This is a genomic window from Aliikangiella coralliicola (assembly GCF_007004725.1).
In the GTDB taxonomy this organism is placed as follows: Bacteria; Pseudomonadota; Gammaproteobacteria; order Enterobacterales; family Kangiellaceae; genus Aliikangiella; species Aliikangiella coralliicola.
The window spans coordinates 1-57671 of the sequence record NZ_ML660174.1 but is presented as its reverse complement, the minus strand read 5'-3'; the positions used below and the strand labels follow the sequence as shown (position 1 = coordinate 57671).

Annotated in this window: 40 protein-coding genes and 1 tRNA gene; 5 read left to right on the top strand and 36 right to left on the bottom strand. The window is 39.1% G+C overall.

Annotated elements, in window-relative coordinates; genetic code table 11:
• Positions 1-74 precede the first annotated feature (74 nt).
• The 8 genes from FLL46_RS26405 to FLL46_RS26370 form a co-directional block, all read right to left on the bottom strand.
• Positions 75-1682 (bottom strand): AbgT family transporter, encoded by a 1608-nt coding sequence (locus tag FLL46_RS26405; RefSeq protein WP_342779822.1) that lies wholly within the window; start codon positions 1680-1682, stop codon positions 75-77.
• A gap of 286 nt (positions 1683-1968) precedes the next feature.
• Positions 1969-2316, bottom strand: coding sequence for a hypothetical protein (locus tag FLL46_RS26400; RefSeq protein ID WP_210418829.1), 348 nt, complete (start codon positions 2314-2316; stop codon positions 1969-1971).
• A 282-nt stretch (positions 2317-2598) separates the two neighbouring features.
• Complete coding sequence (locus tag FLL46_RS26395; protein WP_142935360.1) at positions 2599-3432, bottom strand: MFS transporter; 834 nt, start codon at positions 3430-3432, stop codon at positions 2599-2601.
• Between the two features lie 221 nt (positions 3433-3653).
• The gene (locus tag FLL46_RS26390; RefSeq protein ID WP_142935358.1) at positions 3654-4154 is read right to left on the bottom strand and encodes a hypothetical protein; all 501 of its coding nucleotides are present in this window, start codon (positions 4152-4154) and stop codon (positions 3654-3656) included.
• A gap of 165 nt (positions 4155-4319) precedes the next feature.
• A complete protein-coding gene (locus FLL46_RS26385) occupies positions 4320-4808 on the bottom strand; it encodes a hypothetical protein (protein ID WP_142935357.1) in 489 nt (162 codons plus the stop codon).
• A gap of 106 nt (positions 4809-4914) precedes the next feature.
• Entirely contained in the window at positions 4915-6156 is a 1242-nt protein-coding gene (locus FLL46_RS26380; protein ID WP_142935355.1) for an AlbA family DNA-binding domain-containing protein, read from the bottom strand.
• A 49-nt stretch (positions 6157-6205) separates the two neighbouring features.
• On the bottom strand, positions 6206-7273 hold the full coding sequence (locus tag FLL46_RS26375) for a hypothetical protein (protein WP_142935353.1): 1068 nt from the start codon (positions 7271-7273) through the stop codon (positions 6206-6208).
• A gap of 368 nt (positions 7274-7641) precedes the next feature.
• Complete coding sequence (locus FLL46_RS26370) at positions 7642-7920, bottom strand: helix-turn-helix domain-containing protein (protein WP_142935351.1); 279 nt, start codon at positions 7918-7920, stop codon at positions 7642-7644.
• Positions 7921-8280: 360 nt separating this feature from the next.
• Here FLL46_RS26370 and FLL46_RS26365 point away from each other — a divergent pair, with 360 nt between their 5' ends.
• Positions 8281-9621: a hypothetical protein gene (locus FLL46_RS26365; protein ID WP_142935349.1), complete on the top strand. Its 1341-nt coding sequence runs from the start codon at positions 8281-8283 to the stop codon at positions 9619-9621.
• Between the two features lie 156 nt (positions 9622-9777).
• On the opposite strand, the gene FLL46_RS26360 is transcribed toward FLL46_RS26365, so the two are convergent.
• The 10 genes from FLL46_RS26360 to FLL46_RS26315 all read right to left on the bottom strand — a co-directional run bounded on the left by FLL46_RS26360 (position 9778) and on the right by FLL46_RS26315 (position 19887).
• Positions 9778-9854: transfer RNA gene (locus tag FLL46_RS26360), tRNA-Pro, on the bottom strand.
• 110 nt (positions 9855-9964) lie between these two features.
• Positions 9965-10309: a MerR family transcriptional regulator gene (locus FLL46_RS26355; RefSeq protein ID WP_142935347.1), complete on the bottom strand. Its 345-nt coding sequence runs from the start codon at positions 10307-10309 to the stop codon at positions 9965-9967.
• The gene (gene ihfA / locus FLL46_RS26350; protein ID WP_142935345.1) at positions 10290-10589 is read right to left on the bottom strand and encodes an integration host factor subunit alpha; all 300 of its coding nucleotides are present in this window, start codon (positions 10587-10589) and stop codon (positions 10290-10292) included. The genes FLL46_RS26355 and ihfA overlap by 20 nt, the downstream gene beginning before the upstream one ends.
• 2 nt (positions 10590-10591) lie before the next feature.
• Positions 10592-12970: a phenylalanine--tRNA ligase subunit beta gene (gene pheT, locus FLL46_RS26345; protein WP_142935343.1), complete on the bottom strand. Its 2379-nt coding sequence runs from the start codon at positions 12968-12970 to the stop codon at positions 10592-10594.
• 123 nt (positions 12971-13093) lie between these two features.
• On the bottom strand, positions 13094-14116 hold the full coding sequence (pheS, locus tag FLL46_RS26340; RefSeq protein WP_142935341.1) for a phenylalanine--tRNA ligase subunit alpha: 1023 nt from the start codon (positions 14114-14116) through the stop codon (positions 13094-13096).
• Positions 14117-14405: 289 nt separating this feature from the next.
• Positions 14406-14762 carry a 50S ribosomal protein L20 gene (gene rplT, locus FLL46_RS26335; protein WP_142935339.1) on the bottom strand — a complete coding sequence of 119 codons (357 nt, stop codon included), beginning with the start codon at positions 14760-14762 and terminating at the stop codon, positions 14406-14408.
• A gap of 18 nt (positions 14763-14780) precedes the next feature.
• A complete protein-coding gene (gene rpmI / locus FLL46_RS26330) occupies positions 14781-14978 on the bottom strand; it encodes a 50S ribosomal protein L35 (protein ID WP_142935337.1) in 198 nt (65 codons plus the stop codon).
• Between the two features lie 272 nt (positions 14979-15250).
• Complete coding sequence (infC, locus tag FLL46_RS26325; RefSeq protein ID WP_142935335.1) at positions 15251-15796, bottom strand: translation initiation factor IF-3; 546 nt, start codon at positions 15794-15796, stop codon at positions 15251-15253.
• A gap of 90 nt (positions 15797-15886) precedes the next feature.
• Positions 15887-17806: a threonine--tRNA ligase gene (gene thrS / locus FLL46_RS26320; RefSeq protein ID WP_142935333.1), complete on the bottom strand. Its 1920-nt coding sequence runs from the start codon at positions 17804-17806 to the stop codon at positions 15887-15889.
• A 368-nt stretch (positions 17807-18174) separates the two neighbouring features.
• Positions 18175-19887, bottom strand: coding sequence for a bifunctional sulfate adenylyltransferase/adenylylsulfate kinase (locus tag FLL46_RS26315; RefSeq protein WP_142935331.1), 1713 nt, complete (start codon positions 19885-19887; stop codon positions 18175-18177).
• Between the two features lie 166 nt (positions 19888-20053).
• Between FLL46_RS26315 and FLL46_RS27985 the strand changes: the two genes are divergently transcribed.
• Together FLL46_RS27985 and FLL46_RS26305 are read left to right on the top strand one after the other, a co-directional pair.
• A complete protein-coding gene (locus FLL46_RS27985; RefSeq protein WP_142935330.1) occupies positions 20054-20422 on the top strand; it encodes a VanZ family protein in 369 nt (122 codons plus the stop codon).
• A gap of 164 nt (positions 20423-20586) precedes the next feature.
• Positions 20587-22047, top strand: a complete 1461-nt coding sequence (locus FLL46_RS26305) for a capsule assembly Wzi family protein (protein WP_142935328.1) — start codon at positions 20587-20589, stop codon at positions 22045-22047.
• Between the two features lie 577 nt (positions 22048-22624).
• Here FLL46_RS26305 and FLL46_RS26300 read toward each other — a convergent pair.
• The 10 genes from FLL46_RS26300 to FLL46_RS26255 all read right to left on the bottom strand — a co-directional run bounded on the left by FLL46_RS26300 (position 22625) and on the right by FLL46_RS26255 (position 45013).
• Positions 22625-24037, bottom strand: coding sequence for a mannose-1-phosphate guanylyltransferase/mannose-6-phosphate isomerase (locus tag FLL46_RS26300; RefSeq protein WP_142935327.1), 1413 nt, complete (start codon positions 24035-24037; stop codon positions 22625-22627).
• 34 nt (positions 24038-24071) lie between these two features.
• Positions 24072-25079 carry an NAD-dependent epimerase gene (locus tag FLL46_RS26295; RefSeq protein WP_142935325.1) on the bottom strand — a complete coding sequence of 336 codons (1008 nt, stop codon included), beginning with the start codon at positions 25077-25079 and terminating at the stop codon, positions 24072-24074.
• On the bottom strand, positions 25080-26360 hold the full coding sequence (locus tag FLL46_RS26290; RefSeq protein WP_142935323.1) for a nucleotide sugar dehydrogenase: 1281 nt from the start codon (positions 26358-26360) through the stop codon (positions 25080-25082).
• Positions 26361-26598: 238 nt separating this feature from the next.
• Complete coding sequence (locus FLL46_RS26285; RefSeq protein WP_142935321.1) at positions 26599-27936, bottom strand: UDP-glucose dehydrogenase family protein; 1338 nt, start codon at positions 27934-27936, stop codon at positions 26599-26601.
• A 55-nt stretch (positions 27937-27991) separates the two neighbouring features.
• Positions 27992-29254, bottom strand: coding sequence for a nucleotide sugar dehydrogenase (locus FLL46_RS26280; RefSeq protein ID WP_142935319.1), 1263 nt, complete (start codon positions 29252-29254; stop codon positions 27992-27994).
• Complete coding sequence (pgi, locus tag FLL46_RS26275; protein WP_142935317.1) at positions 29251-30924, bottom strand: glucose-6-phosphate isomerase; 1674 nt, start codon at positions 30922-30924, stop codon at positions 29251-29253. Before pgi ends, FLL46_RS26280 begins: the two co-directional genes overlap by 4 nt.
• A gap of 95 nt (positions 30925-31019) precedes the next feature.
• Positions 31020-31922: a UTP--glucose-1-phosphate uridylyltransferase GalU gene (gene galU / locus FLL46_RS26270; protein WP_142935315.1), complete on the bottom strand. Its 903-nt coding sequence runs from the start codon at positions 31920-31922 to the stop codon at positions 31020-31022.
• Positions 31923-32065: 143 nt separating this feature from the next.
• A complete protein-coding gene (locus tag FLL46_RS26265) occupies positions 32066-34348 on the bottom strand; it encodes a DUF255 domain-containing protein (RefSeq protein ID WP_142935313.1) in 2283 nt (760 codons plus the stop codon).
• On the bottom strand, positions 34348-37461 hold the full coding sequence (locus FLL46_RS26260; protein ID WP_142935311.1) for a CRTAC1 family protein: 3114 nt from the start codon (positions 37459-37461) through the stop codon (positions 34348-34350). Before FLL46_RS26260 ends, FLL46_RS26265 begins: the two co-directional genes overlap by 1 nt.
• 280 nt (positions 37462-37741) lie before the next feature.
• On the bottom strand, positions 37742-45013 hold the full coding sequence (locus tag FLL46_RS26255; RefSeq protein WP_142935309.1) for a DUF7933 domain-containing protein: 7272 nt from the start codon (positions 45011-45013) through the stop codon (positions 37742-37744).
• Between the two features lie 209 nt (positions 45014-45222).
• On the opposite strand from FLL46_RS26255, the gene FLL46_RS26250 reads away from it, so the two are divergent.
• A complete protein-coding gene (locus FLL46_RS26250; RefSeq protein ID WP_142935307.1) occupies positions 45223-45666 on the top strand; it encodes a hypothetical protein in 444 nt (147 codons plus the stop codon).
• Between the two features lie 20 nt (positions 45667-45686).
• Positions 45687-47003 (top strand): tail fiber domain-containing protein, encoded by a 1317-nt coding sequence (locus tag FLL46_RS26245; protein ID WP_142935305.1) that lies wholly within the window; start codon positions 45687-45689, stop codon positions 47001-47003.
• Between the two features lie 79 nt (positions 47004-47082).
• On the opposite strand, the gene rffA is transcribed toward FLL46_RS26245, so the two are convergent.
• From rffA to FLL46_RS26205, 8 genes are all read right to left on the bottom strand, one after another.
• Positions 47083-48216 (bottom strand): dTDP-4-amino-4,6-dideoxygalactose transaminase, encoded by a 1134-nt coding sequence (gene rffA, locus FLL46_RS26240; protein ID WP_142935304.1) that lies wholly within the window; start codon positions 48214-48216, stop codon positions 47083-47085.
• On the bottom strand, positions 48209-49126 hold the full coding sequence (locus tag FLL46_RS26235; RefSeq protein WP_142935302.1) for a sulfotransferase domain-containing protein: 918 nt from the start codon (positions 49124-49126) through the stop codon (positions 48209-48211). Before FLL46_RS26235 ends, rffA begins: the two co-directional genes overlap by 8 nt.
• A 28-nt stretch (positions 49127-49154) precedes the next feature.
• Positions 49155-50111 carry a lysylphosphatidylglycerol synthase transmembrane domain-containing protein gene (locus tag FLL46_RS26230; protein WP_142935300.1) on the bottom strand — a complete coding sequence of 319 codons (957 nt, stop codon included), beginning with the start codon at positions 50109-50111 and terminating at the stop codon, positions 49155-49157.
• A complete protein-coding gene (locus tag FLL46_RS26225; RefSeq protein WP_142935298.1) occupies positions 50112-51533 on the bottom strand; it encodes an asparagine synthase-related protein in 1422 nt (473 codons plus the stop codon).
• Positions 51505-52434 carry a glycosyltransferase family 2 protein gene (locus tag FLL46_RS26220; protein WP_142935296.1) on the bottom strand — a complete coding sequence of 310 codons (930 nt, stop codon included), beginning with the start codon at positions 52432-52434 and terminating at the stop codon, positions 51505-51507. Before FLL46_RS26220 ends, FLL46_RS26225 begins: the two co-directional genes overlap by 29 nt.
• A gap of 70 nt (positions 52435-52504) precedes the next feature.
• Positions 52505-53224, bottom strand: a complete 720-nt coding sequence (locus FLL46_RS26215) for a WbqC family protein (protein ID WP_142935294.1) — start codon at positions 53222-53224, stop codon at positions 52505-52507.
• 92 nt (positions 53225-53316) lie between these two features.
• Positions 53317-54792 carry a hypothetical protein gene (locus tag FLL46_RS26210; RefSeq protein ID WP_142935293.1) on the bottom strand — a complete coding sequence of 492 codons (1476 nt, stop codon included), beginning with the start codon at positions 54790-54792 and terminating at the stop codon, positions 53317-53319.
• Between the two features lie 702 nt (positions 54793-55494).
• The gene (locus FLL46_RS26205; protein ID WP_246119409.1) at positions 55495-57432 is read right to left on the bottom strand and encodes a polysaccharide biosynthesis protein; all 1938 of its coding nucleotides are present in this window, start codon (positions 57430-57432) and stop codon (positions 55495-55497) included.
• Positions 57433-57671: the final 239 nt, after the last annotated feature.

Here is a 57671-nt window from a genome sequence, read left to right as displayed (position 1 = left end):
AAAAGTGAATAAATGATAAACCAAAGGGCCAGAATCCAATTGGCCCCCATCGATTGTTTAATTGACAGATTTTGCTAAGATGTATAGTAAGTCGCTGCCCCTGGCCCAACCGGCATACCGAGCAAGAACACCCAAACGTAAAACAGAATCGTCCACGCCAAAAAGAAAACCATCGAATATGGCAACATCATGGCGATCAAAGTTCCCATCCCCAAATTCTTTTGATAACGAGCCGCAATTGCCAAAATTAAACCAAAGTAACTCATCATCGGCGTGATTACATTAGAAACAGAATCACCAATTCGATAAGCCGCCTGAATAACTTCCGGCGCAAAACCGATCAACATGAGCATAGGAACAAAAATAGGCGCTGTTACCGCCCACTGCGCTGAAGCGCTGCCTAAACTTAAGTTAATCATTGCACACATAATGATAAATAAAATGAAAACTTCAGGCCCATCTAATCCAAGGTATTGCAAGAATGCAGCACCTTTTACAGCGAGAACAGTACCAAGATTCGTCCACTTGAAGAAAGCAACAAATTGTGCAGCGAAAAATATCAGTGTGATATAGAGACTGAGACTACCGATACTTTTCGACATTGCTTCAATAACGTCACGATCATTTTTCATGGTTCCGGTAACCCGGCCATAAACAAAACCAACCACCGCAAATGACAAAAAGATAAATACGACGATGCCTTTTAAGAAAGGCGAACCAGCTATCGAACCAGTTTCCGGGTTAAGCAGAATTCCAAAACCAGGTAAGTCGACGCCTGGAGTTACCGTCATCCCTAGAACAAGGACAAGTACTAAAAACGCAATTCCAGCGCATTTCAATCCACGCATTTCCAGGGCCGTGGGCTTATCCATTTTTTGCTCACCCAGATTAATTGACGCTTGATCATTGTTGTATTCACCAAGCCTCGGCTCAACGATTTTCTCGGTAACAAATGCCCCTGCTGCGGCGATAATAAAAGTGCTGATAATCATGAAATACCAGTTCACTTCAGGCCCAACAACATAATCAGGGTTCAAAAGGTGAGCTGCAGATTCGGTGATTCCGGAAAGTAACGGATCGACCGTACCGAGTAACAAGTTCGCACTATATCCACCGGATACTCCGGCGAACGCTGCAGCAAGTCCAGCCAATGGATGACGGCCGAGAGAATGAAATATCATTGCAGCAAGTGGAATAAGTACCACGTAGCCTAACTCTGAAGCTGTATTGGACACAATCGCAGCGAAAACGATAGTGACTGTCACCATACGTTTAGAAGCATTCATCACCATGGCTCGCATCGCCGTTGACAACATACCTGAATGCTCGGCCACCGCAACACCCAACATCGCAACCAAGACGGTACCTAAGGGGGCAAAGTTAGTAAAGTTGGTTACTAATCCGGTGACAATGCGCTGTAGCCCTTCAGCGTTCAACAAGGAGACTACTCGAATCATGCCGTCTGCGGCCCTTCCAGCGGCACCTTCTGGGCGAGGATCGATGACACTTACGTCAAAATAGCCCAACACTCCGCTCAACAAAACAATCGCTGTGGCAAACATTGCAAATAAAGTTACTGGATGTGGTAGTAGGTTACCCAACCATTCAACCATTGAAAGAAACCGGTTAAACCAGCCTGTATTGGCAGTCTGCGCCATGGTATTGACAGAGGTAGTAGACAAATCTTGATCCTGCTTTTGTGTGCAAAAAGGCACAGTTTATAACGGTTGGAGAAAAATTTCGAGCGACTACGTGGAGAATTTGAGGCTAATAAAGACCTTAGTGATGTGTGAGGCCTCTATTACTGCGCTAATCGCTGATTACCTGAAGCACTTTAACAAGACAGTCTCACAGGTGATTTTTTCTTTGTGGCTTGATGAAAGATATCAGGAAGGAATTTTGTAAACACAGGCTTCAAACTGGCGAGGATGCCCTGCGATCTACAGGGCATTTTTGCCAATATGAACGTTATAGCAATCTAACGTGCCCGATATTTCCATATGATGTTCCCGGCCAAACTTCGGTACAAGCTTCGGCGACATAAACATTAAGCGGCTTTTTCGCGGCGTAAGCAGTGAGAAACATCGAAAACCAGGTTTTGTGGGTTGATGGGTCAAGAATTATGTGTCCAGATGAATTAACTTTGCAATTCCCTGGATTATTAAATGAGGATAATTCTATTAATGCCCGAGTTTCATTCAGTGTGTAAATGCTTTTTACAGTGACTTCCCCCGTCCAATCAGAAGCAGCGCCAACTTTGCCACTGAATGAGAAAAAGCAAACAAACATAATTAAAGCGATACTCATGCTTTTCATATTGAAATTCCTTAGTGTATTAGTAAACAGAAGATATAACTCAACGCGCTATTATAAACTAAATAAAACGATATTACTCCCCTTCCCATTTCGATATTGCGGGTTATTTACGAGAAGGAATTAGTTGAAAGTAACGAAAGAGAATAAACGAAGCAAACGCTTCGATTAGGTCTAAAAATAGAAAGAATAATTAAATTTTACTCTTTCGACCATTTTGATTGCTGCGGTGTCGGAAATACATTTTCGAAAATAATATCTTCTGAACTTCATAAAGCCCAATGTTCAAATCCGTTGCCTGGTGTTTTCAGTTAATAACGAAACTGCTAACGTACCCAATTCACTTCGAGGCTTTTTGTCGATACCATTCCAAATAGGAACCTCTAAAAACAATGATAACTTTTTCGCGTCTGTTGTTAGTTCTTTTTCATCGCCATGGGACATCACATGAATTCTACTTCCAGTCTTTAGAACAAAGTTTAACTCGTAGAATAAATAATCACCATCGTCTTCACGGACAAGTTTGTCTAACAACTGCAGCGCGTATATATCACTTAACCTGACTAGGAAATCACTGGGAACATAGTTTTCCGAAACAACTGTTTTTTTTCTTCCACACCAGAATAAGCCCAACTCCTTGTCAAATACTATTGGTGTACTACCGAAATACAAACCAGCCACCGAAGCTAGAATAAATAATCCCCCAATTGAAAATGGCATAATCGCTAACAGTTCGTATCCGCTTCTTTGCATTAGATAACCAAACAATACAGCGACGACACCTGACAGCATAAAGACTAACAAGAAGCCAATCGATTTGTCTGAGCTGAAGAACTCTAGTCTATTTTCATTAATATCAACCAGATGGTGAGTACAAAAACTTGATGAAGAATTGAAGTCAGTTGCTGACCAACTGGTTACTTTGGCAATTGGATCATCAGAAAAATCATCGAACTCTTTTGTTTCTTGGGGAGCTACATTGCTGGTGAAATGACTTTCCCTTTTACTGAGTTCCTTTTCTAACGCAATGAAGTTTTCAGGGTTTCTGCTAGCATCAATATCTGACTTCACGCTATAAAGTTCAGACAAAGAGTACTTTGAATAATCTATTCGTTTCATATGGCATTATATTACATAATTTTTGTTAAATTTCATCCATAAAGAATAGATTTTTGTTTAAACGCCAATTTTTTCATAGCCGTCAGGACTGGCTTAATATACTTCAATAGATACTCTGACGGGTCCCCATTTTTCATACCAGACCGAATCAAAATTTGGCAGGATATTAGTTTGGCACAAATCGTGACTCGAATTCAGATGCCACAAACTAATCTAATTTGTCATAGAACTGACTGACTAAACGCACTCAAAAACTTTTTCTGTTTCTCAAACTCATCATACACTTCATCAACGGATAACCACTCTTCCAGAGATGTTGACTCAACATATCTATAATCGAGAATATTCATTAAATTTTCCGAGACCGCTTTAGCGGCTTCTTTATTACCGGTTTCCAACAGAATACGCCAATTGTCCATGACACAAAGAAACTCAACAAACTCCATTTCCATTTCTATAGCATGCTCATCATCTTCTTCAGCAATTTGTGTAAGCTCGTCCAGCAAATTTCCGGTCTCTAACCAATTTATGGAGTTTGATTTTACTTGTTGAATAAGCGAGTCAATCCGCACTCGCTCTTTATCATTTAAATGGTCTTTAGCAGTATCGTCAACAAAATCCAATATTCGTCCTACAACGTCCGCGCAAAAGCTATTTAGATGCTCTAAGTCACATTCGGTTACTCGTTTTAAAATTGTATCTTGATAAACTTTAAGACTCATTGTGCGACAGGCCTTGTTAACTGTAGTTTCAAATATGAAATAATGTGACATTTCAGTTTGTGAACAGAGATTATCTTATTTTGTTGATAAATCCAATACTCCATATTCAACTGTTGATTACCCTTCCTATAAACACTTGAATTTCCCAGTTCTTATATCTGCAAATTAGCTTTGCTCAGATTTAAGAATTACTTCTGCAGCAACAACCAACAAAGTTAATGAATTAAGGGCTTCATCAATCGTCACCTTACGACCAGATAATACACCAGAAACCTCATGCTTTAGTTTATTCACTTCTTTTCGAGTATTTGGAATAAGGTCCTGTCTCTTTCCGATATATTTCCCTAAACGCTCACACGCTGGAGAGAGCCGTTGCAACGCTGTGTTAAAATAAAATCCAGCAAGCCATTTATCATTATCAAGGTCACCACTTGCTGCTAATGCTGATGCTAGCTTTTGGAGTTGTTCTGAATAATCTGATGGTAGCTTGTCCCCTGTGCCATCAATATATCCAAAGTTTATAGTTTCTCTTAATCCGTATGATGCACCGACTAAAAATCCATAAATTGCTTGCTCTTCAGCATTCCGAGGTTGAATTAATGCTAGCTTTTCAGCAGCATCTAACAGCTTTTTATTTAGTGAGTCATAATCCATATTTCACCTGTTCTAATATAAAAATGTTAGTTATTAAACAGCGCTCCTTACTCTTCCTATGAGGCTACTTTATGTAATAGTAACAATACTAAAAACTAATTAAGAGTTATTCAGAAAATTCACTGGGAATATCCCAAAAATTAAATCTGTATGCCTGTTGCAACAATTCTCTCAATTGTTCTCGATCTCCAACCAATTCTGGCCAATTCATAGAAAATAAAATATTATCCAGCAATTCCATTGCTACTCCATCTGAACGATTTTTGATATCTGCTGCAGTAACATCAAGTTTTATCCCGAATCTATCATCTAATAATGACGAAGGCCCTTCAACAGGATTGTTGGTTCGAGCATAAATCCAGGGTACCCCTCTAATCCCTTCAAAATCTAACTCAATACTCATATCCAAGTTTATATCATGACTTGCCATTAACATTTTTGCATGCCTTAAAAAAACACATATGTTACCCAAAAATTGGTAAAGATGAATGCCAGAATATTCATCATACTCCTCTTGAATTTCCATTGCGTAAAACATGAGTCCCCAAATATTAAACTCCATAATTGAAAAAACCGAAGCAGGGAACAACACTAACGCACTATCATTTTGTGTTAAGTGTCCTTGTTGTCTTCTCGGAAAATTCACCTGTCTCCAACTAATCTGTCTATTCTTAATCGTATCTAGTGCTTCTAATTGCGAAACGACAGGCTTCGACGGAAATCGCGGTACGATAGCCATACTTAGTCGTGCGCCAATCCCCCTATTTCTTGTGCCCAAATCTGAATATTTCGAGTCAACATATGTGTTAAATCGAGTTCTAGCTCTATCAACAATGGATTTTTTACGACTATGAATTACTTTTCTTCTTTCTAACATCGACAAAAATTCATCTTGTGTAGCCAGTTTTGCTTTAAATAGTTGGCTTTGTTCGTCAGTTCGGACATAACATCCTTTTCTGCCATTAATAAAGTGAGGTGCTAAGTCACTTTCGGCAACGTAGATAACATAACAGGCTTTATCAGGATCCTCTGGAGATGGAATAGGCTCTGAGACTTCAACATTCAACGGGGCTGAAACTCCTCCAAAACACCAAGAGTTTATTGTCTGTTTATAATCACTTCGAGGATCGATACCAGGAATACTAGAAATAGTTCCATCCGATTCTTCGGCAACCCCGACTATCAAATAACCACCAAACGTGTTTGCAAACGAACTAAGTTTTTTCAGCATCTCATTTTTGGAAGGAGCTTCTTGTTTAAACTCCAACCTGACATTTTCTACAGCTCTTTCTTCGAGCAAATTTTGCAAATCCTCAGTTGTGATAGATGATACCGGTTTAGAAAACATAAACACCCCTTGCTTATTTTTGTTAATTTTTACTGACTCGGAAATATGATCACTTAATGTTAGTGAGTTTCTTTAATTTTTCGTAAAGATTACTCTCCATTAGTTCTTCTTTCAATTCGTCCGGCTGATAGTCGAAACAGTTAAGGTTCCTGGGTGCTATTAATTTCGATAAAATGAGCGACGTTAGTTCCTCGTCTTTATTAATATTTCTAGAGTTGCAAAATTTATTGGAAATCCTAACAACAGCCAACAAGCTTTCTAGTTCAGCTATCTTAGAAGCAAATATAAGATACATTCTTCGCATATACGACTCCTGCCTCACAAGACCGCGAGCAGCAGCTAGAAATAACAAACCTAGAGAAACTCCCCCTGCTATTATTCGCCAGTCTCGCGTCGAGGAAACAGAGTCAAAGCTTACACTGGGACCGATACTTTTGATTCTCTCCAACGCAGAAATCATGCTGTCAGTTATCGGTTCCAAAGATACATATATTGAAAATGACAATATAGGTGAAAAAACACTTAGCACCATAAATAAAGTACTTATTATGAATAAAGTGTTCGATTTTTGTTTTGTAGAAAGCATACTTAGCTTTTCTTTTTCTAAAAGTAAGTTCAATTCATTTTCAATTGCACTTTTCAAATTTTGGGGAGTCTCTTCTAAACTCTCATTAGTCTCCTTTTCGATGACAGCACTAATTTTTTTCTCTTGTTTCTTTACCAATGTACCGAATGAGATTCTCGAAACAACCAAAGCTGCCATAAAAATTGAAATGATTAGACCTGAAAAAAACCACGAGAAATTTCTATTAAGAAAATTAGACGCCAGTCCCAAAAAATTTCCCTGAACCAAAATAGCTCTATTAAGTGTAGCAAGTCCCAACGGAGTCTCCTCACCATCAAATAGCAATAGACCATCAATGGTTATCAGAAAGAAATGCAGCCCAGCATTGTCAGACTCCACACTCCAAGCCCAATTATAATAGTCTTCATCGAATTTTGTGGAACTTGATATATCCCGAAACTTCAAATTTACAGAACTTATTGCAGCGTGTAATTTCCGAGGGTTATTTTTATCACGAGGAATTGAAAGTTGAATTACTCCTTTACTTCCCAACTCCAATATTTCTGTGTGTGTGCTAGGTTTATGCTAGCAAGAGGTATTTGATAATCTAGCACTGAAGGATCATTGCTAATTTGTTCTCGATTAGTCAGGGCCTTAGCTTCATCTTGAGTTTCCTTAGCCGAGATTGAAGCCACTTGCAGAGTGAGGAATATGACTATTAGAGCTTTGATTTTACAGCGGTCCATCTTGACTATCCCTATCTTTATTATTCGAATAAACAGCGCTACAGATTGAATACTAAATAAGATTTGAGAAAAATCCCACCACAACTTATTCAGTTCAACCAATAAAATAGTAGCATTTAATAACTAAAACTAACAGATTTTTAATGTACTTCTAATCTAATTAATAAACACAATTCACCTGTACAAAACGTGTTTCCAGTTGTCCGCATTTTCCTCAAACTCCTTTCGAATTGGTTTTGAATTGTGTATACGAGAAACTCTGTTTGAGATTGGGTAACGCTTTGATGTTAAATCCAGAGCTTCATCTCCGAACTCTCGGTATTCTTTCAAGATCTTCCTAAGTGTCACCCGCATCACATTCATCTCACGAGCAATGAAAGATTTGCTGTAGCCCTCGGTTAGCATGTTTTCCGCGATTAATATCTGCTGCTTGGTCATTTGTCTGATTGGCATATTGCACCTCTACTTTCTGATGTTTATGTCAACCACAGCAAATGAGATTAGGATTGTGGTCTGGATTGTTGGTGTCTTATTTCAAGACGATAAGTTCCTTTGCAAGTAACATTCGTTGAGTTCGTATTACTGCTTCCAGATGCATGAGTTTTAAGTCCTCGTGACTGAAATTTGTTTTTTTTCAATGCCTCACAAGCGCGGAATTCGTCTTTTCTAAGGCATCTAACCGAGTCTCTAGAATGGCAATTCGTTCTTCTAGCGATTTCTGGCTCATAATTATTCCAGCTTTAGTTAGGATATGTTTGGTAGTGATTTTCATGTTAATATTACTATTAGTGAAAAGCTCACAAGGACGTTTCTATGGAAAATAACGATAAAATACAGATATTTATTGAACACTTACGGAGAATTCACTTTACTATTGTTTCCTTATCATTTTTAGCAATTGCTTTTCTGCTTCTCCCTAAGAATACTCTATTCAACAAAGTACATTCACAGGCAGAAATGCTTATGGTATTAAGAAATTATATGGTTCAGGAAGAAAAGATAATTTTACTAAATGATGAATCAAGAAAGTTATTTCAGAAACATCATAACTTATTCCTTAATAAGTACGCGACAAAAACATATACGTCACCAAATTTGCGCCATAAATTTACTTGGGAACCCCAACTTCCATCTGAACTATTAATCAGTATTCAAGGAGCGAAAAAGATTACTGATACTTTTCATATTGTGGGTCATACAATAATTAATAATAACAAAGATGAAAAGCTCAATTTTTACATACGACCAACTAATAAAGTCGAAAGCTATAGTGAATTTATCTCAAATTTTAATTTCTATTTTAATCAGCTTTATTATGAAATCCCTGTCGAGCTTGATCTAAAAAAAGTGACTTTATGGCCAAAATTAGAAAACACCGAATACACAGAGCTTACTACAGACAATAGTAAATCTGATAACTATGCAAAAAGTATCGTTTTATTAACCAAGAATCATCTCGATGGAAAGTTGAACATTGATAGCTTTCCTGTCATAAGTATCGAATCTCCAAAAAACAGTGTGTTCAGGCGTTTATTTACTGGTTCTGATTACCAATTCTTAATCCCGGTTATTAAATCTAAAAAAATTTACAAGAGCAACAATGATTTTCACGCATACCTGTTAAAGCATATTGAAAAAAATAGACTCGATAAAAAACTAGTGAGCCTTACACCTGAACTTGGAAAAGCATACAAGGACCAGTTTAAAGAAATTCACAACCTTGTGGACGGCATGCCCCAAATTCCTATAAGTGAATTGAAAAGTTACCTGGATAAATTAAAGCCTATTTTCGATACACAGCTCGAAGCTTTTGGAGCAAAATTTAATGGTTCTGTATTTGGCGTTATCTTGATATTTCTATTGGTTGGCTCAAATATTTACTTTGGGCTACATTGGCAAACGCTGACAATTCTATGCGGAAAAGATAAAATCGAAATTGCAAATCAATTTCCCTGGATTGGAATATACTCTAATTTTTTATCCAAAATTATTTTTATCTTTTCATTATCAATCGTCCCAAGTGTAGTTTGTTTATTAATTTACCAGGAATCAATCGACTCAACCTATTCGGAGATTTTGGGATTAGGAACATCGCTCGCATTGCTTACGGCCGCTGTGAATATATGTAATGTAATTACTACAAAACTGAAATAAGCAAGAGCGCTAAAAAATAAATATCAGACACCCCGATTTTATAAAGTATCCTATATCAAACATCGACAATTTCTCACACACTAGCACGACATTCTTTGGATACCAATATATTAGAATGTGATAAAAATGAAGGTGGTAAATTTAATAGAAAGAATTTGGTCGGAGCGAGAGGATTTGAACCTCCGACCACTTGCACCCCATGCAAGTGCGCTACCAGGCTGCGCCACGCTCCGATTGGATTAGTTTGAACAAACTAATTTGTGGGGCCGAATATTACCCGATTTAAATCTCATTGCAAGCGATAGTTTCTGCTATCGCTTGTTTTATTTAAGATTCAGATAAATCAGCTTTTTAGAATACTTAGTACTTCTTCAAGATCACTAATAATAGCCTGGATTGCTTGTGGATCAGGCCCATTTTCAGCGGCTTCGAGTTGTTGACGTGCACCACCAATGGTAAACCCTTGATCGTACAATAACTCTCGGATTTCTCGGATAACTAGAACGTCATCACGCTGATAATAGCGACGATTACCTCGCCGCTTTACCGGTTTAAGTTGTGGAAACTCTTGTTCCCAATACCTTAGTACATGCGGTTTGACAAGACAAAGCTCGCTTACCTCACCGATTGTGAAGTATCGCTTGTCAGGTATCGGTAAAAGTTCGTTATTATTGCTCGCTTCCAGCATAGGCCTCTACTCGGGCTTTAAGTTTCTGTCCGGGGCGAAAAGTCACTACACGCCGAGCGCTAATAGGTATCTCTTCGCCAGTTTTTGGGTTACGTCCAGGACGTTGTTTTTTATCGCGAAGGTCAAAATTGCCAAAACCGGACAATTTTACCTGCTGATTAGTTGATAAAGAATTACGAATTTCCTCATAAAATCCTTCAACCATCTCTTTTGCTTCACGTTTATTCAGTCCCAAATCTTCGAATAAACGCTCTGCCATATCTGCTTTAGTTAATGCCATCTCTACTCCCTCAAAACTGCACCCAGTTTATCTGATAACACTGAAATAATTCGTTCCATTGTCTTATTTATCTCGGCTTCCTTAAAGGTTCTGTCTGACCGTTGAAGCGTAAAACCAATCGCTACACTCTTATAACCAGGCTCAATCCCCTTGCCGCGATAAATATCAAATATCACAATATTATTTAGCCAACTTTTGGCTGTTTGTCCAATTAAATCAACAATTTGCGTAGATGTCACGCTTTCTTTTATCAAAATTGCCAAATCTCGACGAATGGCGGGAAATTTTGATAAAGGGCTGAAATCAGGTATTTTTCTTGCTAACACACGCTTTAAGTCTAGCTCAAATACGTAAGCAGCCTCGTCAAGATCAAATTCTTTTTGCGTTTGAGGGTGTAATTTCCCAATAAATCCGCAGTTTCGGCCATTTCGTAATATTTCGGCGGTTTGTCCAGGGTGAAGTCCATCTCGTTGCGCCGCAACAAAAGTAAATTGCTCACTTGCGGCAGTTAACTTAAATATCGCCTCAAGATCCCCTTTCAAATCGTAAAAATCGACTTTCTCATTGGCTGCTTCCCAATTTTCCGCACAACGCCGGCCAGAAATAACGCCGGCTATTACTGGCGTTTGAACCAGACCGTCTTCACCAGGTACAAATTTTAACCCGGTTTCAAATAGACGAACCTGGTCGTGTTGCCGCTTCTGATTATATTCTACAGATTTTAGAAGTCCGGGCCACAACGAAGTTCTCATTACGCCCAACTCTGATGAAATCGGATTTAATAACGCTAGTGGCTCTACTTCGGGGTCTATGAGTTGCTGAGAATCCTTATCGACAAAGGTATAAGTGATTGCTTCCTGATATCCTCGATCCGCTAATGCATGGGTTAACTGAAGCCGTTGGAGACGATTTTCAGGCTGTCTGATCATCGACATTTCACTAACAGGTTTTCGGCTTGGAACTTTGTTGTATCCATAAATTCTGACGAGTTCTTCAATCAAATCCGCTTCAATTGAAATATCAAAGCGGCGGCTCGGAATTTCAACTAGCCAACCTTCTTCGTTTGAAGTCAATCCCATGCCAAGGCGAGTTAAAATATCTTCGATTTGCTCGTCTTCCAGTTTAATTCCCAGTAAGCGCTCGATACGAGCTCTGCGCAATTTGACGCTGCGCGATTCTGGGAAATGTGCCTGATTGATTTCGTCAACTAAAGGCCCTGCTTGCCCACCAACAATTTCTAGCAGTAATTCAGTTGCTCTCTCAATGGTCTCTGCACTCAGATTGTAATCAACTCCTCGCTCAAATCGGTGCGATGCATCGGTGTGCAGTCCATAACTTCTTGCCTTTCCTGCAATATAAACAGGATCCCAGTGAGCAGCTTCCAGTAATAGATCTTTTGTGTCTGGGTTTATTCCAGTGTATTTACCACCCATTATTCCCGCTAATGATAAATTTTTCTCATCATCAGCAACAACCAATGTATCAGTTCTTAATTCAATTTCCTGATCGTCGAGCAAAGTAAGTTTTTCGCCTTCACGCGCAAAGCGAACTTCAATTGCACCATTCAAATTATTTAAATCGAATGCGTGCATTGGATGGCCAAGCTCCAACATCACGTAGTTAGTCACGTCAACCACTGCATCGATACTTCGAATATCTGACGCAAGCAACCTGGCTTTCATCCACTCAGGTGTTTCTGCATTAATGTTGACATTCTTAATAACTCTAGCCACGAAACGAGGGTTAGCTTCAGGGGCAGTCAGATTCACTTCAACCTTGTCGTCGATAGTCACTTCTGCCGGCTTAACTTCAACCTGCGTAACAGGAGTTTGGGTTAAAACACCGACTTCGGTCGCGATGCCTTTTATACCTAAGCAATCTCCTCTATTCGGCGTTAAGTCAACATCAATTGCAGTGTCTTTCATGCCAAGATAATCAATTAATTGTTCACCAATTACGGCGCTTTCAGCAAGCTCCATAATGCCGTCATGCTCATCAGAAATTTGCAGCTCTTTTCCTGAGCAAAGCATTCCGAATGAATGAACACCACGCAATTTAGCTTTTTTAATTTTAAAGTCACCGGGCAATACACATCCGATAGTAGCGACTGCGACTTTCAGTCCCTCTCTCGCATTTGGCGCACCACAAATAATTTGTAAATTTTCATCCGCTCCCACATTGACGCTACAAACCTGTAATTTGTCAGCTTCGGGGTGCTGTTCTGTTTTCTCAATTAACCCGACAAGTATCCCTTCCAATTCGGCTCCGATGTTCTCAAAACCATCGACTTCAAGACCTGCCATTGTTAAGGTTGAGATTAACTCATCCGTCTTAATTTCAGGGTTTACCCACGTTCTCAGCCAATTTTCACTAAATTTCATTATTTATTTTTCCAAACATTTCAGGCGAAATCAGAAATCAAATTAAAGTGTTCGTCGCCAAATTTTTAATTCTAACAACCACAAAACTTGTCGCTGTGGCACGCTCTAGCGGATCAGCAATCTCTAGTTAAACTGTTTCAAAAAGCGCAGATCGTTTTCAAAAAATAATCGTAAATCATTGACGCCATAACGTAGCATCGTCATCCGCTCAACTCCCATACCAAAGGCGTAGCCAGTATATTCTTCGCTATCGATTCCTGCAGACTCTAGTACATTAGGATGCACCATTCCCGACCCTAGAATTTCTAACCATCCTGTATGACTGCAGACTCGGCAACCTTTGCCTGAACACATCACACATTCAATATCTACTTCAGCTGACGGCTCGGTGAATGGAAAATAAGAAGGTCTAAAGCGAACGGCAAGATTATCGTTCTCGAAAAAATGTTTTAAAAATTCATCTAGTACGCCTTTTAGATCAGCGAAAGATGTTGTTTTGTCCACCAGTAACGCTTCTACCTGGTGAAACATCGGGGTATGAGTCAGATCCGAATCGCATCGATAAACTCGGCCTGGTGCAATTATTCTTACTGGCGGAGCGGTTTTCTCCATTGTCCTTATCTGAACCGGCGAAGTATGCGTTCTTAACAAATCTCCATTGCCAAAATAAAAAGTATCATGCATTGCTCGCGCAGGATGATGGCCCGGGATGTTGAGTGCCTCAAAATTGTGATAGTCATCTTCGACTTCTGGACCTTCCTCAACACCGAATCCAATTTGAACGAAGTAGTTAATAATGCGTTCCAGTGTTCGATTAACTGGGTGGATGCCGCCCATTTCGCTACGGCGACCAGCAAGTGTAACGTCGATTGATTCGCTACCTAGTTGTGCTTCTATTTTCGCTTGTTCAAACTTAGTTTTCTGGCTGTCTAATTCTGCCTGAATCGTTTTTTTAACTTTATTAATTGCTGCACCAACCACCGGACGCTCTTCAGGGGCCAGTTTCCCTAAAGATTTTAACTGTTGAGTCAGCTCACCTTTCTTCCCTAAAAATTCAACTTTAACCTGTTCAAGCTGTTGCAAATCTGATGCATTAGAAACAGCTTCTAATCCGCGATTTAAGAGTTCATCAATCATGTTAGACATTTAATTTTTCCAATTATACTAATTGTTTTTTCTATCAGTTTTGTAGACAGCCTACTATTTGGCTTAGCTACTTACTTTAGCCAATTTACTTGGCTCAATTACTTATTTGACTAAACCATTAATATCCCACGCAAACTGACCAGAGTATATGGTTTAGAGCTTATTCTTATATCAAAGCCCAATAAGCAATCTTGGATAAAAAAAAGGAAGGGTAACAATTACCCTTCCTTTCAAATTACTGTTGGGGATATTTAGTAAATAACTAAATCACACCCAAGTCAGCTAGTGCTTAAGCAAGAGCGGCTTTTGCTTTTTCTACCAAAGTAGCAAATGCAGCCTTATCAAATACAGCAATATCAGCCAGAATTTTACGATCAATTTCAATTGACGCTTTTTTCAGGCCATTAATGAATTGACTGTAAGACATTCCATTAACACGAGCTTCAGCATTAATACGTTGAATCCACAAAGCGCGGAACTGACGTTTGCGCTGACGACGGTCACGGTAAGCATATTGAGCAGCTTTGGTTACAGCTTGTTTTGCAACACGGAATACTCGACTACGAGCACCATAGTAACCTTTTGCAGCTTTTAAAACTTTTTTGTGACGCTTATGGGCTGTCACACCACGTTTTACTCTAGGCATCTTTTAATTCTCCCATTCTTAAGCGTAAGGAAGCTGACGATTCAGCTGTTCAACATCAGCAGGTGCAACCATTTGCATATCACGCAAATGACGCTTCCGCTTGGTGCTTTTCTTTGTAAGAATGTGGCGACGATGCGATTGAGCATGCTTAAAACCACCTTTACCTGTTTTCTTAAAACGCTTTGCAGCGCCGCTATCAGATTTTATTTTTGGCATTGCTTTTTTACTCCAATTATCATCTGTAGGTCGAACCTTAATAAACAATTCATAAAAACTGCGTATTTAGCCCCGTTAATTACCTATCAGTGCTTAACAAAAAGAAGGCATTTAAGCCTTCTCACCAGTTCATACAGGGTTGCCAAAAACCTTGCACGAACAAAGCGCTAGCAGGTTTCCCTCCTAGCGACTTATGCTACTTCGAACCATTGACTTAAGATTACTTAAACGAATGATTCTCAAAACTTCAATTATTCAGTAAAACTGAATAATTACTTTTTCTTCTTAGGGGCAATGACCATAATCATTTGACGCCCTTCTAATTTTGGTCGCGCCTCGACTTCACCATACTCAGCCAAGTCTTTTTCAACCCGCTGCAGCAATTCCATTCCGAGTTCTTTATGCGCCATTTCTCGACCGCGAAATCTTACAGTAATCTTGGTCTTATCGCCATCTTCCAGAAACTCTTGCAACTTACGAAGCTTAACATTGTAATCGCCGATATCTGTACCTGGACGGAACTTAATTTCTTTTACATGAACAATAGTCTGTTTCTTTTTCGCAGCGGCTTTGGCTTTCTTCTGCTCAAAGATATATTTGCCATAATCCATGATTTTACAAACAGGAGGAGTCGCTCCTGGTGAAACTTCAACTAAATCAAGATTTGCGGTATCTGCAGCCTGCTGTGCTTCACGAATTGAAACAACGCCTATTGCTTCTCCATCAGAACCAATCAACCGAACTTCTGGTGCCGTTATTTCATCATTAATACTGGCACGTTGTTCTTTTGGGCCTGTTTTTGGTCTTGGTCTTTTAATGTTTTTTATCCTCTTTTATTAAAAATAATCTACAACGCTACGATTGATAACACTCAATTTATCCACCTTAACTATAGTGGAAAAATATTTTTATTCCTTAAATCGTCCTTTTAACGCAATATCAGCATTTAACTGCTCTGAAAAAGCCTCTAAGCTAAGGCTCCCCAAATCTTTACCAGAGCGAGTTCGAACCGAAAGAGTTCCAGTTTCCACCTCTCGATCACCTGCCACCAATAGGTAAGGAACACGTTGCAGTGTATGTTGGCGAATTTTAAAGCCGATTTTCTCGTTTCTCAAGTCCGAATTGACTCTAAACCCTTGAGAAGACAAATATTTCACACAATTTTGCACATATTCACTCTGTTTATCGGTAATATTCATCACTACCGCCTGTTTTGGCGCTAACCAAGGCGGAAATTTTCCAGCGTATTCTTCGATTAAAATACCAATAAATCTCTCAAGTGAACCTAATACCGCCCGATGAATCATGACTGGCGTTTTTTTAGTGCCATCTTCGGCCACATATTCTGCTTCCAAACGACCTGGCATAGAGAAATCTAGCTGCACCGTGCCGCACTGCCACACTCTATCTAAGCAATCTCTCAAGGCAAATTCGATTTTAGGCCCGTAAAAAGCGCCTTCACCCGGCTGTAATTCGTATTCGATGCCCTTCGATGATAAGGCTTCCGCTAAAGCTTTCTCTGCTTGTTCCCATATTTCATCACTACCTACCCGCTTTTCAGGGCGCGTTGAAAGCTTAATTTCGATTTTTTCAAAACCAAAATCAGCATACACGTTGTAAATCATATCTATTAATATCGAAACTTCGTCCTGAATTTGTTCTTCAGTACAAAACACATGGGCATCATCTTGCGTAAATCCACGCACTCGCATTAAGCCATGTAGCGCGCCTGAAGGCTCGTTGCGATGACACGAACCAAACTCTGCAATGCGGAGAGGAAGGTCTCGATATGATTTAAGTCCTTGATTGTAAATAAGAATATGACCTGGACAATTCATTGGCTTAACCGCATAGGTCCGATTTTCAGACTCAGTGGTAAACATATCTTCTTTAAACTTATCCCAATGACCAGACTTTTCCCATAGAGTTCGGTCAAGTACTTGTGGCGCCTTAACTTCTTGATAATCATGCTTTTTCAAAACCTGACGGATATAGGCTTCAAGTTCCTTGAAAATAGTCCAACCATCGTTATGCCAAAACACCATGCCCGGAGACTCTTCCTGGAAGTGAAATAGTTCTAGCTGCTTACCCACTTTGCGGTGATCACGCTTCTCAGCCTCTTCCAGACGGTGCAGATAAGCTTTCAGATCTTTCTTATTGGCCCAACAAGTACCATAAATTCTTTGTAGCATCTCGTTGTTAGAGTCACCACGCCAATAGGCACCTGCAACTTTCATCAATTTAAAAGCCTTTAGTTTTCCAGTACTTGGAATATGAGGGCCCCGGCATAGGTCAATAAAATCACCTTGCTTATACAAGGAAATCTCTTCATTACCCGGAATACTCGCAATAATTTCCGCTTTGTAGGCCTCTCCCATATCCTTAAAGAAAGTCACCGCCTCGTCACGCATCATGACTGAACGCTCAACAGCAAAATCTGCCTTTGCCAATTCAGCCATCTTCTTTTCAATTGCTAGCAAATCTTCTGGAGTAAAAGGACGCTCATATGCAAAATCGTAGTAGAAACCATTATCAACTACAGGACCAATAGTGACCTGGGCTTCAGGGAAAAGAGCTTTAACTGCTTGTGCGAGCAGATGAGCACATGAGTGACGAAGTACCTCAAGGGCGTCCTCATCTCTTTCAGTAATGATCGCAAGTTCAACATCTTCTGAAATTTTGTAAGAGGTATCAACGTCTTTGCCATTAACTTTACCAGCCAAAGCAGCCTTCGCCAGGCCAGGGCCGATATCCGCTGCAACTTGATGGACAGTGACGGCACTATCAAACTCTCTTTTACTACCGTCAGGAAGTGTAATTACTGGCATAGTTTTCGTTAAACCTTATCTCTACAATTTTTTGTTGAAAGAAGTCTATTCGCTTTAATAGTCGAATTTCTCGCCCCTGAAAAACCACGAAAAGCACCGAATAGGTGCTTTTTAAAGGACATGCTGACAATCTTTCTTTAAATTACGCGGATAATAGCTAATAAGCAACCAGAAAGCAAAGAAAAGAAAGCGGTAATAAAGACAAAAAGTTAGCAATAATTTAGTTACCTGACTTTATTAATCGCCGTTATTTATCAGCACATTAGCGAATATTTCTTCATATTATCATAGTCAGTCTTACTACCTGCTTTCCCTCACTCAAAATAATCGCAAGAGAAAGCATTTAAAAAAGAACATATAGCACTGGTTTATTTAATATATCCCATACCTTCGAGCTTTAGAATAATTCTCTGGGCAGCTTCATCTGGCGTACATCCAACGGTATCAATAACAAGCTCGGGATTTTCTGGAATTTCATAAGGATCACTAATGCCAGTGAATTCTTTAATAATTCCCTCTCGAGCTTTTGCATAAAGTCCTTTTCTATCACGCTGTTCACAGACTTCCAAGGCCGTTGAAACATGAACTTCGACAAAACCTCCAACAGGCTTAATCATTTCTCTAACTTGACGGCGAGTTTCCCGATAAGGTGCAATTGGCGCACAAATCGCGATTCCACCATTTTTGGTTATCTCGCTAGCAACATAGCCTATTCGCTGAATATTTAAATTCCGATGCTCTTTTGAAAAACCTAATTCACTTGAAAGGTGTTTTCTGACCACATCTCCATCAAGTAAAGTAATTGAGCGCTCGCCAAGTTCCATTAATTTGGTCAGCAACGCATTTGCAATGGTCGACTTGCCAGAACCTGAAAGCCCCGTAAAAAACACAGTTAAGCCTTGTTTGTGGCGCGCTGGATAGCGTTTTCTGAGCTCTTTAACAACCGTTGGATAAGAAAACCACTCCGGCACATCAAGACCTTCAGTTAATCGGCGACGAAACTCAGTTCCAGAAATATTAAGCACTGTTTGCCCTTCTTGTACTTCATCAATTGACTCGTACTCTGCTTTTTCTTCCACATAAACCATCATCTGAAATGGGACCATTTCAATTCCAAGCTCGTCCTTATATTCTTGCATCAACTCTTGCGCATCATAAGCACCGTAGAAATCTTTGCCATTAGAGTCTTTACCAGGACCGGCATGATCTCGACCAACGATAAAGTGAGAGCAACCATAATTTTTGCGGATAATTGCATGCCAAACAGCTTCTCTTGGGCCCCCCATGCGCATAGCCAAAGGCAATAGACTCAGCATGGTTGTCTGTTCAGGGTACTCTGCCAATACATGTTCATAGCAACGCACTCGACTAAAATGATCAACGTCGCCAGGCTTAGTCATACCAACAACAGGATGAATTAATAAGTTTGCTTCAACTTGTTTTGCGGCTCTGAAAGTTAGTTCCTGATGAGCTCTATGCATTGGATTTCGAGTCTGAAATGCAACGATTTTCTTCCAGCCCCATTTTTCAAATTTTGCACGAAGCTCTTTTGGAGAATCTCTTAAGCCCCTGAAGTCATAATGGCTAGGTCGAGCCAGGCCTATCAACTTACCACCAAGATAAACGTCACCGGCTTGATTAAACAAATAATTAACTGCTGGGTGTAATTGATCATTAGTTCCGAAGACAGCTTCTGCTTCCTTACTTTTATCAGGACTCCATTTATCAGAGACTTCAAGCAGTGCGATAATGACGCCTTCTTCATCACGAAGTGCTATCCTCTCGCCAGGTGACAAAGCTTCTGCAAAATCTTCGCTAACATCTAAAGTCACTGGCATAGGCCAAAGCGTGCCATCTGCTAATCTAGAGTTCTCTACAACAGAATCATAGTCCACCTCGCTAAGAAAACCTTCCAGAGGAGAAAAGCCACCATTTAGCAACAATTCGATATCACACAGTTGCCTATGAGATAAATCCCATGATACAAGCTCCTTTGCAGCAATTTTTTCTGCTTCGGCTTGCGCTTCAGGTAAATATAAGTTTTTTAATTCGCCCCCATGGGCAGCAACCAAAGATGACATTGTAAATGTTTCCAAAAATTGAGTGATTTTTATGGCACTGAATGAAAGTATTGGTAAGAATTCTATCACCCTGCTTATAACTTACTGAATAGCAGATTGGAATGTATCTATAACCAAAGTATTCAGGTATTATGCGCGCTAATTTGCTGGTTCCACTTAACAATCAATGTTTAAAGCACTATTTAACTCTAAATCATACAGAATTTACTGGAAATTTTTTTTCTGGGTTGTTTTCGTCACGATGCTTTATCTGACATTAATTCCAACACCGCCACAACCGATTTCAATCCATAACATCGACAAACTTTACCACTTTGCAGCTTTCGCTGGATTTACTTTTGCTTTCAGGATAGCTTTCCGCAAGCTCCCTCCTCTAGCACTCTTAGCGGCCTCTCTGTTGTTTGGAGTATTAATCGAATTTGCTCAATTATACATTCCAGGAAGAGGTTTCAGTATTGGAGACATGATAGCAGATAGTGTTGGTGTTTTATTCGGGTATTGCGTGGCTAGCCAATTGATAGTCAATAAAAAATAGACCACTTAACTCAAAAGCAAGCGTCATAGTCCAGCTTACGACTCCGTTAATTTAACATTTTACAATTTCTTACTTACTCAGTTCCCCCAATTAACGTATTATACGGCTCAGAATTTATATCAATTATCTCAATTTTTGCAATATTTTAGGGAAAGGAATTAGTCTTGTCTTTTTATAATAAAAAGCTATTAGGCGTGCTCCTTGGCACAGTTTTGTCACTGCCAGTTAATGCACTCTCAAATAATCATTACTTGCCATTAAAAACAGATCCACTATTTGAGCTTGAACTAGAAAAACTCGCAACTGTTGCCAAAATGCCAACGCTTGCGAAACCATACTCCTTGGCCACTGTACAAGTATATCTGGATAAAATTAATGATAGCCACCCCGAACTGTACCGGCGCATAAAACGGTATTTACAGCGTTATAAAAAGGATTTTAATGTCACTCAGGCAAGTATTGAAGCGAGTTATAGTACCTACGAAAAGAAAACACTGCCAAATGCTCGTGGACGAACTGCCGAAAGTAACATTAGTGGGCATTTTGCCACTCATTGGAGTTTTGCCGATAATTGGAATTTATCGCTAGGCGGAACCGTCAAAGATGAAAGTGATGACTTTGTTCCACACAACACTTACCTGTCTTACATTCATGATTATTTTCAAATTGACCTTGGTTATAAAGAGCTTTGGCTATCTCCATTACAAGAAAGTGCGATGCTTCTCTCAACTCAGGCGGAACCTATTGCGCGATTTTCGATTAGTAGCCCAAGGCCACTGACTGATTGGAAAATACGTTACGACATTTCATTCGGCAAACTTGAAAAAATGGAAGGTATCAGATTTGGCGAAGAAAGATTTCCAGGGCGCCCAGGATTTTTGACGATGCATTTTAGTGGTCAACTTGTGGATTGGTGGACAATTGGTGTTAGCCGAACCATGCAGTTTGGCGGTGGAGAAAGAAAAGTTACCTTAAGCTCATTGTGGGAAGCCATTATTGATCCAGTGAATAGTGATAATTGTGGCGGCGCTTCTGACTTACAAGATTGCACTCAAGAAATCGGAAATCAACAGGCATCTATTTCTAGCAAATTTGACTTAGACTGGGGGACTCCTGTAAGTCTTTATTTTGAACTCGCGGGTGAAGATACCAATGATTTTAAGCCTTACAAACTTGGGAATAAGGCATATAACCTTGGTTTATTTTTTCCGTATTTAACGAGTAAATCTTCATTGTTAGCTGAAATTCAGTATGTTGAAAATGGCTGGTATACTCATCATATCTATCAAGAAGGTTATCGCAATGATCAGAATACAATTGGTCACTGGTGGGGAGATGAAAAAGCGCCAGATGATGCTATTGGTGCTCAAATAATTAGTTTTAAGTATAACTACGAACTAAGTGACGAACATAAATTAGAGCTTTCATATAAAAGCATTTACAACGACCCTGACGCCGGTGGCGAAGGTCCATTTAATAATTATAACTATGAACGCGGTCATGAATTGAATTTAAGACTTGACGAAGTGAATAAAGATGGCATTTGGCATTACGATCTTTACGTTGGTAATGATGTTTTCGGAGAAGACTTTTCTCGGCTTGCGGTAACTTATCGTTGGAGATAAATTTAGCGATACTAGTAAATAGAAAGATAATAAACAGATTTGACCTGACAGCAACTGTAAACAAAGTTATTTACAGTCTCAAGTTGCTGTCAGATTTCATCGAGACCACCAAAACTAAGCTGAATTAGTTCAGACCAAATGTGACATGTCTTCAATTTCAATCAAAAGAAGATTTAACTTCGCCTTCTAAATGGCATTGTAAAGAATTTTAAACTCAACAAGCTAGTTCGTTGATTCTTAACAACCTTGGAATAGAATGCTCCATCACGGCTTTCAAGAGCTTTTGAGCTTAATTGGTATTCTTAGATTTGGCTGTCTTTTTTGAACAGTGACGCCGCCTGGTCCCCCTACCATTAGCCATTTTGTTCATGTTTGGCTAAACCAAAATGTCTTTCAAGCTGGCACTTATAGCGGTTTGAAGGAATTTCTTCTTAAACACTGAGAGAAGCCCTTCGAAACAGCTCTCCAATTTTAAGTTTTTTACCCTACTCTTCAGCTAACTTCTCAACAGTTTCAAGATCTAACTGACTCACAGTGCTCTATTCCTTAACAAAGAATATTAGATTAACTCATTTACTCAGTTTGATTTACTAGCGCGACCATAACGATCATCAAGTCGAACAATATCATCTTCGCCTAAATATGAGCCAGTCTGTACTTCTATTAATTCCAAGGGAAGCTTACCAGGATTTTCGAGGGCATGGATTCGGCCTATCGGAATATAAGTAGACTCATTTTCAGAAACAAGAAAGGTACTATCCCCATTAGTAACTTGCGCAGTGCCAGAAACAACGACCCAATGCTCAGCACGGTGATGATGCATTTGAACACTTAATTTAGCTCCCGGATTTACACTGATCCTCTTAACTTGATACCTTGAACCAATGTCAATTGAATCGTACTTTCCCCATGGTCGATAAACTTCCCTATGAATTTTCCATTCATCTCTATTTGAAGACTTCAATTTACTAACAATATTTTTTACATCCTGAACTTTACTTTTATCTGCAACTAATACCGCATCTTTGGTATCGATAATCACTACGTTATTAAGCCCAAGCACGGAGATCAATCTATCTTCCCCATGAACCAAACAACCTGAAGACTCATGAGTTATAACATCTCCAAGAATACGATTTCCATCAGAATCTTTTTGACTGACATCCCAAATCGCTGACCAAGAACCAATATCACTCCAGCCGGCATCGAGCGGTACAACCACAGCGGAATCAGTTTTTTCCATTACCGCATAATCGATTGACTCTGAGGGACAGTTTCCAAAAATTTCTCCGTCTATTCGAATAAAATCAAAGTCTTTAGTCGACGAAATCATGCTTTTTCTGCATATCTCTAGCATTTCCGGCTGATATTTTTCTAACTCGCTTAAGTACTGACTAGCTTTAAACATAAACATTCCGCTGTTCCAGTAATAATCGCCAGTATCTATATAGCTTTGAGCTGTCTCCTTGTCAGGCTTCTCAACAAATTGAGAAACAGTAAACCCACCTTCGCATGCTTTTCCTCGGTGTATATATCCATACCCGGATTCAGGTGAACGTGCGACGATTCCAAAAGTCACCAATTTATTCTGCTCCGCTAAATTGGTTGCTTCACTTACCGCGTTTTCGAAAGCATTTCTATTCTGAATAACATGATCAGCAGCCAGAACAAGCAACAAAGGGTCATCACCTGCCTCAACGGCTTTTAGTGCAGCTAATGCAATAGCTGGTGCAGTGTTCTTACCCTCGGGTTCCAAAATAATCTTGCCGTTGACGCCGATATCCCGCAACTGTTCAGCAACCAAAAATCGATGCTCATTATTACAAATAATTAGAGGTTGAGCTGCATCCATATTCTCTAAGCGAAAAACAGTGTCTTGAAGCATCGTGTTTTTACCGATGATATTCAAAAACTGCTTAGGATACAGAGAACGTGACATAGGCCAGAGCCTAGAGCCAGAACCTCCAGCCATAATAATAGGATAAATCATATTCATTCTTTCTTAACAATGCTCAAAATACGAACTAGGTATTAAAATAATCTCTATACCAGCTGACAAAATTATCAATACCTTCTTGAACGGAAGTATTTGGTTTAAACCCAACCTCTTTTTCTAACTCAGAAACATCGGCACAGGTGGACGGAACATCACCAGCTTGCAACGGCATAAAGTTCTTAATCGCTTTTTTCCCAACAGCATTTTCAATTGCTTCAACAAAGTCCATTAACTTAACTGGATTGTTATTGCCAATATTAAATACTCGATAGTTAGCGTAGCTTGTAGCAGGATCAGGTTTATCTCCTGACCACTCAGGATTCCCCTCAGGAGGGTTGTCCATAACGCGAACAATTCCTTCAACAATATCATCTATGTACGTAAAATCACGAATCATTTCACCATTATTAAAAATATTAATAGGCTCTTCTTCCAATATTCCCTTAGTAAAAAGAAACAGAGCCATATCAGGTCTCCCCCACGGCCCGTATACAGTGAAAAAACGTAGTCCAGTCGTTTTCATTCCATACAGATGACTATAACTATGTGCCATTAATTCATTAGCTTTTTTACTCGCAGCATATAAAGAAACGGGATGATCAATATTATGGTGCTCGGAAAATGGCTGAAGCGTATTCGCACCATAGACAGAACTTGATGACGCATAAACTAAATGGTTAATTTTATGATGGCGAACGCCTTCCAGAATATTTAAAAATCCGGTTATATTACTCTCCATATAAACATGTGGATTCTCAAGTGAATAACGAACGCCTGCCTGAGCCGCTAAGTTGATAACAGCATCAAACTGATTCTCCGCAAAAAGATTCTCCATACCACTTTTATTAGCGATATCCAATTTCACAAATGAAAACGCTTCATATTCTTTCAGCATTTCCAACCGCGAGAGCTTAATATTAGGATCATAGTAATCGTTAATATTATCAATACCAACAACACTGTCGCCTCGCTTCATTAAATATTGAGAAACGTGAAAACCAATGAATCCTGCGGCCCCGGTTACTAATACTTTCATCTATATTCTCCAAACATCAATTCCAAGCGCAGTTAAGTCTTTGCGTGGAAGAATTCCTTTGATATCAAATAAGCTGCCATCTTTTGTCAACATTGATGCAAAGCTCTCTGCTGATATAGCTTTATATTCTTTATGTGCGACAGCTACCAAAATTAGATCACAATCTTTCATAGAGTCCATGCTAGATAGTTCTACGCCGTATATATTCATCGCTTCTTTTGAGTCAGCCATGGCATCATGAATCAACGGCTCAACACCATAGCTTCTAAACTCGGTGATTAAATCCTCAACTTTTGAATTCCTAAGATCGGGGCAATCTTCCTTAAAAGTCAATCCAAGAATTCCGACCCTGGCACCTTTGATCTTCTTATCTTTCTTAATCATCTCTTTAACACAACGCCCGACAATTAATTTACTCATATTGTCGTTAATCCGGCGACCAGCTTGGATTACCTCAGGTCGGTAGCCAACCTGTTCAGCTTTATAAGTTAAATAATAGGGATCGACACCTATACAGTGACCTCCAACTAATCCTGGTCTGAAAGGTAGAAAATTCCACTTTGTGCCAGCAGCTTCTAAAACATCAAGTGTATCAATATTCATCTTTTCAAATATAACAGCTAGCTCATTCATCAATGCGATGTTGAGGTCTCTTTGAGTATTCTCAATGACCTTAGCTGCTTCAGCGACTTTAATAGTTGCTGCTTTGTGGACTCCAGCAGTAACTACACTGCTGTATACATCAGCTACAATATCAAGAGTTTTCTGATCTTGGCCTGAAACAACCTTCGTTATTTTGGTAAAAGTATGTTCTTTATCACCAGGATTTATTCGCTCGGGTGAATATCCGACAGTAAAGTCTTCACCACACTTCAGCCCAGACTCTGCTTCCAAAATTGGAACGCAATCTTCTTCAGTCGCGCCAGGATAAACAGTGGACTCAAACACAACGATGTCGCCTTTCTTAAGCTGCTGCCCTATTGTTTTCGAAGCGGAAAGCATAGGCCGTAAGTCGGGCTGCCTTGCATGATTAATAGGAGTGGGAACTGCAACTATATGAAAATCAGCCTTTTTTAAATCAACAGGGTCGCAGGTAAAATGGATATCAGCAGCAGTTAGCTCTTCATCACTAACTTCGAGCGTTCGATCTTTTCCATTTTTTAATTCAGATATTCTCTCAGAGCTAAGGTCAAAACCGACGACCTGATGCGAATTTCCAAATGCCACCGCGACCGGCAAGCCGACATATCCAAGTCCTATTACCGATATTTTTCTATCCATTAATCAGTCCTTCCCAAGTTAATTTTAAGTTTTCTAATAACTAAACCATAATTCGAATTAAGGCCGAATTATCCAGTTATTTATCTTAAGGTCAAATAATTACGAAACATCCAAAACTTTAATTTGCGGATATTTTCGTGCTAATAAAAATTTAGGACTATTTTAGTAATCTCTATATTTTAAAAGTAGCTTCAGTCAAGTTACTCCCATTGACTTATAACTATATACATTCATAGCTCTATTTAGAAACCGAGCGCCCTCTTCCTATTGCATAATACGCGATACCTTTCTTTTCCATGGTATTCGGATCATACATATTACGGCCATCGACTATCAGCTTTTCATTTAGACTATTCGAAATCAGGTCGAAATCAGGTGCTCTAAATTGGCTCCATTCAGTACAGATAACTAAAACATCTGCACCTTTTAAAGCAGCTTCTTTAGTACCAACTAGCGTTAAGCCATCTTTTTGTCCATAAATTCGTTGGCACTCTTCCATTGCTTCAGGATCATAGGCTTGAACCTTTGCGCCATTTTCCCATAGTTTTTCCATCAAAACGCGACTCGATGCTTCCCTCATATCATCTGTATTTGGCTTGAAACTCAACCCCCACAGGGCAATTGTTTTACCTTCGATCGCACCTTGATAATGACGGTCAAGATATTCAAACAATTTATTTTTCTGCCGATAGTTCACTTCTTCAACAGCTTCTAAAATTGAAGGTTTATAATCAATGTCATTTGCAGTACGAACTAGTGCTTGAACATCTTTCGGGAAACATGACCCTCCATAACCACAACCAGGATAAATGAATTGATAGCCAATTCTAGGATCAGAACCTATTCCATGACGCACCGCTTCAATATCAGCACCTAACTTCTCAGCTAGATTAGACATTTCATTCATAAAAGATATCTTAGTAGCAAGCATACAATTTGCAGCGTACTTGGTTAGTTCAGCAGAACGTACATCCATGACAATAATTTTGTCGTGATTACGATTAAATGGGGCATAAAGCTCGCGCATCATTTCTTCTGAATGTTTATTAACTGTACCTACGATAATTCTATCGGGCTTTAGACAATCATTTACGGCGGCTCCTTCCTTTAAAAACTCAGGATTTGAAACAACATCGAAATCGATCACCTCACCTCGTTCAGCTAAAACCGTCTTTATTTTCTCGCTAACCTTATCTGCAGTTCCTACCGGTACAGTTGACTTGTTAATTATTATCTTAGGAGTTTGCATATTTTTTGCAATAGTCTCAGCAACAGCCAGAACATATTTTAAATCAGCAGACCCGTCTTCATCAGGTGGAGTACCAACAGCAATAAATTGAAAATCACCATGACCAACTGCAAACTTAGAGTCTGTAGTGAACTTCAATCTACCTGATTGGTAATTGTCTTCAACAAGAGAAGTCAGTCCTGGCTCATAAATTGGAATAATGCCTTTTTCCAGATTTTTTACTTTTTCTTCATCTACATCTACACAGACCACATCGTGGCCAACAGAGGCAAGAACCGCACCTTGAACCAACCCGACATAACCAATCCCAAATACCGTGACTTTCATTCCATTAATCCTAGATAATTTAAATTAAGCGTTTTAAAAATTGGGAGGTGATTAACTAGATCACTTCTCCTTTACCAATACCAAAATACCGAATTTGATACTTCCTCAGAAGGTCTGGGCTATAAAGATTTCGCCCATCAAAAATAGCTTTGTAATTTAGTGATTCAGCTATTTTATCAAAATCAGGACTCCAAAACTCCCTCCACTCAGTACAAATTGCTAGTACATCTGCAGACTCAAGTGCAGCATAAGCACTTGGGGCAATACGAAACCTCTGATTATTCGAATAATGGTGTTTTATTTTTTCGTTTGCTGATGGATCGTAAACGACGACATTAGCGGACTGGGCGAGTAATGCATCAATCAATACTATAGCAGGTGCTCGATCAATATTAGAACTATCTGGCTTAAATGAGCCCCCCCATATCGCAATTGTCTTACCTTTAAGCTCAGTTGCAAAAAAAGACCAGATTTTTCTAAACAACAGATCTTTTTGTCTATCATTTATTTTTGTGACGACATCTAACAAACCTAAGTCGTCAGACCGCAATCTCAGTTCTCGAGCAACTCTCTCAACATTTTCTGCTAAAGCTTTGCCACCGTAACCACATCCTGGATATAGATAATCTCGTCCAATACGAGGATCGCTCCCGATACACTCTCTCACAATGTCTATATCAACATGACTCCGTTCAGCTAAATTCGCCATTTCATTCATAAAGCTCAATCTAGTCGCCAGCATCGCATTGCCAGCAAAGCAGGAAAACTCAGCCTCTCTAGTCTTCACAACTTTTATAACATCAGTTACGCGATTGAAAGGATAAAAAAGTTCCCTCACTTTAGTAAGAACCTGAGCATCATCACACCCTAAAATTATTCTGTCAGGTCGCGAAAAATCACTGATTGCCTTCCCTTCTCTTATTAACAACGGAACACAGCAAACTTTAGCAGAGTTACTTATTTCATTTATCTCCAACTCCAATTGCTCTGATTCTCCAATAAACGAAGGAGTAAGAATGACAAATGTTGCACCATTGATAACAGAATTCTTGAGCTCCATTTTAAACTGTGCATATGACTCTATAGGTGAAACATCTGTGATGATGATAATGTCGAGTTCGCATTCAACTATTTCACTCAAATAATTTAATCTTCCAGAAGAATGTTGTTCGGTGAGTAAATTAGCTAATCCCGGTTCCATTAACAATTCACAATCCGTATTTGTCGAGTTAAAAACAATGACCTGATTACCTACAGAAGCCATCAGCCCTGCTGTAACAAGGGACTTCATACCATCACCTATTACAGCTACTCTCATTTATCTTCCTCTACACCTTTAAAGGTGGCAAAATTACTTTTTACATAGTTCATTAGGTAATTAGTTGACGCATCAAAACACATTGTCATTGAATCTAAATTCAGTTCGCGCAACGTATCATTAGCCATCAACTTTCCGAGTTCAACTCCCCATTGATCGAATGGATTTATGCCCCATATTGTCGCCATTACAAATACTTTGTGTTCATACAGTGCAATTAGTTGCCCTAAACTGTAAGGCGTTAATTCAGGTATCAAAATCGTAGTTGAAGATTGATCGCCAGGATAAAACTTATGGTTCTTTAACTCAGAAGAGCCTCCACCATCAACAGCCGAAGAACCGCCTACCATAAGAGCCCTCGATTGGGCAAAACAATTAGCTATTGTTAACAAATGTTGATTATGTAACGACTTTTCATGTTCAGAAGTTATTGTTGAAAATCGATTAACCGGAGCAATAAAATCACAAGCGACTTTTCTAGTACCTTGATGAAGTAGCTGATAAAACGCATGTTGGGCATTAGGCCCGACTTCTCCCCATAATATTGGGCACGTATCAAACGAAATCCGTTCACCTTGTAAGGTTACAGACTTCCCATTACTCTCCATTTCCAGCTGTGTTAAATAGTCTGGAAAGTATTTTAGACGAGCATCATAGGGTAAGATAGCTTGAGCTTTAATATTGAGAAAGTTTGTATTCCAAATACCGAGCAGACCGAGAATAACTGGAATATTCTGATTAATATCTGTACTAAAAAAATGTTGGTCCAACTTATTAGCTCCATTAAGGAGTCGTCGAAAGTTAGCCATTCCAATTTTTAAAGCAATTGTCAGCCCGACCGCTGACCACAATGAAAATCGTCCACCGACCCAATCCCATAATTTCAGCTGATGCTCAGGGTGTATACCCCACTTTTCCATTTTCGATTCTGAAACCGATATTCCAATAAAATGCTGTTTGATAATTATCGATTCATCCTGGAATGCATTGAGCAGCCATGCTTTTGCCGACGCTGCGTTCGATAGAGTATCAATAGTAGTGAAGGATTTGGAAACAATGACAAATAACGTCGTTTCCGGATTAAGTCTTTCAAATAACAAGGAAACCTGAGAACCGTCCATTGTTGATGCGAAGTGTACATCGACAGGATTTGAGTGAGCTTCCTTAAATTCATCAAGAGCTTCGCAAACTAAAAGAGGCCCCAGATCAGAACCACCGACTCCTAAGTTGACAACATCAGTAATCGGTTTACCGCTATAGCCTCTCCAATTACCAGTAGTAATATCATCAACAACTTTCGACATTCTTGCTAATTCTATTTGCACATGCCGATTAATATCATCGCCATCTAAAACTAAGCTATCATTTGGATTTAGTCTTAATGCAGAATGAAGGGCTGGTCTATTTTCAGTTGTATTAACTTTATCGCCGGAAGCTAAGTTTTTAATTGCATTTGTTAGGTTAAGCTCTTCTCCTAATTCAAATAATAACTGCATTGTGTTGGAGTTTACTTTCTGTTTCGAAAAATCTACAAGTAACTGATCAAAGTTAAAAGAAAGTAAGTCAGAACGTTTATCGCATTTATTTAGCTCTTCGATGCGAACATTCGCAAGTTCATCATCAAGATGTTTTTGCAACTTATTCCATGTTTTGGCTTCGGTGGCGTTCATCAAATTCCTTATTTTCTGGAGAATAAAGTATGAAGTACCTATTCACAATTGAACAATATATAGTGACAAGATAAATATTTTCATTGTTTTTAAGCCTATTTATTCTGGCTTAATGAATTAATGAACTCTCTATATTCAGTACCTTTAGTTTCATGCCGTAGTCCATATTCAACAAATGCCTTCATATAGCCTATTTTTGAACCGCAATCATGGGATTTTCCTGTCATATGAAAAGCTTCCACAGTTTCATATTCCATCAAACTCGCAATTGAGTCCGTCAACTGAATTTCATCACCAGCCCCAGGCCGCGTACTCTCTAGCATATTCCAGATTTTTGCAGAAAGTACATACCGCCCCACTATCGCCAAATTAGACGGAGCTTCATCTAGCGGTGGTTTTTCAACTACTTGCACCATTCCAACTGATTCCCCCGGCTTGAGTGATACTCCTTGACAATCAACAACGCCATAATTAGATACTTGTTTCTCCGGCACAGGTTCAACCATTATTTGACTCGCACCAGTTTCATCAAATCGTTCGATCATCGCAGCGAGATTGTCTCTTTTTAAGTTACAAGACGCGTCATCAATTAAAACATCAGGTAAAACGACTATAAAAGGACAATCGCCAACTAACGGTCTAGCCACAGAGACTGCATGCCCTAACCCTTTTGCTTCACCTTGCCGAACGTGCATAATGGTAACGTCTTTTGGGCAAATCGCCTGAATTTCTTCCAGTAATTGTCTTTTCACCCGCTTTTCGAGCGTCGTTTCAAGCTCAAAAGACTTGTCAAAGTGATTTTCAATACTATTTTTGGATGCATGGGTAACAAGGATAATCTCCTTAACACCGGCCTCAACGCACTCGTTAACAATATACTGAATTAGTGGTTTATCAACTATTGGGAGCATTTCTTTTGGAATCGCTTTTGTCGCAGGTAACATTCTCGTTCCTAATCCGGCAACAGGAATTACAGCTTTTTTAATTGCTCCACTCATATTTTGATCCTTAGTATTTCTATTAATATAATCCTAATTTTGATGGGAACGAAGTATATTTACTTTATGCAAATTATTCTAGTCTAACAGGTCAACCTAGTAATAGTCGCTCCGATAATTTACTCAATTGTATAAGTTCTCACCTACATCACAAATTTCAGTGATTCTGGTAACAAACAAATCCTATCATTGCACGCTTGAAGCGGTAGAGTTAAATGTAACCTGTTCTTTGTTCTATTTTTTAATCGAATTTCAAAGCTCCCCTCGTACACACTAAGCGCCTCATCCTGAAATCCGAGCTTTACCCTTTTTTCTTCAGGATAAGTCACTTCAACTCCCTCAGGGATGTCTATTTTAGTTGGAATTAAGTAGTTTTGTAACGGCTGATTGGAGTTGATATGCCACCCATCTTCTAATTTCACATTAATGGATAGCTCACGACAATGGCGATTTGCTGTGTATTCAGAGCATTTAATATTTAATCGTCCCTTAGCCGAAGCAAAATAGCGCCTGTGCCACGTACTGCCTTCTTTACTATCTTGAAGCGATAATGCGCTGTATAGATGATTGAGTGTTTCTTTTGCAATCTTAGATTCTTTAACCGCGATGAGTTTCGAGAACTTCTTCTTCAAACCTTCTTCACCTAATCTCTTATCCAACTTCCAAATAACGCCCAGCATTACCGCAGAGGCAGCGTAAAGCTCTCCGTCTTGGGATTTTTTTAAAGACAGTAGATTCTGGCGAGGCGCAATGTTGTATAACGCACCTTCAGCGTCCAGAAAAAGCTTAGTGGCTTGATGTTTAAGGATCTGCGCTTTTTTTAACCACTTTATATCATCTGAAACATCATATAAAGCGATTAACGCATCACAAAAATAAGCGTAATCATCAAGATAGCTGCGAAGGAGTTTCTCGCCTTTAAATCCAACCCTGCTTATCATGCCAGTCGACTCTTGGTAACGCTCTTTCCAGAACTTATCTGCAAGCTTTTCTGCAACTCGAACCAGACTTCCTGTTTCTAAAATCGTCTCTGCGTCTATCAGCGCTTTAATCGCCAATGCATTCCAACCGGTGATAACCTTCTGATCAATATGAGGGGAACCGCGCTTTTTGCGCGCATTTACCAATATCTCTTTATGTGAGCTAATAGTCTTCTTTAGATCGGGACTCAGTTGTTTTTTAGGAAAAACTACACCTAGTTTCTGCGAACCTGGTATTTGATATGTCTCATATGCCAATTTATCCAAATTAAAAAGCGCAAGTTCGTCAGGGGTCCACAAATAATAACCTCCCTCCTCTCCGTTAAAATCTGCATCTATCGCTGACCAAAATCCACCATTTTCGTCATATAACTCGGTGAGCATAAATTTAATTGTACTTTCAACCACATCAAAATAAACGGGATCTCTGAAATACTGATACGCCTGGCTATAAACAGAAACTAACTGTGCCTGGTTATATAACATTTTCTCATAGTGGGGCACGACCCAGCCAGGATCAGTTGAATAACGGTGAAATCCACCACTAATATGATCATATAACCCTCCTTGGATCATTTTATCGAGTTGAAGTTTTAACGCCTTTTCAAGATCCGTATTTTTTCCACGTCGTAACTGATCGAGTACATATAACAGCATTGCCTCGGACGGAAATTTTGCTGCACCGCTAAATCCACCATTAACAGGGTCCAGTGCCGCAAGTAGTTTTTGGTTAATCGTCTCAAAGTTTATTTTGTTGGCAGAAGTACCAATAGTTTGATTGAAACGGTTATTGATTAATTCATCAATATTTTTCGCACTTGCCAGTAGAAACTCCGGCTGTGTACGCCAAATAGAACCAACTCGACCAAGTAATTTACGCAGCTTTTCTTTAGGCAAATAAGAGTCGATAAAAACGGGCAGGCCATCACTGTTAATAATCGCAGTAATCGGCCAACCAGCACTTCCTTTTACGTGTTCCAATGCGGCTGAATAGTAGTCGTCGATGTGAGGTAACTCTTCACGATCAACTTTAATTGAATAAAAATTTCTATTTAATATCCTCGCTATCTCAACGTCAACGAAGCTCTCTTTTTCCATTGTATGGCACCAATGGCATGTCGAATAACCAATAGAAAGAAAAATCAGTTTATTATTTTTCTTTGCTTGATTGAGTAACTCACTGCTCCATGACTTCCAATTGATAGGATTAAATGCGTGCTGTTCTAAATAAGGAGACTGGCTATAAATTAACTCATTCAGATAAGCAGGTTCTTTTTTCAGCCTACTCGCCAAGCTCTTTTTATTTTCATTAAAATATCTTTGCCAACGGCCAAATTGTTCTATTTCTGATTGACTGATTCCAGGAGGAGGAAGCAATTCGGCGTTTATTTTATTAGCGTTCAAGACAATCGAAATCGCGAAAAAAAACAATACCCAAATCTTCATTACTTACTTCCAACTGTAGATAAGCGGTCACTATTTTCTTGCTTAATTACATGGAGTTTACCTAGCTCTATATTTTCAAGTATTTGACGCTGCCCATTCGGCCAGATAATTTCAGCTAGTTTGATTTGTGATTCTCCTAGACCAAAATGCTGCATTTTGGGATGGACTGACATGTAGCCGATAGAACCGTGTATTTCTCGCCAAATTTTCCGGTTATCATTCGTAGTAAGAATTATCTGTGCGCCTATTGCATCTCTATTTGATTTATTCGCAACATCGCCTATTAGTTTTAGCTTAACCCAATGATTATTTTTCTTGTTCAAGTTATTGGTATAAAAGTTAGCTTCCTGATGATAATTATTAACAATAATGTCCAGGTCACCGTCATTATCAAAATCGAGATAGGCTGCACTACGAGAATTACCAATCAAATCAAGGCCAGAATTTTTTGATTGATTAACGAGTTTCCCCCCCGAATTCACAAAAAAGACATTCGACTCTTTAGTGGAAACCGGAATATAAACATCTTTTTGTTCTTCACTATGAGGATCTGTGTAATAAGGGTTTTCATTGCTGTACAGGTTGAATTCATTCATCCCATTAAGTACATAGAGATCGCTATCACCATCATTATCATAATCAAAAAAATCTGCGTCCCATGACCAACCCGTTGATGAATACCCTCGTCCAACAGCATCACTTAATTCGTAACTCAAATTGCCCTTATCATCAACACCAGACAAAAATAAATCATTGGCTTCAACCACTCTCATATTTGCCAATTTCTCAGCATTAAATTTCATTGTTGTGTCTTCATTAGGAAGAACATATTTTTCATCCTTGTTCATTGTGACGATATTGGAAATATAAATGTCCGGGCGTAGATCTTGATTCAGATCGCCGATACCAATATTCATTGTATATGACGGCTTATCAGTACCTAAGTCAGCAGCAACATTTCTAAACTTCCCGTTGCCTAAATTTTCAAAATAAACATTAACGCCGAAATCATTACCAACAATCAAATCTTGCCTTCCATCACTATTAAAATCCGTATGCGCGATTGCTTGCGCCCAACCAGTGTCACCCGTATTACTATTTTCGGTAACATTCTTGAACTTGAAATTACCTGTATTTTTAAACAATTGGTTAGGTAAACCGTTATCGTTGCGTCGTTTTAATGTCGGTAAAATTCCCTTTGTATAATGGCCAAAATAAGTCACATAAATATCGAGTAATCCATCATTATCAAAATCAGCAACAGTCGCAGGACCACCTACTAAATCAGCGCCTCCTAAATTTGCCACATCGGTTAAATCTTTAAATTTTGCATTCCCCAAATTTTGATAAACTCGATGCTTATCATTAACGTAAGTAATAACAATATCTTGTAAACCATCATTATTCAGGTCAGCAATAAGTGGTTGTCTTGGCTCGCCAGGAGTATTATCTTCAGGTCGTTTCCAGTCAATTCCTGACTGCTTAGTTATATCAACAAATCGCTTTCCTTGATCATTTAAATAGAGCTTATTTCCCAAGCCACTTAAAATCAACAGGTCAATGAAACCATCGTTATTAATATCTTCTGCTGCTACTCCGCTTCCGCCAAACGCGGGAGGTATAGTAATAACACCAACCCCTTTTCCTTTATCAAGGTAGCTTCGTAACAGACGGTTAAGCCAATCAGAGGAACGATGCATTAAATCAATGCCAACACTTTCAGTTGTATCGCTAAACATGGCCGTTTTTTCACTAACAAACACATCTCGTTTTTTCGCTGATACAATTTGAGCGGTGGCTTCGCTTTTATCTTTTATCATTGAATGCTTTGTAACTCTTCGCTGAATGAGCTTCAGCCCATCAACAAAATATGACTGCTTTAAACGACTAGCACCAATTCTTTTTCCCTCTTCTCCAGCAAGTCTCAGACTAAGAACACCAAATTGCGCAATATTTTCTACCATTAATTCCAAAGCAAAAGGATCTGGTTGAAGTTGCGCCTTAAAACCGGGTTCGTTTAGAGCAAACTCTAAATAGCGCCAATGAATGCCGCTGTCTCGAAACGAATCCATATCATAAGATTCAATATTAACTCGCTCACCTCTAGGAAGTTTTGGGAAAAAGATGGCATCTTCATACTCGTTGATCTCGTGAGGTATAAATTGCTGAATTAGTTCATGGACGTCACTCTCCATAATAATTCCATGCCCATTTTTTAATGCAATTTTTTCTGTTTCTTTATAAAGATCATTGGCAAATTGGATCATCGTCTCGGTAAATAAATTCTTAAACCTCTTACCTTCTTCAGGATCTTTCGGCCAACTTAATCGGGCAAAATAAACTTGTAGGTTGCGGACAAAAAGTTGATTCGAAATTTGATTGTAAGCTGCATATGACTCAACTTTTTGTTGAATAATTTTTCTTACTATTGATAAATCTGCTACGTTTTTTGAGGTTTTGGGTTTCGTCACTAACTCTTCATTTTTTAAGTTCAGCAATGTCGACCAAACATCGTTTAGTGAAGCGAGTTTCACATCATGCTCATTTTTTTTCCTCGCTTTAGCATCGGTTATTTTTAGTACGGCCAGGCTGAACAAGTCGAGGCTGTCTTTTAAGCTTTTAATTGCATCAGGATGTAAAGGAAGCAATGTTGAGTCGAGATCCATCAATGATTCTTGTTGTACCGCCAAAATAGCTCTTAATGCGTAAGCAATGGTAGAATACTGACGTTTATCTTCTTTATTAATCCGAACTTCTTGTCCGCCTGCAAATTTTATCGCCCAGTGTTTCTTTTCATCTTGTTTGAAAGTAAAGTTCTCCGCAATTACATTCATAAGAAGTGATTGAGAAATGGCGGCTTTATTTTCTGCGGACGCGATTTTTGAAGCTCGCTCCCAAACTATCTTAGCCCAACTCTTTTGCAGTAAGTTTTTACGAAAACGAGCTTCATCAGTCAGTGGCGTGCCAAACATAAAATCTTCAAGGCGCGAAGCAGTCGCATAACACTTGGGATCTCTTGCTTTTTCTAGCGCCTTAATTTCGTTAACAATATCGTCAACAGATTCCTCTGCCTGGCTAATACCGCCCAAGCTGACTAATACGCTAGCAATCACTAGTTTTAAAAGACGAGATTTAATAACAAACTCCTACTTAATTGGTTTACCAATGCTCATAATTCACATAACCAGAACGGTATTATATTCCGCAGTGAGTGGCATAACAACGGAATTAGGTCATTAACAACTCAACAGTTAAGCAGGTGATATTTTCCAAACACCGGTTGATATAGCTCGGAAAATTGAACAGGATTTACGTATATAGCACAAAAAATAAACCGAAACGGTGAAAATAGGTTGTTTTCACCGTTTCGACGTTCGAATAGATATCTATGCTTTAGAAGTAGTTTTGCAGGCTTAAAGATACTAAATAAGTGTCCTCTCCATATTGGTCAAAGCCCAGCTTCAGGGATCGTCCATCTTTTTTATCCCAATAAAAGCCAAAACCTAATAAGGTAGCATCGTCATCATCATCAGCAATAAAGTTAGAATTAGTCTCCAACGCGACCAAGCCAGCTTTAAAATAAAAACTATAATTGCCTGTACTGGGTTTTAGCCGATACCCAAGCGCCGCCTCTGTAGCGTTGTAATTAATAAATCCATTATTAGAAAATGCCGGATTTTGGCTTACGAGTTTGGCTTTTCCTAATCGGCTATAACCAAATTCAGCGAACCAGTCATTTTGAAAATCGAACCCTACAGCAAATTTATATGCTGTGTCAGCGTCTCGAGATACATCCCAACTAGTATTTTCTGTAACTGGATCAAAATGTGAGCGGCCAACACCAAGTTCCGCATACCAACATGTTTCACCGGTATCTGAATCGCAATTTTCAAAAGCCTGCGCAGAAAACGCCGAACCGGCACAAAACAAAATGACCAGCTTACGAGTAAACTTTTTGCGATGGGCTAACGCCAGCAAAAGGAATAGTATAATCACAACTCCCATCGACCCGCCGCCAGATGTTGCGCGAACTTCAACTACAGCTTGCAGACGATCATTTACACCATCACCATTAAAATCTCCATTTTCATTAATATCAGATATTCCATCTCCATCTGTATCGCTATCTCTGAAAGCTAATACTCCATCTCCATCAATATCATCGCCGGATATAGTGCTATCGTCCTGACCATCGCCATTTGAGTCAGTACCATTGGTAGAATCGACGTCAACAGCATCATCCAATCCATCCATGTCTGTGTCATTACCTGACAGTGTTACGGTCAGCTGTTCTTCAGAATCAGAAATGCTGTCATTGTCACTGTCGTTATCCAGATAATCAGCAGTACCATCACTATCTGAGTCGGTATTAACAAAAGCATCATCTACACCGTCAGCATTCGCATCGTTACCGCCAGTAAAATCAACGTCATATCGATCGTCGATACCATCTCTATCAACATCATTGCCTGAAGGCATGGGGCGATCAGCTTCATACATATCTGCTAAACCATCATTGTCGCTGTCGGAATCAAGAGAATCGATAATGCCGTCTCCATCCGAGTCTTGATTACCTTCAACCAGGTCAGATATACCATCACCGTCATCATCTCGATCCACGCTGCTCGGCACTCCATCAAGATCTCTGTCACGACTGGTCCCGAATTGGTTTGGTTCATCATCCAAAGCGTCGATGATACCATCACCGTCAGCGTCGGCCGACGCGTCATCAACTTGGCCATCACCATCCAGGTCAAGTGTCGCAGCCCCGCTCGTTTCGATATCAAAACTACCATCATTATCACTATCTAGATCTCGGTAATCCGCCAATCCATCGGCATCAGTGTCTCTTGGTGTATCGGTACGTTCAGCAGCAGAATCAACTAACGCGTTTAAATCCGCATCGGTTAGACCAGCTTCGGTTACGTCATTATGACCATCATTGTCGGCATCAAGATCAAACATATCCGGCGTTAAATCGTTATCAGAATTTTGCAACATTGCCGCATCATCGACCCCATCCAGATCAACATCAAGTCCACCGGTAAAATCTACGTCAAATTCATCGATAATCTGATCCATATCGCTATCGATAATGCTGGTGGCAGCCTCTGCTAAATCGCTAATGCCGTCTTCATCACTATCAGGATCGAGATAATCCATTACACCGTCGCCATCTGTATCAGATACAGCCATTTGTGTATTTTTATAGGTTTCGGTTGATAGTTTAAGCTGCAAACCTACCCGATTTTCGAGTGCGTCAGGTACAGAGTCATTGTCACTGTCTCTATCAAGGTGGTCTGGAATACCGTCCCCATCACTGTCTAATAGAGCAACATTGTCATCAATTCCATCTCCATTAGCATCGGTGCCGCCTGTAGCATCGACATCAAATGTGTCATCAATACCATCGCCATCGGTATCAACACCGCTAGCACCGGATTCTTCTAAATCGGTTATTCCATCATTGTCACTGTCACTATCAAAAGCATCAACAGTTCCGTCGCCATCAGTGTCGATGTTGGCACCACCTTCAAGTGCATCAGGGATACCATCACCATCTTCATCGAGAGATGTATCAAGATAATCTGGAATACCGTCTGTATCAGAGTCGCCATTACCCTCTTCACTATCAGGAATACCGTCATTATCGCTATCCTCGTCTAGATAATCGGGTATACCATCTCCGTCAGAATCACCAGTACCTTCTTCAAGGTCAAAAATACCATCGCCGTCAGAATCTAAGTCAGACACGGTGCCACTTTCGGCGCTAACTAACGATTCGTTAGTACCACGTAGGTCGGTATAACTAACGATAACGCTAAAGGTTTGCCAGACATCATCTTCACCTAAAACGTATGTGCTATTAGTCGCTCCGGTAACATTTACACCACTTCTTCGCCATTGATAACTAAATGGGCCAAAACCGTCGTCGTCACTCATCAATGACGTATCAACACTAAGCGTTTCGTTTCGTAATAATGTGCCGGTGACTACCGGTAATCCAGTAGGTAAGTCATTTGTATTGACAACGTCTATCACAAAGCTCTGAGTGTCTGTTGCGCTATTGCTATCAGTTACCACCAAAGTAACATTGTTATTTCCAACATTAGCATTAAGCGGTGTGCCAGTTAACGTAGCGGTCCCATTCCCATTATCAGTCAAAGATAACCAAGCGGGTAGCACACTAGCACTGAATGAAATACTATCACCCAAATCCACATCACTACCTGTGACGTTATAAATATAATTAGCGTCCTCAGTACCAGTAGTAATAGCAGTTGAATCAAAGGTTGGTGCATCATTGGTATTTCCAACGACAATCGTAAAGCTTTGTGTGGCAGAGTTGTTAGCAGCCCCACTATCGTCCGTAACAACCAGCGTTACTGAATTATTACCAACATGTTCATTAAGCGGAGTACCGGTTAGTACTGCAGTACCATTCGCTCCACTAGTCAGGGATAACCATGACGGAATTGTTGTAGCAGTAATTGCTAAATTATCACCAACATCAATATCTGATGTTACGATGTTATAAACGTAAACAGCATCTTCCAACACGGCATTAACAGAAGTTGAGTCAAATACTGGCGCATCATTTTCAGGATTAACTTGCACATTAACCACAATACTGTCAGTCAGTGGATCTAACGCATTGCTGTCTGTTATTTCAACGGTAAAACTATCCGCGCCATTAAAGTTAGCGTTTGGCGTATAGTTGATGACCTTGCTGGTACCATCCCCACTCGTACTTGCTACACCATTGCTCGCGGCTGAACTAACACTCCAGGTGATAGTTTCATTTTCAGGGTCGGTCGCGTTTAGTGTCAAACTAAAGGGTGTAGGCGTGCTGTCTTCACTCATGACAACATTGGTTGTCGCACCTTCTGTAATTACTGGTGCATCGTTATATTGTTTGATGATTGTGTCGGTAGATGCGCCACCGGTATTACCAGCAACATCAGTCAAAGTAAAACTTAAGGTTAACGTCCCTTCGTTAAAACTACTAACGTCAATTCCAGTAAAACTGCCGCTTGCAGTTGTAATAGTTCCCGTCACTGGTGTAGAAGTATTAACACCATCAGTTATCGTATAGCTGTATTGACTAGTTATTTCAGCACCACTATATGAAAATTGGAATGCTGTATCATTTGATGCATTGATAAATGGTTGTGGTGTATCAATTGCAACTGCATAACCATTTGGAGCTTCAATATCATAAGTTACAGAAAATTGCGGGGCTGCGACATTTCCGTTGCCATGATCATCAAACGCCACGGCAGAACTAATATCAACAGTTACATTTCCATTATTAGTAGGTGTTATCGTGGCAGAATAACTGCTACCGCTGCCAGTAAAACCACTAATATTTGCGTTACTTAAAATTACATCCGAACTGGTAAATCCTGTAATTGAAGTATCAGGACCACTTGTTGCTGGATTTGTAAAATCAATATTAATTGTAAATGCAGAATTAGTCGGATCAGAAACACCACTAGTTATTGCAACTGTTGGCGCTGTGTTGTCGACGCTTATGGAATTTGTGCTATCTGCAATTGCTTGAACATCTCCCACATTATTTCGCGCCGTGAGAGGATCAATTCCTACGGCAATTGTTCCATCACCTACAATATTCGAGATCTGAATCGTCGGTGTAGCAGTTGTTCCATTAATAACCGTAATGTCGGGATTAGGCGTATTATTATCAACAAAGTTTGCTGTACTCGCGGTTCCGGTGGTAATCAGATTTACTTTGTCATTGGTCAAACTGTGTATTGTCGCATTGCTGTAAGTAACAGTTGCCGTTGTCGGTCCGGTATTGACTTGTACGTTTGCCGGAACAGTGACAATGCCGGTCGGTAATGCCGACGTATCATAACCAATAGAGAACACACTAGAGGCAGTATTGGTTTGTGTCCCAGCGCCTGCCTCCTCTACCACACCCGCTAGTAGCTGAACATCAATTGTTGTCCCATCCACAGGAGAAGTAATATCAAATGTGTAACGGTCAGCAGTCACCTGAACTAAATTGCTAGCCGTTCCGTTGGTCACCGTAATATCTGTATCGACAAACCCCTCTACATCCTCGGAAAATACGATTTCCATAGGAATAGGCGCGACTCCGGTTAGTGGAGAAACACTGGAAGTGATTGAAAATATTGACGGCGCTGTATCAGTCTCAATATTAAAATTAGTGGTCAACGGGTTAAGTGCATAAAGTGTGGAGTTTTCAGTAAAACTAAGTGCGTTTGAAAGCAAAGTATAGTCACCGTCGGTAGCGGCACCAGGAACCGTTAACGTCACGCTGAAATTACAACTACCACCCGCCGATAGTTGTCCATTGGTAAAACTCAAGGAGTTTGTCCCTGAAATAGAGGAACCTGCACCACAAATATTGTTAAGCGTACCCGAGCTGGATACAAGGCCACTCAGTGCACTATTTAGATCCAGCCCAAATCCTATAGCACTCTGATCAAGTGTCGAATTGTTAGTAAAACTAAAATCAATAGTTGCAGTGGTGCTTCCTGGCTGCACGTTGTTATCCGCATCTCCATCATTATCACTAACAACCATACTTGCTGTAAGTGTAACAACATCAAAACTTGAAGTTACTGCGGGGCTAGTTACCGCATTTCCATCAACCGTCGCATTGATCACACTAGAGGTGACGTTAACATTACTTGATACTCCACCACCTGGTAATTGCAAAGTCGCATTAAAACTACAACTAGTACCAGCCGCTAAAGCGCCATTTGAAAAGTCTATAATTGAAGTACCTGACAATATAGAACCGGCACAAGTATTTGAACTGAAGCCAGTTGTTGTTAAACCTGTTAGCGCCGCATCTAAGTCAACAGTAAAAGCGACTGTAGTTGCGTCAGTTGGTGAGTTGGGGTTATTGGATAGCGTAAAGGTTGCCGTATTCGATCCACCAGGGATTAAAGTTGTGTTATCAAACTCTATCGACAACGTTGGAGCTGAAATTATCTGAAATGAGTCGGACGTAGTTCCTCCTGTCACTGTAGCACTATTAATCGTCGCACTAATTTTCTCAGTGGTCATCGTATAATTTCCCGGTGACATTGTGCTCGGAACTGTAATATCTACATTAAAGTTGCAAGAAGCTCCCGCAGCCAGATTACCGCCGGTTAGTGATAAAACTTGAGTGTCAATATCTGGGGTCGCTAACGAAATTGACGAACCGGTACCACAAGGGTTTGTTGGAAAGCTTGGTATAGTCACCGGAAAAGGTAAAAATGCGGTCAGTTCAGAGGTAAACGCGATATCAGTGGCGGCCTGCACAGTATCGATATTGTTAATAGCAAAACTTGCGGTAATATTGTTTCCAACAATGACAGGATCTGGCGTAACACTTAAGCTAATCGTAGGTGCCTGAGTTATTGTTAGATTGTGCGAAACAGCAGGCTTTATCACACCACTTCCGTCAAGATCATAGGTGAAGGTACTGGTAGTGTTAGTATTACTTGAAGCAGCCGCCCCCGCAGGGATCTGCACTGGAACACTAAAAGTACAGGACGCCTCAGGTGCAAGTGAACCGCCGGTCAAACTTATTGTCGACGTACCACTTAATGAAGAACCTATTCCGCAAGGTTCTGCTGGCAAGCTCGTTGCGACTAAACCTGACAAAGCTGCGTCCAGATCATCGGTAAAAGCAATGTTAGTCGCCGTACCAGAACGATCAAAGTTAGTTAATGTCACTTTTAAGTTCGTAGTTGCCCCTGGCGTTGTCGGGTTATCCTCAAACTCCATCAATGCAAATGCCTGAGTCGACACAATAGCAGCTTTAGCGCCCCCCATACTGTTAAAATCAGCTAAAGCGTCAGTTTCGACGGCTGTAAAGGTACCAACTCCGGTACTTTTTACATCAACAGTAACTGTGCAACTTGCCCCCGCAGATAGCGCCTCAAAACCAGGAAAAAATGTACTTCCATCTGCATTAAAAACAACACTACTTGCTCCTGCATTTGCAGTAATGGTGACAGGAGCGTTAGCTGAGCCACAATCTGAAGTCGCATTCGGTTCATCTGCGATAACTAAGCCTAAAGGTAAATCAACGGTCGAACTCAAATCTCCAACTCTTGCTCCATTTTGGGTATTGTCAAAAGTCTGCGTGAGCGTAGAAATCGCTCCTCGATTGATAGAGGTTGGTGAGAATGACATTGTATATCCAGGTCTGTTGGTAACAACTGTTAAATTAGCCGTTGCGCTACCACTATTTCCTTCGCTGGAAGTTAAGTCGCCTGTTAAGATGGTGTATACGCCAGCCGTCGTCGACGCCAAAACATCGATCGTTACCGTGCAAGACGAACTACCGGCTAAATCGTATCCTGAAAACGTGAGTGTTGTACCTCCATCAGCCGCAGTTAAAGCCCCATTCGCACATGTCGTTGTTACGTCAGATGGTGTCCCGTGAACGAGCCCTGCTGGCAACGTATTCGTAAAACCTGCACTGGTAACCGGTGTTGCATCAACATTTGTAATAGTAAAAGTTACTGTCGCAGTACTTCCTGGCCCCACCGTAGAAGGTGTGACAGTTGCGTTAAACGTCGGCGGCGCAGCGCGAGCTGAACCAATGTGTAAACAAAATATAACGAACACAACGCAACCAATTTTAAAATTGGTGACAAGATTAGCTAGTGGCACAGGAGGTTCCTTATTATGAGGCGTATTATTATTTAGAGAAGTTTAGCTCAGTAACTCCTTAAAGACCAACGGAAAGTAGAAAATGATTTTATTATGACATAGATAAGTTCAATGCTATTTAATCATAATTGCTATACCCAATAGTCAGTGCTAAAATTCCGAATAACCAGTGTAATCCCTAATTATCAAAAAAGCCTTGGAGGGAAATAATGAGAGTACTAAAATCAGTAGTAGCTACAAGCCTTGCTATAGGATTGGCAGGCTCCGTAGTAGCAAATGATGTAAAACTTTCAGACAATGCTATTCAAATGAAAAGTAGCTTATATGGTGACTCTGTCAAAATGACAATCACCGGACCAGATAAATTTCGTTATACATCAGAAAAAGCTGGCGGTAACGCACTTCTTTCTCTTGACGAAGTGAATGCACGTAAAGATGGTCTTTATAAGTATGAGTTCGTTGAAATCAAGACGCTTGGTGAAGAAGACGTTGTTGATGAATTTAATGGACGCGGTAAAACAAAAAGAAAAATTGTTGAGTCTAAAAAAGTTTCGGGGCATTTTAGAATTTCAAATGGCGTACTAGTCAGCAAAAACAAGCTAGAAAAAACCAATATCACTATTAATCCTCGTACTTTGAATAGCGAAAACTAATTGACCCTAAGGAGATCATAATGAAAAAAATTGCAATAGGGTCAATTGCGGCTCTTTCCGTTTATAGTGCTTTAGTCTTAGCAGATGTTCAACATCTAGACGATGTCATTATCACTCAAAGTCTTTGTGTTGGGCAGGACTGTAGTAATGGCGAATCTTTTGGGTTCGATACATTAAGACTTAAAGAAAACAATCTTAGAATTAAATTTCAAGACACAAGTACCTCCGCTTCATTCCCAAGCAACGACTGGCAATTAACAGCGAATGATAGCTCCAATGGTGGTGCAAACAGATTTTCGATTGATGATATCACCGGGAGTAAAACTCCATTTACAGTTGAAGCTGGCGCACCAACAAACTCGCTTTATGTAGATGATGGCGGGAGAATTGGTTTTGGTACTGCAACACCAGTAGTTAATTTACACGTTAAAGAAGGTAACTCTCCAACACTACGCTTAGAACAGGATGGTTCCTCTGGTTTTGCCTCTCAGACTTGGGATGTGGCTGGAAATGAAGCTAACTTTTTTATTCGGGATACAACTAACGGGAGTAAGTTGCCGTTTAAGATTAAGCCTGGTGCGCCTACAGGTAGTATATTTGTTGCGGCAGATGGAGATATTGGGTTAGGTACTGAATCACCAGACGCTAAACTAAATGTAGAGGGGGCTAGCGCAAGTACTATTATTAGTGACACCGCAACTGGATCTGCAGACGTTCGCACATTACTGACCTTAAACAGCGAACACGGAAGTAACATTAAATTCGAGCACAGAAATAACGCCGGTAAAGAATGGACAGTTGGAACCTATTCTTCAGGAAATGGTTTCTTGATATCAAGAGCAGACACTGCAGATGGAAACGCGGATCCACACGATAATTACAATTTGCTGCTTAATGACAATCAATTTGTTATAAGAAATATGGCGTCTGATGAGCTTATGAGACTCACTAATACACAACTTGTAGTTAATGGAACTGTGGTTTCTAGCTCTAGTCGCACTGTTAAAGATAATATAGTATCCGTCGACTCTGGAAAAATTCTTAATATGCTCTCAAAGCTAGCTATTAAAAAATGGAACTATATCAATGACGGTTCTTCAATCAAACACATCGGGCCGATAGCTGAAGAGTTCTATGAACTATTTGGTTTGGGTAGTGACGATAAACACATCGCCTCATTAGACACCAGCGGTATAGCACTAGCTGCCATTCAAGCATTGAATGAAGAGGTAAAAGACAAGAATAGTAAAATAGAGTCTTTAGAAAAACAAAACAAATTACTTAATGAAAGATTAGCTTTAATCGAAAAAACTTTAGAGCAACTCTCGTCAAAGTAAGTTATTTAGTCATTTTGAAGTATTTATTAAAGGCTCCATGAATTAGTTTCATGGAGCCTTTTTTATTAAGAACTTAAATTTAAGAATTGCTCAATAGTTCTACTACTTTCTCTTGCTGGCTTTCCGACATACCTAGCCATAACGGAAGTCGGACTATGCGTTCTGAAAGGCTCTCAGTTTGGCTTAACTTCCCACTCACTTTTCCGTAATGGCTCCCGGCAGGAGACGAATGTAATGGCACATAATGAAATACTGCTTGAATATCGTTTCGCTTAAAATCAAGAAGTAATTCGTTTCTTTCTATTTCAGGACTTAATAAAACATAATACATATGAGCGTTATGGACACATCCATCAGGTATTACAGGACGTCGAATTATACCTTTGCTCTCAGCATCTTCTAATGAATCATGATAATACTGCCACAACTTTAGGCGCGACTGAGTTATTTGATTAGCTTCTTCGAGCTGAGCCCACAAAAATGCAGCTATGAGTTCACCGGGTAAAAACGAGGAACCTTGCTCGCACCAGGTATACTTGTCAACTTCTCCGCGAAAAAATGAACCACGATCGGTACCTTTTTCACGAATGATTTCAGCTCTCGAGGTCAAACTAGGCTCATTGATGAGCAATGCGCCCCCTTCTCCTGAAATAATGTTTTTAGTTTCGTGAAAACTAAACACACCAAGCTCTCCAATACTGCCCAAAGCTTTACCTTTATAACTTGCCATCATGCCTTGTGCTGCATCCTCAACAACTTTTAGGCGATGACGTTTAGCAATAGCCATGATTTTGTCCATTTCACAAGCAACACCTGCATAATGAACAGCCACAATAGCTATTGTCTTTGAGCTAATTGCAGCTTCGATCAAATCTTCATTAAGATTTAAAGTGTCTTCTCTTATATCAACAAATACTGGTACGCCCCCCCTTAAAACAAAAGCATTTGCAGTCGATACAAAAGTATAAGAAGGCATTATAATTTCGTCGCCAGGCTCTATATTCAGTAGCAAAGCCGACATTTCCAAAGCAGCCGTGCAAGAATGAGTCAGGAGTGCCTTGTGGCAATTTCCTCTCTCTTCTAACCATTGATGGCACAATTGAGTAAAAGGGCCATCGCCAGCCAACCGACCGTTTTCGTGCGCCTCTGCGATATGCTTTAACTCTCTTCCTGTCATATAAGGTTTATTGAACGGAATACTATATTCACTCATTATTATTTTCACTTTTACTGCTAGATTTCTCAACAGACAAACCAATAAGCACAGGAGATTCTTTGAATAATTCAGAAACTTTAACCGTGTCTTCCCTAAAAAATTCGGACGCTATTTCTATATCCCTATCGGTGTGTGTTGCATTTTTACTCGACTCACCTCGGTTTTTTGAACTAATGCGATCAAATAAAGCTCGAAGTTTCATGATTAGTTTTCGCGGCACTAATTTTCCTATTGTGTTGATAACTAGTTCCCGACTAAGTAACCATGACACTAATCTTATATTTCTACGTTTTGATTCGTTTATTCTACGGTTGTCAAAGTTTTCTGAAGTAAAATAGTTAGATATATCCAGAAATTGCTCAATCGTTTTTAGTACGTTTAATGGATTCTTTTTAAAATAAGAGAAATTATATATCAGGACATTATCTCCGAATTCAGCTTGATATTCCTTAATTCGTTCGCCTATCCAATTCCCAGAAAATTTGAGGAATAATTGTTCATCTCCAACATTATATAAATGTCCTTTGGTTAAAAACTCATTTAGTGAAGGCATGTTATTTGTAAATGATTTGAACTGGTAGTAAAAAGAAACCGCCCACTCTGCCGGGTCCCGTATTACTAATATCACTTTAACCTCTTTACTATAAGCCTTTATTTCCGAAATAGAGTCGCGGTTAAAAAAACACAATGGGCTAATGTCACCGGCGATTAATTCGGAATCCATTTCTCGGTATAAAGAAAGATACCAATCAATTCCGAGATTGTTTTTCACATTAAAATAATTTATTTCTTTCCTAAATGGTAAAAATATTTCTGGATGCTGCGATAAATAGTGATAAAGAAATGTAGTCGCCCCACGGGGCATTCCAGCAACAACAAACAGTGGAACTTTGGCACTCTTTGGCATACGTATACCCTTAAAATAATTGTTTTTATCAAATACTTTTTGCAGCTTTTTTTAAGTGCTCTGCTACAACACTGACCCCATCTAAATAAATCTCGGTAAGAAATCCGATAGCTGAAAACAAATACTTACTCAAAATTACAATCATGGCTGTGAATAACGCTAGCTCATGACTGACCCCGAATCCCTCACTGACAACCACCAAGGCTATCTCACCGGCACTTACTCCCAATATCGAAAATGGAACCAATCTTCCAATAAAGCTCATAAATACTATAAAAATAATATGGACGAAAGATAATTCCACACCCGCGGCAACAAATGCAAAATAATATGAAATTACACCTGTTCCAAAAGACGAAAAAGAAACAAGGGATACTTTAACTATCTCATCTAGTGCTAACCATTGCTTAAATTTAAACGCAAACTCACTAAATAAACGCCTAAAACGATAAATAACTATTATTAGAAAAAAAAACGTAACAAGAATAACTAAATAAATGGTGTGAAAGACCTCTTCTCCAAGAAAGTTCGCTAACTTGTAATTTGATACAAGAAAAGCGACAAGAGTACCAATACACAGAAATAACAAACCAATACTTCTATCAACTAAGATAGCTAAAGTAGTTTTTTTTAAACTTAGATTATACTGAGAAAGTTTAAATGTTCTGACCAATTCAGCGCTGTAAGTTGTGGGTATCACCACACTTACAAATTCAGAAAATAACAAAATTCTAAAAGAACTAAAAAATCCAAGTTCATTACTACGTTGAAGAATATCAGCTATCTGTTTAATCCGGTAAGCGTTGAATGCTCGATTAAAAAGGCTAAAAAGCATGAAAAGAACGAAGAATTCAATAACGATGTTTTCAAACAACGAGAAAACATTTATAAATTCGGAAAATATAAACAAATAGCCCGTTGCTACCAGTAAAACGGACCATTTTACTGCAACTTTTAATCTCTTGTTTGAAAAAACTCGTAACATTCAACTATTTATTGCATTAACAACGCAAAAAATACTCCATAGCTGCCAGCCGTAATTTTTCTTACCATGAATTGTAGAGTCTATCATCATCTTTATTTTGTTAAGGTTGAAATACCTATCCACCCAGGGTAAATTGCAAGTTATCTTTAAAAAGAGTTCTTCGGAATCATAATCCAGAAAGTAAGGTTGCAAATCTAGCCTAAAGCCATGTTTAGAGAAATCGAGGATATAGTCAGGGTAATCATTTTTAAACGTCTCTCTAAGAAAATACTTTTGTCTAAGGCCATTGATTTTTTGACTATCAGGAAGAGAGAACAAACCCGACCTTATAACTGGGTCCATAAATGGACTCACTATTTGAACCTCTAGTCTTTTGGCAATCGAGCTATGGATTATATTCCATGCATCAGTAACCGAACGAGCGTCATACTCTAGTCTTTTGTTCAAACTTAATGGGTTCTCTATCTCTTTCCAAATATCATCTTCTGCAACTAGATCTATAGAGCTACCAGTCAATTCAATTAAATCAGCATCGGCAGTCACCGTTAGGCGGTTCTTATGAACCATGGCTTTCTGGAACTTATCTAGATGCCAAGAATACCCGGCTAAGCAATCATCGGGGCCTTTTCCATTTACAATGGTACTAGCGCCTGAACCAACAATTCTCTGATTCAACAGATACTCAACAAGATGACTAGGATGCGCAACAGGAAAACCCAAGCAATTCTTTAGTAAGCTTTCCCCTTCTTTAAATATATCAACATTAGTTAGATCGTAAATAACCAGGTCGGCACCAATATCTTCAGCTAGTCGTTTTGAATTATCTAACTCGTTCGAACATCCGTCTCCCCTAGTTAAGCATGTTGCTAAATGAATGCTTCTTTCCGGAAATACCCTAGCAGCTCTAATAGCAAGTATAGATGAGTCTAGACCTGAACTAATATGAAAAGTAGTATCACTCGGATTTAACTTTTCCACAATTGCATCAATATGGCTTCTCAGGTTATTACTGGTATAGCGGTGATGAGCATTTGAAATTCTTTCTACAAATTCTGACTTAAGATTTCCTTGTTCATCAAAAAATATCCTTTCGCCAGGCCTTAAACGCTTTATTTTTTTTAAAAGAGTTCGAGAAGTATTCGGAGTCTGAAAAGTAATGTATAACTTTATATATTCACTATCGGGAAACAATGCAACTTCTTTTGTTCTCAAAAACCCGGTTAGCTCCAGATAGGAATCCGAAATGATCAACTCATTTTTATCAACAAAATAAAACAACGGAATAGAAGAAAAAAAATCTCTTGTTAATGATATTTTCCCACAATTCGATATATTCGTGTCGAAACCTTCAGGAAGCTCTATGCTACTGTCCTTTATATCTCCTCTCAAGATTTTAATCATTACTTCTACCTGTCCTTTCAAATATTCTCTTTATTATGGTTGGCCGTGACTTAACTTCGCTAAATATTTTCCCAAGGTATATTCCCAAAATTCCGGTGCACATTAATGTTAATCCTCCAACAGCCCAGATTGATGCAATTAAAGACGCATAACCTAATTGCAAAGAGAGAAACAATTTCTGATAAAAAATCCAGGCAATATATAATGATGAAAACAAAAACACCAAACACCCAACAACAAAAATTAAATATAAAGGCCTATTACTAAATGAAGTTATTGCGTCAACCGATTGTTTTAGCCTTTTAATAAAACTGTAACTTGTATGCCCTTTATATGATTTTGTTACCTCTACAGTTAGCTGGTTAAATCCCGTCATTTCACACAGACCTGCAAAAAACAATTCTCGTTCCTTGAACTTCTTTAATGAATTGATAAAAGGTCTATTCATTAAGCGAGCAGTCGTAGCGCCTTCAGGAACTTCTATAGAAGAAAGAGTATTGAATATTTTATAGAATAAATTACCACCTACTCTTTTTGTTAAAGTCCCTTCTCTCGTCGATTGAACACCTATAATTACATCTGCTTGTTCTTCGACTGCACGAGCGTGGAAACAACTCAACCACTCAGGAGACTCCTCAAGATCAGAGTCTATTAAAAAAACATACTCGCCCACGCAAAAGTCAAGCCCAACCATAATAGCTCTATGATGGCCAAAATTTCTCGACAGCTCTATTATCTTAACTTTCTCATCACTCTCATAAAGTGTAATTACTTTCTTAAGAGTACCGTCGGGGCAACCATCATTTACAAATACGATCTCATAATCATCAGTAATTTTTAGTGCTTCTAAAGTAATTCGTTCATAGAACTCATTAACAAATGGTGCAGATTTATATAATGTAGTAACGATTGAAAGTTTCATAATAGAAATTTGAATATATTCTTATTAAAGTTGGTCAAGATTCAAAAATAAATCGCTAAGAAATGGACCATTATTTTTTTAAAGCTACAAGTTCCCCTGGTAATGGACTCGATAAGATTATATCTAGTGAACTCGGTCCCTCGTTCATCAATAAATCGAGTACAGACATGTAGGGAACAAAGCTTTCGGAAAAGTTTTGACGGTAAGGAGTATGTTTATAGTCTTGAAATATAACCGTTATACCGCTATCTATAAACACTTTCTTATCGATAAAATTGGCTGCAGATTTGCCGTCGTACAAAACGTCGGCGTTAAAATATTTTACTATTTCAATAATCCGAGTGACTTTATCATTCGAGGAGCGAGGTACCATTGATGTTAATTTTATGGGAGTTTTAATTCCTAAATATAAGGCGATAGCTGAATTAAGCTTATAATTTAAACATACCAGCTTATCATGATTTTCTAATACGACATTCGAAATCAAATCAAATATTTCTTCAAAATAAGGCGCCCTGCGATACCAATTCATTACTTTATTTAAGAACTCTTTTCGCCAGTCTCGATTGTTCGAAATTAAAACTTGATTAATTAGCGAATACTTATTAGTTTTTTGGACCGGAATAGAAATGTTTTTTGGAACAGATTGACACAGCAGCCTATTATTATTACGCCAGTTTTGCCTAGAATATTTCACATCATCCATATAGACAAAAAGATCTGCCACAGCCATTTGCTCAAAATATCCCAACCACGGAATAAAACATGGTTGAATTATAGATATCAACACGAATTGTTTTCCTTATTATTTACTTGTGAAGATACTCATATTGAACTTCTCGAGTATTCGATCTTAAAATCACCAACATTTAAAAATCTAAGCTAAATATCTGGTTCGCCATTTTTTTTGGGCTTCCAGAGTTCTTGTTGTTCATTTCTAAAGCCACTAGTGAAAGAGCCGACTTTCTCATATTCTATATTTTTGTATCCTTCAATTTCAAACAATATATTTTTATCAAATCGATAATGCCCTTTAGGGGCTAACAAAAGCCATGCGCTATTTAAATCTCTGGTGTCAGCATGGGAAAGTACTTTGCGAAGCCATTGTTCACTATTATCCCGCCCTCCAAAATACCACGGAGTCACAATCACTTTAGCCTTTAGAAAGTACGAAGCGAATGGGGTTCCTCCAGTTAAGTCAAGTAAAACCATGCCTTCTTTCCATTCAGCCTTCTTAGCACTTTTAGATAGATCATTAATATATTTTGCAGTTTTAGTATCTACTTTATGAGGTTCACCATCGATAGGTAACAAGACCTTTGTATTTTGCTCGGCTATAGGCGTTATTAATCGATAAGGCTTCAATTGAGCATAGTTAATATTCAAGGTTATCATTAATAGTATGGCCGCCATGTACAAATACTCAACTTTGATCGTTGCGCTCTTGAAGTTAGTAACCCTGATAATAAAACAAAGACATCCAACGCAAAAAATAAGGCTATGAGATGATTTGAGAATTGGATGAATGGTAGAGCCAATAGAGAAAGCCATTGAACAAGAAAAAAGCCAAATTAGACAAGCCAAAATTTCAATATTCGATATTTGATTACATTCTTTTTGAATTCGTTTTGTTTCAAAAAGCCAATACCATGCGACTAAAAAGAAAAGTAACGCGACCCCTCCTTTACCAACATCCGAACCATAAAACAATTTGTAGTTGAAAATGAGAATAAATACGCCAATAAAAGCCACAAGCTTAATTGATGCTTCCGAGTCTTTAATAAACATTGGTAAATTTATAACATTGCTCAGTCTGTACTTAATGTAACCAACAACAAGAGCAATTACGCCGATTATTAGTACCACCTCTTTACTCAGAATATTTCTTAAATAGAATAAGAATTTATTAAGAATAAAAGACGGCTCTAAGGTTGAATTCAGTAAGGAATTGAGTTCCCAGGCAAGAGAAATTCTATCCAAATAAATATTCAATGATCCATCAAACAAAGAGACGTGAATCAAAAATAACGCTAACCACGCTAAACCAACAATTAACGCTTTTGATATTGCTCTTATCGGTACATAGGCACTAAAAAATACAATTGTCACTAATACATACAACAACAACGCCGAAGGGGGTTTAGATACAAAGCAAAGGTGTAATCCTGCTATTATGAGAGATATATAGAAGTAGTCTTTGGTACTTGATTCTTGACGTTTACTCCCATTAGTAGTTGCACCATTCGTTACAATACGGATAGCAGAAGCGCTTACCAGCAAGCAACCAATCAACACCATGAAGTTGTAGGATGGTGAAACTAACCATGTTGAGTAATAAAAGGTCACAGATATTGCCAACGTTAATATCCATGAAAGTTCAAGCAATTTGTCACCACACAGAATTTTTCTGGTGATGTAGCAATTTAGCGACCATGAGAAAAAAGTCGCTGATAAAAGCAATATCAAAAAGCCTATGAGCCTGAAATAATATATATTTCCATCAGCTAAATAGAACAGAAAACTGGAATAAAATCCGAAAGAAGTTAAGCTGGAGCGGATATTTTCGGGTTGAGAGGAATGAAGAAAATAGAAACTTTCGTCTGTTAAGTCTATACCACTTTGAAAGTTTAATATAAATCTACTAATTATAATTAGAACTATTGAAGAAACGATTAGGAAGGGAAACGTCTTTGAAAATAATTCTAGAGGTTTAATATATTTCTCAGAAATAGTCAGTAACATAGATATTGTCAGTCTTTTTTAAGAGCAAGATTATAAATTATTTTACTGAAGACGGTTGATTTGGCATTTGAACAGTATAATTTTAGTTTAGAGTTGGACTGTTTAATAAATGGAAGGGCTTGCCTTGCGCAGTATTTAGATTAATCTTGGTTAAGCTATTATCCCTCACGCTGTGAATTATGATTAACCAGCTATTGCCAAAATTCGCTAGATATAACTTTAAATCAAATTAGCCTTCCTAAACTTGGCTTAAAAAATAAGCTCTTTTCTCAATCAGTTTTACTAAGAGTGATTAATGAACCAACAATGGTTGTGGCTCTATGAAAGAGTTTTAAACCTCAAAACATTATTCTTGTCTTTATTACTATCCCATAACAAATCACAAACTTCATGTTGAGGGTTGTATCCTGTTGGTATTTTAAGCAGCATTTGTACAATTCCATCACAATCCATCCCATCACAAAGCTCATTTAAAAGAATAAGTGCTCTCTGCATATCGCCCCAGGGAAGAAGTTCTTCATTCGCAGTCATTATTTTGGGGTGATTAGTCCCTACAACATTCTCACCAACCAACAACTCTTCATATAATTTCTCTCCCGGGCGAAGACCAGAATACTGAATTTCAATATCTCCTTGAGGATTTGCACTATTTTTAACGGAGCGTCCCATTAAGTGAATCATTCTCTCAGCAAGTTCAGAGATCCTAACTTGATCTCCCATATCAAGTACAAAAACATCGCCGCCTTTACCCATTGCTCCTGCTTGAATTACTAGCTGAGCGGCCTCTGGGATCGTCATAAAATAGCGTATTATATCTTTGTGGGTAACAGTAACTGGGCCGCCGGTTCTTATCTGTTCTCGAAAGAGAGGAACTACAGAGCCAGAGGAGCCCAATACATTACCAAACCGAACCATTGTAAAAACAGTATTCTCTCCTCGTGTATTTAGAGCTTGTAAAACGAGTTCAGCCAGTCTTTTAGAGGCCCCCATTACATTTGTAGGTCGTACTGCTTTATCGGTGGAGACTAAAACAAATCTCTCAACCTTGGCTTCTGCAGCCGCCTCAGCAGCATACCAGGTACCAAAGACATTATTTCTAATACCTTCAACTATATTGTGTTCGACAATAGGTACATGTTTGTATGCTGCAGCATGATAAACGGTTTGAACGCTATAGCGTTCCATAACTTTGATCAAACGGTTCTTATGCTGAACAGATCCCAACAGAGCTTTAATATCTACATCAATTTCTAATTTAGCACTAAGTCTTCTGAGTTCTTTTTCGATAGAGTAAAGGGCAAATTCGGAAAGCTCGTAAAGAATTAAACTAGATGGTTTCAAAGCTATGATTTGGCGGCAAAGCTCTGAACCAATAGAACCACCAGAGCCTGTAACCATAACTACTTTATCAGTAATGCAAGAATGTAGCAGTGTTTGGTCCGGGTCTACAGAATCACGACCAAGAAGATCTTCAATCTCAATTTCTTTTAATTGTTCAATTTGAACCTTACCACTAACTATTTCTTCCATCGAAGCAATGGTCTTCACTTTAATAGGGAAAGGCTCTAAGTGCGTTAGTATCTCCGAACGACGAGCATGAGATGCCGATGGCATCGCCAATAAAACTTGAGAAACAAGTTTTTTCTCGATTATATTTTCGATCGAAATTTGCGAATAAACTTTTACTCCGTCGATTTCTGAACCAATAATAGTAGGTTCATCATCAAAATAAGCCGCAATCTTATATTTGTCACTTTGGCTTAATGCCCTTGCGAGCTGACGACCTGAACTTCCCGCACCATAAATAGCAACAATAGTATATGAGAGATTTAGTGTTGAACGGATTAGTGCAATAGCCAGTAACCTGGCACCACCAATAGTGACAAGAGAAAAAGACCAATAAAGCAATACACTGGTAGGGGTAATAGGAATTTCTAGATAGAGGCAACTAAGGGTAAACGCAGTCGTCGAAAGTGTGATACCTGCAGAAATGGTAAAGATAGCCTTTAACCCCATATAACGAAGAATAGCTCGATAAAATCCAATTCTGGCAAATATGACTAAACTGACCAACGAAGTGGCTGCAAAATAGAAATAACTACCTATTTCTGAAGCAACATAATCTTTTATAGAAATATTTAGTGCTAAATAAATACTAGATACAATTGCTACGAAATCAAAAGCCAGCGAAACAATTCGCTTGGTTGGCCTGGAATATTCTATAAATGAAGATATCATTGAATTTTTTCTATCCACTTAATTATTCCTTTATTAGTGCAGATATTGTTATAACGGTTCTGTAAGCGAAAAGAGTACGTGATTGACTGATTTTAGCCTCAAATTTCTTATTGTGCTGAATTTTATAGAATTAATTGCAAGTTTGAAAGTTTAAATAAGAGTTGGCTAATATTCATACTAAGTGAAAATCCATAGCGTTGAGATTACAAGCGACAAAAATGATTGGGGAGGCAAAAATCCAAGAATCACCTATTTAC

Coding starts and splice junctions, on each gene's coding strand:
- FLL46_RS26400 (WP_210418829.1), bottom strand. CDS start 2,316: ATGAAAAGCATGAGTATCGCTTTAATTATGTTTGTTTGCTTTTTCTCA.
- FLL46_RS26395 (WP_142935360.1), bottom strand. CDS start 3,432: ATGAAACGAATAGATTATTCAAAGTACTCTTTGTCTGAACTTTATAGC.
- FLL46_RS26390 (WP_142935358.1), bottom strand. CDS start 4,154: ATGAGTCTTAAAGTTTATCAAGATACAATTTTAAAACGAGTAACCGAA.
- FLL46_RS26385 (WP_142935357.1), bottom strand. CDS start 4,808: ATGGATTATGACTCACTAAATAAAAAGCTGTTAGATGCTGCTGAAAAG.
- FLL46_RS26380 (WP_142935355.1), bottom strand. CDS start 6,156: ATGTTTTCTAAACCGGTATCATCTATCACAACTGAGGATTTGCAAAAT.
- FLL46_RS26370 (WP_142935351.1), bottom strand. CDS start 7,920: ATGCCAATCAGACAAATGACCAAGCAGCAGATATTAATCGCGGAAAAC.
- FLL46_RS26365 (WP_142935349.1), top strand. CDS start 8,281: ATGGAAAATAACGATAAAATACAGATATTTATTGAACACTTACGGAGA.
- FLL46_RS26355 (WP_142935347.1), bottom strand. CDS start 10,309: ATGCTGGAAGCGAGCAATAATAACGAACTTTTACCGATACCTGACAAG.
- ihfA (WP_142935345.1), bottom strand. CDS start 10,589: ATGGCATTAACTAAAGCAGATATGGCAGAGCGTTTATTCGAAGATTTG.
- pheT (WP_142935343.1), bottom strand. CDS start 12,970: ATGAAATTTAGTGAAAATTGGCTGAGAACGTGGGTAAACCCTGAAATT.
- pheS (WP_142935341.1), bottom strand. CDS start 14,116: ATGTCTAACATGATTGATGAACTCTTAAATCGCGGATTAGAAGCTGTT.
- rplT (WP_142935339.1), bottom strand. CDS start 14,762: ATGCCTAGAGTAAAACGTGGTGTGACAGCCCATAAGCGTCACAAAAAA.
- rpmI (WP_142935337.1), bottom strand. CDS start 14,978: ATGCCAAAAATAAAATCTGATAGCGGCGCTGCAAAGCGTTTTAAGAAA.
- thrS (WP_142935333.1), bottom strand. CDS start 17,806: ATGCCAGTAATTACACTTCCTGACGGTAGTAAAAGAGAGTTTGATAGT.
- FLL46_RS26315 (WP_142935331.1), bottom strand. CDS start 19,887: ATGTCATCTTTGGTTGCTGCCCATGGGGGCGAATTAAAAAACTTATAT.
- FLL46_RS27985 (WP_142935330.1), top strand. CDS start 20,054: ATGTTTAAAGCACTATTTAACTCTAAATCATACAGAATTTACTGGAAA.
- FLL46_RS26300 (WP_142935327.1), bottom strand. CDS start 24,037: ATGATTTATCCTATTATTATGGCTGGAGGTTCTGGCTCTAGGCTCTGG.
- FLL46_RS26295 (WP_142935325.1), bottom strand. CDS start 25,079: ATGAAAGTATTAGTAACCGGGGCCGCAGGATTCATTGGTTTTCACGTT.
- FLL46_RS26290 (WP_142935323.1), bottom strand. CDS start 26,360: ATGGATAGAAAAATATCGGTAATAGGACTTGGATATGTCGGCTTGCCG.
- FLL46_RS26285 (WP_142935321.1), bottom strand. CDS start 27,936: ATGAAAGTCACGGTATTTGGGATTGGTTATGTCGGGTTGGTTCAAGGT.
- FLL46_RS26280 (WP_142935319.1), bottom strand. CDS start 29,254: ATGAGAGTAGCTGTAATAGGTGATGGTATGAAGTCCCTTGTTACAGCA.
- pgi (WP_142935317.1), bottom strand. CDS start 30,924: ATGAACGCCACCGAAGCCAAAACATGGAATAAGTTGCAAAAACATCTT.
- galU (WP_142935315.1), bottom strand. CDS start 31,922: ATGAGTGGAGCAATTAAAAAAGCTGTAATTCCTGTTGCCGGATTAGGA.
- FLL46_RS26265 (WP_142935313.1), bottom strand. CDS start 34,348: ATGAAGATTTGGGTATTGTTTTTTTTCGCGATTTCGATTGTCTTGAAC.
- FLL46_RS26250 (WP_142935307.1), top strand. CDS start 45,223: ATGAGAGTACTAAAATCAGTAGTAGCTACAAGCCTTGCTATAGGATTG.
- FLL46_RS26245 (WP_142935305.1), top strand. CDS start 45,687: ATGAAAAAAATTGCAATAGGGTCAATTGCGGCTCTTTCCGTTTATAGT.
- rffA (WP_142935304.1), bottom strand. CDS start 48,216: ATGAGTGAATATAGTATTCCGTTCAATAAACCTTATATGACAGGAAGA.
- FLL46_RS26235 (WP_142935302.1), bottom strand. CDS start 49,126: ATGCCAAAGAGTGCCAAAGTTCCACTGTTTGTTGTTGCTGGAATGCCC.
- FLL46_RS26230 (WP_142935300.1), bottom strand. CDS start 50,111: ATGTTACGAGTTTTTTCAAACAAGAGATTAAAAGTTGCAGTAAAATGG.
- FLL46_RS26220 (WP_142935296.1), bottom strand. CDS start 52,434: ATGAAACTTTCAATCGTTACTACATTATATAAATCTGCACCATTTGTT.